Source organism: Leptospira sarikeiensis, from assembly GCF_004769615.1.
Taxonomy (GTDB): Bacteria; Spirochaetota; Leptospiria; order Leptospirales; family Leptospiraceae; genus Leptospira_B; species Leptospira_B sarikeiensis.
In genome coordinates this window covers 1-57671 of the sequence record NZ_RQGF01000006.1, presented here as the reverse complement: position 1 = coordinate 57671, position 57671 = coordinate 1, and the positions used below count along the sequence as shown (strand labels likewise).

The 57671-nt window shown below is 41.1% G+C and carries 53 protein-coding genes and 1 pseudogene (1 of these 54 running past the window's edge); 34 read left to right on the top strand and 20 right to left on the bottom strand.

Annotated elements, in window-relative coordinates:
• Together EHQ64_RS01190 and EHQ64_RS01185 are read left to right on the top strand one after the other, a co-directional pair.
• Positions 1 to 264, top strand: the 3' portion of a protein-coding gene (locus EHQ64_RS01190; RefSeq protein ID WP_135647684.1) for an SGNH/GDSL hydrolase family protein. The gene continues 420 nt to the left of window position 1, outside the view; only the last 264 of its 684 coding nucleotides appear in the window; its start codon lies beyond the left edge, outside the window; it ends in the stop codon at positions 262 to 264.
• Entirely contained in the window at positions 261 to 1058 is a 798-nt protein-coding gene (locus EHQ64_RS01185) for a hypothetical protein (protein WP_135647683.1), read from the top strand. Before EHQ64_RS01190 ends, EHQ64_RS01185 begins: the two co-directional genes overlap by 4 nt.
• Before the next feature lie 3 nt (positions 1059 to 1061).
• On the opposite strand, the gene EHQ64_RS01180 is transcribed toward EHQ64_RS01185, so the two are convergent.
• Positions 1062 to 1895 carry a rhomboid family intramembrane serine protease gene (locus EHQ64_RS01180; RefSeq protein WP_135647682.1) on the bottom strand — a complete coding sequence of 278 codons (834 nt, stop codon included), beginning with the start codon at positions 1893 to 1895 and terminating at the stop codon, positions 1062 to 1064.
• 99 nt (positions 1896 to 1994) lie between these two features.
• On the opposite strand from EHQ64_RS01180, the gene EHQ64_RS01175 reads away from it, so the two are divergent.
• The 12 genes from EHQ64_RS01175 (at position 1995) to EHQ64_RS01120 (ending at position 19190) form a co-directional block, all read left to right on the top strand.
• A complete protein-coding gene (locus EHQ64_RS01175; protein ID WP_135647681.1) occupies positions 1995 to 2948 on the top strand; it encodes an MBL fold metallo-hydrolase in 954 nt (317 codons plus the stop codon).
• Positions 2945 to 5401, top strand: coding sequence for a penicillin-binding protein 1A (locus tag EHQ64_RS01170; protein ID WP_135647680.1), 2457 nt, complete (start codon positions 2945 to 2947; stop codon positions 5399 to 5401). The genes EHQ64_RS01175 and EHQ64_RS01170 overlap by 4 nt, the downstream gene beginning before the upstream one ends.
• A 79-nt stretch (positions 5402 to 5480) precedes the next feature.
• A complete protein-coding gene (locus tag EHQ64_RS01165; RefSeq protein WP_135647679.1) occupies positions 5481 to 5729 on the top strand; it encodes a hypothetical protein in 249 nt (82 codons plus the stop codon).
• Positions 5719 to 6105, top strand: coding sequence for a PIN domain-containing protein (locus EHQ64_RS01160; protein ID WP_135647678.1), 387 nt, complete (start codon positions 5719 to 5721; stop codon positions 6103 to 6105). Before EHQ64_RS01165 ends, EHQ64_RS01160 begins: the two co-directional genes overlap by 11 nt.
• Before the next feature lie 192 nt (positions 6106 to 6297).
• A complete protein-coding gene (gene odhB, locus EHQ64_RS01155; protein WP_135647677.1) occupies positions 6298 to 7542 on the top strand; it encodes a 2-oxoglutarate dehydrogenase complex dihydrolipoyllysine-residue succinyltransferase in 1245 nt (414 codons plus the stop codon).
• Between the two features lie 15 nt (positions 7543 to 7557).
• Positions 7558 to 8961, top strand: a complete 1404-nt coding sequence (gene lpdA / locus EHQ64_RS01150) for a dihydrolipoyl dehydrogenase (RefSeq protein WP_135647676.1) — start codon at positions 7558 to 7560, stop codon at positions 8959 to 8961.
• 13 nt (positions 8962 to 8974) lie between these two features.
• Positions 8975 to 11755, top strand: coding sequence for a 2-oxoglutarate dehydrogenase E1 component (locus EHQ64_RS01145; protein ID WP_135647675.1), 2781 nt, complete (start codon positions 8975 to 8977; stop codon positions 11753 to 11755).
• Between the two features lie 7 nt (positions 11756 to 11762).
• On the top strand, positions 11763 to 12167 hold the full coding sequence (locus EHQ64_RS01140) for a DUF6941 family protein (RefSeq protein ID WP_135647674.1): 405 nt from the start codon (positions 11763 to 11765) through the stop codon (positions 12165 to 12167).
• Positions 12168 to 12428: 261 nt separating this feature from the next.
• A complete protein-coding gene (locus EHQ64_RS01135; RefSeq protein ID WP_135647673.1) occupies positions 12429 to 14303 on the top strand; it encodes a PAS domain-containing protein in 1875 nt (624 codons plus the stop codon).
• 1 nt (position 14304) lies between these two features.
• Positions 14305 to 14682: a response regulator gene (locus tag EHQ64_RS01130; RefSeq protein ID WP_135647672.1), complete on the top strand. Its 378-nt coding sequence runs from the start codon at positions 14305 to 14307 to the stop codon at positions 14680 to 14682.
• Between the two features lie 58 nt (positions 14683 to 14740).
• Positions 14741 to 16831 (top strand): ATP-binding response regulator, encoded by a 2091-nt coding sequence (locus tag EHQ64_RS01125; protein ID WP_135647671.1) that lies wholly within the window; start codon positions 14741 to 14743, stop codon positions 16829 to 16831.
• Between the two features lie 139 nt (positions 16832 to 16970).
• Positions 16971 to 19190 carry a SpoIIE family protein phosphatase gene (locus EHQ64_RS01120; protein WP_167882330.1) on the top strand — a complete coding sequence of 740 codons (2220 nt, stop codon included), beginning with the start codon at positions 16971 to 16973 and terminating at the stop codon, positions 19188 to 19190.
• 99 nt (positions 19191 to 19289) lie between these two features.
• On the opposite strand, the gene EHQ64_RS01115 is transcribed toward EHQ64_RS01120, so the two are convergent.
• Positions 19290 to 19964: a hypothetical protein gene (locus EHQ64_RS01115; RefSeq protein ID WP_135647669.1), complete on the bottom strand. Its 675-nt coding sequence runs from the start codon at positions 19962 to 19964 to the stop codon at positions 19290 to 19292.
• A complete protein-coding gene (locus tag EHQ64_RS01110) occupies positions 19961 to 21514 on the bottom strand; it encodes a Ppx/GppA phosphatase family protein (RefSeq protein WP_135647668.1) in 1554 nt (517 codons plus the stop codon). Before EHQ64_RS01110 ends, EHQ64_RS01115 begins: the two co-directional genes overlap by 4 nt.
• Before the next feature lie 187 nt (positions 21515 to 21701).
• Here EHQ64_RS01110 and EHQ64_RS01105 point away from each other — a divergent pair, with 187 nt between their 5' ends.
• The 9 genes from EHQ64_RS01105 (at position 21702) to EHQ64_RS01065 (ending at position 31188) form a co-directional block, all read left to right on the top strand.
• Positions 21702 to 22724, top strand: coding sequence for a rod shape-determining protein (locus EHQ64_RS01105; RefSeq protein ID WP_008595388.1), 1023 nt, complete (start codon positions 21702 to 21704; stop codon positions 22722 to 22724).
• 54 nt (positions 22725 to 22778) lie between these two features.
• Positions 22779 to 23879, top strand: a complete 1101-nt coding sequence (gene mreC, locus EHQ64_RS01100) for a rod shape-determining protein MreC (RefSeq protein ID WP_135647667.1) — start codon at positions 22779 to 22781, stop codon at positions 23877 to 23879.
• Complete coding sequence (mreD, locus tag EHQ64_RS01095) at positions 23879 to 24382, top strand: rod shape-determining protein MreD (RefSeq protein ID WP_135647666.1); 504 nt, start codon at positions 23879 to 23881, stop codon at positions 24380 to 24382. The genes mreC and mreD overlap by 1 nt, the downstream gene beginning before the upstream one ends.
• Before the next feature lies 1 nt (position 24383).
• Positions 24384 to 26318, top strand: coding sequence for a penicillin-binding protein 2 (gene mrdA / locus EHQ64_RS01090; RefSeq protein WP_135647665.1), 1935 nt, complete (start codon positions 24384 to 24386; stop codon positions 26316 to 26318).
• The gene (rodA, locus tag EHQ64_RS01085; protein ID WP_135647664.1) at positions 26315 to 27835 is read left to right on the top strand and encodes a rod shape-determining protein RodA; all 1521 of its coding nucleotides are present in this window, start codon (positions 26315 to 26317) and stop codon (positions 27833 to 27835) included. Before mrdA ends, rodA begins: the two co-directional genes overlap by 4 nt.
• A 64-nt stretch (positions 27836 to 27899) precedes the next feature.
• Positions 27900 to 28688 (top strand): hypothetical protein, encoded by a 789-nt coding sequence (locus tag EHQ64_RS01080; RefSeq protein WP_135647663.1) that lies wholly within the window; start codon positions 27900 to 27902, stop codon positions 28686 to 28688.
• 195 nt (positions 28689 to 28883) lie between these two features.
• Entirely contained in the window at positions 28884 to 29432 is a 549-nt protein-coding gene (locus EHQ64_RS01075; protein ID WP_135647662.1) for a hypothetical protein, read from the top strand.
• Between the two features lie 36 nt (positions 29433 to 29468).
• Complete coding sequence (locus tag EHQ64_RS01070; protein WP_135647661.1) at positions 29469 to 30029, top strand: hypothetical protein; 561 nt, start codon at positions 29469 to 29471, stop codon at positions 30027 to 30029.
• A 73-nt stretch (positions 30030 to 30102) separates the two neighbouring features.
• Positions 30103 to 31188 (top strand): hypothetical protein, encoded by a 1086-nt coding sequence (locus tag EHQ64_RS01065; RefSeq protein WP_135647660.1) that lies wholly within the window; start codon positions 30103 to 30105, stop codon positions 31186 to 31188.
• Between the two features lie 35 nt (positions 31189 to 31223).
• On the opposite strand, the gene EHQ64_RS01060 is transcribed toward EHQ64_RS01065, so the two are convergent.
• The gene (locus EHQ64_RS01060; RefSeq protein WP_135647659.1) at positions 31224 to 31448 is read right to left on the bottom strand and encodes a DUF1858 domain-containing protein; all 225 of its coding nucleotides are present in this window, start codon (positions 31446 to 31448) and stop codon (positions 31224 to 31226) included.
• Between the two features lie 67 nt (positions 31449 to 31515).
• Between EHQ64_RS01060 and EHQ64_RS01055 the strand changes: the two genes are divergently transcribed.
• The gene (locus EHQ64_RS01055) at positions 31516 to 31920 is read left to right on the top strand and encodes a 6-carboxytetrahydropterin synthase (RefSeq protein WP_135647658.1); all 405 of its coding nucleotides are present in this window, start codon (positions 31516 to 31518) and stop codon (positions 31918 to 31920) included.
• Between the two features lie 414 nt (positions 31921 to 32334).
• Here the strand turns inward: EHQ64_RS01055 and EHQ64_RS01050 are convergent, their stop codons facing one another.
• On the bottom strand, positions 32335 to 32745 hold the full coding sequence (locus EHQ64_RS01050) for a hypothetical protein (protein ID WP_135647657.1): 411 nt from the start codon (positions 32743 to 32745) through the stop codon (positions 32335 to 32337).
• 108 nt (positions 32746 to 32853) lie between these two features.
• Here EHQ64_RS01050 and EHQ64_RS01045 point away from each other — a divergent pair, with 108 nt between their 5' ends.
• Positions 32854 to 34818, top strand: a complete 1965-nt coding sequence (locus EHQ64_RS01045; RefSeq protein ID WP_135647656.1) for an acetoacetate--CoA ligase — start codon at positions 32854 to 32856, stop codon at positions 34816 to 34818.
• Positions 34819 to 34820: 2 nt separating this feature from the next.
• Here EHQ64_RS01045 and EHQ64_RS01040 read toward each other — a convergent pair whose 3' ends face one another.
• From EHQ64_RS01040 to EHQ64_RS01025, 4 genes are read right to left on the bottom strand one after another with little or no spacing between them, the layout of a single operon-like run.
• On the bottom strand, positions 34821 to 35159 hold the full coding sequence (locus EHQ64_RS01040) for a hypothetical protein (RefSeq protein ID WP_246048497.1): 339 nt from the start codon (positions 35157 to 35159) through the stop codon (positions 34821 to 34823).
• Positions 35156 to 35698, bottom strand: coding sequence for an RNA polymerase sigma factor (locus EHQ64_RS01035; protein ID WP_135647654.1), 543 nt, complete (start codon positions 35696 to 35698; stop codon positions 35156 to 35158). The genes EHQ64_RS01040 and EHQ64_RS01035 overlap by 4 nt, the downstream gene beginning before the upstream one ends.
• Positions 35699 to 35700: 2 nt before the next feature.
• Positions 35701 to 36234: a Spy/CpxP family protein refolding chaperone gene (locus EHQ64_RS01030; protein ID WP_425460378.1), complete on the bottom strand. Its 534-nt coding sequence runs from the start codon at positions 36232 to 36234 to the stop codon at positions 35701 to 35703.
• A 26-nt stretch (positions 36235 to 36260) separates the two neighbouring features.
• Complete coding sequence (locus EHQ64_RS01025) at positions 36261 to 36977, bottom strand: LIC10920 family plasminogen-binding lipoprotein (protein ID WP_425460379.1); 717 nt, start codon at positions 36975 to 36977, stop codon at positions 36261 to 36263.
• Between the two features lie 216 nt (positions 36978 to 37193).
• Here EHQ64_RS01025 and EHQ64_RS01020 point away from each other — a divergent pair, with 216 nt between their 5' ends.
• Together EHQ64_RS01020 and EHQ64_RS01015 are read left to right on the top strand one after the other, a co-directional pair.
• On the top strand, positions 37194 to 38009 hold the full coding sequence (locus EHQ64_RS01020) for a substrate-binding periplasmic protein (protein ID WP_246048499.1): 816 nt from the start codon (positions 37194 to 37196) through the stop codon (positions 38007 to 38009).
• A gap of 18 nt (positions 38010 to 38027) precedes the next feature.
• On the top strand, positions 38028 to 38894 hold the full coding sequence (locus EHQ64_RS01015) for an MBL fold metallo-hydrolase (protein WP_135647652.1): 867 nt from the start codon (positions 38028 to 38030) through the stop codon (positions 38892 to 38894).
• A 12-nt stretch (positions 38895 to 38906) separates the two neighbouring features.
• Here the strand turns inward: EHQ64_RS01015 and EHQ64_RS01010 are convergent, their stop codons facing one another.
• Positions 38907 to 39530, bottom strand: coding sequence for a lytic transglycosylase domain-containing protein (locus EHQ64_RS01010; RefSeq protein ID WP_135647651.1), 624 nt, complete (start codon positions 39528 to 39530; stop codon positions 38907 to 38909).
• Positions 39531 to 40322: 792 nt separating this feature from the next.
• On the opposite strand from EHQ64_RS01010, the gene EHQ64_RS01005 reads away from it, so the two are divergent.
• Positions 40323 to 41048 carry a matrixin family metalloprotease gene (locus tag EHQ64_RS01005; protein ID WP_135647650.1) on the top strand — a complete coding sequence of 242 codons (726 nt, stop codon included), beginning with the start codon at positions 40323 to 40325 and terminating at the stop codon, positions 41046 to 41048.
• A 70-nt stretch (positions 41049 to 41118) separates the two neighbouring features.
• On the opposite strand, the gene EHQ64_RS01000 is transcribed toward EHQ64_RS01005, so the two are convergent.
• Together EHQ64_RS01000 and bcp are read right to left on the bottom strand one after the other, a co-directional pair.
• Positions 41119 to 42612, bottom strand: coding sequence for a leucyl aminopeptidase (locus EHQ64_RS01000; RefSeq protein WP_135647649.1), 1494 nt, complete (start codon positions 42610 to 42612; stop codon positions 41119 to 41121).
• On the bottom strand, positions 42609 to 43088 hold the full coding sequence (gene bcp, locus EHQ64_RS00995) for a thioredoxin-dependent thiol peroxidase (protein ID WP_135647648.1): 480 nt from the start codon (positions 43086 to 43088) through the stop codon (positions 42609 to 42611). Before bcp ends, EHQ64_RS01000 begins: the two co-directional genes overlap by 4 nt.
• Before the next feature lie 124 nt (positions 43089 to 43212).
• Between bcp and EHQ64_RS00990 the strand changes: the two genes are divergently transcribed.
• Positions 43213 to 43587, top strand: a complete 375-nt coding sequence (locus tag EHQ64_RS00990) for a hypothetical protein (protein WP_135647647.1) — start codon at positions 43213 to 43215, stop codon at positions 43585 to 43587.
• A 4-nt stretch (positions 43588 to 43591) separates the two neighbouring features.
• Here the strand turns inward: EHQ64_RS00990 and EHQ64_RS00985 are convergent, their stop codons facing one another.
• The 3 genes from EHQ64_RS00985 to EHQ64_RS00975 form a co-directional block, all read right to left on the bottom strand.
• Entirely contained in the window at positions 43592 to 43966 is a 375-nt protein-coding gene (locus EHQ64_RS00985; RefSeq protein ID WP_135647646.1) for a VOC family protein, read from the bottom strand.
• Positions 43967 to 44350, bottom strand: coding sequence for a VOC family protein (locus tag EHQ64_RS00980; RefSeq protein WP_135647645.1), 384 nt, complete (start codon positions 44348 to 44350; stop codon positions 43967 to 43969).
• Between the two features lie 68 nt (positions 44351 to 44418).
• Positions 44419 to 45183, bottom strand: coding sequence for an AraC family transcriptional regulator (locus tag EHQ64_RS00975; protein ID WP_135647644.1), 765 nt, complete (start codon positions 45181 to 45183; stop codon positions 44419 to 44421).
• 261 nt (positions 45184 to 45444) lie between these two features.
• Here EHQ64_RS00975 and EHQ64_RS00970 point away from each other — a divergent pair.
• Positions 45445 to 46593 (top strand): annotated as a pseudogene (locus EHQ64_RS00970) (glycosyl hydrolase family 18 protein); the annotation flags it as partial.
• Positions 46594 to 46618: 25 nt separating this feature from the next.
• Here the strand turns inward: EHQ64_RS00970 and EHQ64_RS00965 are convergent.
• On the bottom strand, positions 46619 to 47533 hold the full coding sequence (locus EHQ64_RS00965; protein ID WP_246048491.1) for an MBL fold metallo-hydrolase: 915 nt from the start codon (positions 47531 to 47533) through the stop codon (positions 46619 to 46621).
• A gap of 194 nt (positions 47534 to 47727) precedes the next feature.
• On the opposite strand from EHQ64_RS00965, the gene EHQ64_RS00960 reads away from it, so the two are divergent.
• Positions 47728 to 48429, top strand: coding sequence for a Crp/Fnr family transcriptional regulator (locus EHQ64_RS00960; RefSeq protein WP_135647642.1), 702 nt, complete (start codon positions 47728 to 47730; stop codon positions 48427 to 48429).
• Positions 48430 to 48443: 14 nt separating this feature from the next.
• Here the strand turns inward: EHQ64_RS00960 and EHQ64_RS00955 are convergent, their stop codons facing one another.
• Positions 48444 to 49613, bottom strand: a complete 1170-nt coding sequence (locus tag EHQ64_RS00955) for an acyl-CoA dehydrogenase family protein (protein WP_135647641.1) — start codon at positions 49611 to 49613, stop codon at positions 48444 to 48446.
• A gap of 208 nt (positions 49614 to 49821) precedes the next feature.
• Entirely contained in the window at positions 49822 to 50616 is a 795-nt protein-coding gene (locus EHQ64_RS00950) for a crotonase/enoyl-CoA hydratase family protein (protein WP_135647640.1), read from the bottom strand.
• Positions 50617 to 50863: 247 nt separating this feature from the next.
• Here EHQ64_RS00950 and EHQ64_RS00945 point away from each other — a divergent pair, with 247 nt between their 5' ends.
• The 3 genes from EHQ64_RS00945 to EHQ64_RS00935 all read left to right on the top strand — a co-directional run bounded on the left by EHQ64_RS00945 (position 50864) and on the right by EHQ64_RS00935 (position 54502).
• Positions 50864 to 51997, top strand: a complete 1134-nt coding sequence (locus tag EHQ64_RS00945) for a helix-turn-helix domain-containing protein (RefSeq protein ID WP_135647639.1) — start codon at positions 50864 to 50866, stop codon at positions 51995 to 51997.
• Positions 51998 to 52114: 117 nt separating this feature from the next.
• Complete coding sequence (locus tag EHQ64_RS00940; RefSeq protein ID WP_167882329.1) at positions 52115 to 53182, top strand: fatty acid desaturase; 1068 nt, start codon at positions 52115 to 52117, stop codon at positions 53180 to 53182.
• Positions 53183 to 53203: 21 nt separating this feature from the next.
• Positions 53204 to 54502 (top strand): phthiocerol/phthiodiolone dimycocerosyl transferase family protein, encoded by a 1299-nt coding sequence (locus tag EHQ64_RS00935; protein WP_135647637.1) that lies wholly within the window; start codon positions 53204 to 53206, stop codon positions 54500 to 54502.
• 4 nt (positions 54503 to 54506) lie between these two features.
• Here EHQ64_RS00935 and EHQ64_RS00930 read toward each other — a convergent pair whose 3' ends face one another.
• Together EHQ64_RS00930 and EHQ64_RS00925 are read right to left on the bottom strand one after the other, a co-directional pair.
• Entirely contained in the window at positions 54507 to 54914 is a 408-nt protein-coding gene (locus EHQ64_RS00930; RefSeq protein ID WP_135647636.1) for a hypothetical protein, read from the bottom strand.
• An 8-nt stretch (positions 54915 to 54922) separates the two neighbouring features.
• Positions 54923 to 56380: an APC family permease gene (locus EHQ64_RS00925; protein WP_135647685.1), complete on the bottom strand. Its 1458-nt coding sequence runs from the start codon at positions 56378 to 56380 to the stop codon at positions 54923 to 54925.
• Positions 56381 to 57671 lie beyond the last annotated feature (1291 nt).

The window sequence follows — 57671 nt, the reverse complement described above, 5'->3', positions numbered from 1 at the left end:
TTGAAAGAGCACTGCGACTATATCATTACTTTGAACGTTTGGTCTGTGGAAGCTCCTTGGCCAGTACAAGCGGCATCTATGATCAACACTGAGATGAAAGAGAGAATGAACTCTGTTCCAAGGATAGATCCAGAAAATTTGATCCATAAAGAAATGTTATTGGATGGAGGACATCTTACTGATGAGGGATACGGAATTCTTTCCAATCGTGTGAGAGACTATCTGAAAGTCACTTTGCCTGAGTTCTGGTTGGAGTTCTTATGAGATATTCTCTTTTATTACTTCTGATCTTTCTTGCTCCTTGGTCTATGATCTTTGCAGATAATAAGGACTCCTTGCCCTATCCGGTTTGGGGGCAATCCTTGGGTGTATATAATATTTTCGTAATTAGCGCGGATGCTAAGGAATATAGGAACTCTACTGATTATGATCGAAATCGTACGATTTCTTTGATCGGAGAGTTGAAACTCGGGGATCATTTTTCGGTTAACGCAGGATATGGATATGTGGACCAGTACGCTACTCAAACCACTTCATGGAGCGGATGGGATAGATGGAGAGCAGGTTTAAAAACTTTTTTTAAATTCGGGATCTTGTCTGTCGGTGGAGGAGTTCATGTATACGGCCCTTCCGTTTCCGAACCTTGGATGGGAGAAAGAAATCCGGATCTATTTTTGGTTAGGCCTCATTTAGGTTTTGCTTTGGATTTTGGTAAGACCAAGTTCCAGGCTTATGCATTATATGAAAGAGAAACGGATTCTCATTTTAAGGATCCGATCCAAGACAAAATGTATCGTTATATGGAAGCAGGTGGAACTATTTCTTATGATCTGGATGAGAAATGGATCTTGCTTGCAGAAGTAACTTACAGACTTGCTGTAGAAGATACAATCTCGGTGGCTCGTTCGGATTCATTCAATCTTCACCCAGGATTTCAATATAAAATAGGAGAAGGTGGAAGATTGTTCTTAAGCGGTTTGTACGGTTTAAGAAAAGATAATACCTACGACCAAGGATTTAAGGTAGGATATCAACAGATGTTCGGGACAGAAGATTAAGCCTTAATCTTCTGTCTTGTAATACTTACTAGAAGCTTCTTTCAGGAACTTTTTCTCTTTTTTATTCAAAGAATTCATTCCTTCTTTTGAGATTTTTTCCAAAATACGATCTACTTCTTCTTTGGCCTGTTCCCTGGTTTTCATTTCTTCCTGCCAGCGGACCATTTTTCTTTTTTGTCTCCATCTGGAAAAAGAGAAGCTGGGGAGCTTGATCCCGAATCTATATTTGATCTTTGTATAATATAGGAAGTAAAGTCCTCCGGCTGCAAATCCTCCGAGCCCGTTTGCGATCGGGCTTCCACTTTGTAAACCGGCGAGTACTAGGATCACAAGAATGATGACCGCCAGATATTTTGCTTTGATCGGGAAAATTCCCCAAAACAATAATTCTCTATTTGGCCAAATCAATGCGTAAGCAGTGATGAGTCCGTACAATACGGCCGACATTCCGATCACGATCCCTTGAGAAAAACCTACAAGAGAAGCAAGAAGTGAGGCAACTCCTCCTCCCAGGATACAGAACATGAAATAACGTAGGAAATTTCTAGTTCCCCAATGGGATTCTAAGGCGGATCCGAACATCCAAAATGCAAGCATTTCGAATAAGAACCATAAACTAGGGGTATGGATGAAACTATAGCTTAGAAGTTGCCAAACGAAAAATTTGCCGATCACAAGTCCCGGGGTCAGTCCGAAAAGACCGAAAACTGCTGCCAGGATCGGGGGGAAGGTCAGGCTCAAGATGAACTCGATCCCGAAAATCGCTATATTTAGGATAAGAAGTTTACGAACGAGGGGGGAGGTCGAGACACCGAATCCACTAGAGAAAGACGCCATTACCCTCCTAGTTTTCTTTCTTCCTTTCGAACGACAACCTAAATCCCGAATTTTGTTTCCTTTGACAGTTTGGGCAAAATATAGTAAATGTTCCAGAAGATGGAAATCTTCTTGTACGGAGTCCGGGGTTCTATTCCTGCCCCCTTATCAAACCAGGAATACAGGGAGAAAGTAATTTCCATTTTAAGGCTGGTGGCCAAGTCGGAGGGAAAAGCTTTCTCTTCTCCCGAAGAATGGTTCGATAATTTGCCCGAACCTCTGAATTTTACCGTGGGTGGAAATACAACCTGTGTTCGAGTGGTCAGTTCTTCTGGTGCGGAATTGGTTGTGGACCTTGGGACCGGGGCAAGGGTCCTGGGAGAAGATTTAGTTCGAGGAAAATTCGGACAGGGAAAGGGAGAAGCTGCCGTATTTTTCACCCATACCCATTGGGATCATATACATGGGATCCCTTTCTTTAAACCGTTATACATTCCTGGTAATAAATTTACCTTTTATTCTCCGTTGGAAGATCTACCGGAAAGATTAAAATACCAACAAGAACCTAGATTTTTCCCAATCCATTTCGATCATTTCGGTTCAGAAAGAAATTTCCATAGGCTCCAGAAGGGAGAAGTTTTGGAAATCGGCGGTATCAAAATAGAATGGATCGCTCTCAAACATCCGGGCGGATCTATCGCTTATAAATTTACTGAAAACGGCAAAAGTTTCATTTTCGCGACTGACGCGGAATATAATGGAGAAGATTTTCCTCTCATCCAAGAGCAAAAACCATTCTTTCAGGGAGCGGAACTTTTGGTTTTGGATGCTCAATACACCTTGGACGAATCCTTCCAAAAATTCGATTGGGGCCATACTTCCTACACAATGGCGGTAAACTGTGCCTCCTCCTGGGACGTCAAAACTCTGGCGCTTACCCACCACGAGCCCGCCTATTCGGACGAAATTTTAGCTATCATCTTGGATGACGCCAGAACCCATGCTGAAAATCTTGGAGCTAAGGACCTATCCATAGTCCTGGCCAGGGAAGGAATGAAATTCGAACTCATATGAATCTATTTAGCGAAGGAATTCACAGAGCCATAAAAGCACTTTTAGTGTTCGCCTTACTCGGCGGTTTATTTTTCGGATATATCATTGCCGAGGTAGACGAGGGAGGAGAGCTTGCGATCTTAGCTTCCTACCAGCCTACTACTCCTACTCGTTTGTATGATAATAACGGGGTAGTATTTGCGGAGTTGTATCGTCATAAACAACAACTTCTGAAGTATCAAGATATTCCTCCTCATGTGATCCAAGCATTCCTTTCTGTAGAGGATAATAACTTCTTCAATCACTTCGGGATCGATTTCTCTGCAATCCTTCGCGCTGCAGTGGTCAATGTGATCTCAGGAAGGATCAAACAGGGTGGTTCTACTCTTACACAACAGCTTGCTAAAACTGTTTTGAACAATCGGAAAAAATCATTCATTCGTAAATTCGTAGAGGCTCTGTTCACTTTGCAGATAGAGCAGGAATACTCTAAGGAAGAAATATTAGAAATTTATTTTAACCTAATATACTTGGGCCACGGGACTACCGGGCTTTCCTCTGCGGCAGATGTATATTTCCATAAGGATGTTTCGGATCTGGATGTGGCAGAAGCTGCCCTTCTTGCAAGACTTCCAAAGGCTCCAGTGGATTATTCTCCTTACAAAAATCCGAGTGCTTCTAAGAGAGCACATTTGGAAGTACTAAAACTGATGGCGTCTCAAGGATTTGTTCCGGAAGATAAGATCCAGACAATTCACGACGAGTTTTGGGAAAAATACTGGCCGATCGTAATTACACAATCTCCTTCTCAGTCTACCTGGGGAACCAAACTGAATCGGGCTCCTCATTTTACAGAATTCGTAAGACAGAGATTATTAAAGGAATTGGGAGAAGATCGGATCTATAGCGGTGGTCTGAAAATTTATACTACCCTGGATATCCGTAAACAAGAGATCGCTCAGGATGAACTTCGTAAGGCACTGAAAAAACACGATGATATGGTTTCCGGTGTTACGGTAAACTATGCGGGCGGGGCCGATCGTGGTTTAGTGGGTTTATATAATTTTATAGGTTCTTTATTCCCAGTAGCTCCTCCTTTTGTGAGCCGTTTGGACGATAAGGCAAACTTCAGAGTCGCTCTCGAAAAAGAACTGATCGATTCTGCGGACGTACTCAGTTTACTTCTTCCAGCGGATAATGAATCCGCTGCATTTACCGAATTTCAAAAACGTTCCGCTGTTTTCGGCAAAAACCTTCACGTAGAAGGTGCAGCGATCACGATCGATCATACGAACGGTTATATCCAAACTATGGTGGGTGGATATGAGTTCACTCCTAAAAACCAATTTAACAGGGCAGTCCAAGCAAGAAGACAGACCGGATCTTCTTTCAAACCTTTTGTGTATGGAGCTGCGATCGCAGAAAGAGTCGTTGGTTCCGGAACAGGGATCATGGATGCTCCACTTACTACTTTAACGGAAGAAGGGGAAGGTTGGTCTCCTCAGGATTTCGATGGAGACTTCCAAGGGATGGTGCCTCTTTCAAGAGCTCTATCCATGTCTTTGAATATAGTATCTGTGCAGGTTTTATTGAGAACAGGTGCAGATGCAGTGATCGATTTTGCTTCTCGTCTCACGAAAGCGGATAAGAGCAGATTTATGGCAAGTCCTGCACTTGCTCTTGGTATCGCTGAATTGAGTCCTTATGAAATGGCAGTGGGATATTCTATCATTGCAAACAAGGGTAGAAATGTGATCCCGCTTTCGGTCCGTTATGTGATCGACCAATCCGGAAATGTAATTTATAACGAAGAGCAGAAAGTTCGAGAAGAATTGGATAAAGAAACAGAAGACGGCTCCATTCAAATTATCAGCGAAGGAACTGCGTATATTCTTCGTAAAATGTTAACCATGGTTGCCATGGGGGGAACTGCTGCTAACGGTCTTCATAGTCCTGACCAAGGGAATTATAAAGGGGTCGCCGCCGGAAAAACGGGATCCACTTCTTCTTTTACCAACGCATGGTATTGCGGATTCGATCCTAAGCTAACTACTGTTATATGGATGGGATTCGATAAGAGTTCGATCTCTTTGGGAAGAGGACAGGCTGCGGGTGTAATTGCAGTTCCGATTTGGGGAAAAATGTATCGTCGTTTTTATAACGGAGAGAATTACCCAAGTTTCGAAGATGAACATGGCCAAGATCCTCAACCAGAAGAAGTGCAAGGCGGAGGAACCTGTGCTTACAATGGGCTTTCTCCTAAGCCTGGTGTTTGTCCCGTTACTCAAAACCTGACATTAAAGCCGATCACTGTAGCTGGCGTGACAAAATCCGTTCAACCGAATCGTCAATGTGATGGAGATAGAGACCACCATAAGTCTATCGACTTCAGAGAATTCTTACAAATGGAATATCAGATCAGTGATGAAGAGATCGGAAAAACGGATCGCAAATTCAAACCGAACGCGGATTAACGCCGGTAATGAGTATTCCGCTTTTGTAATAAAATTATATTCGACTTTCTCTTAATTTGCCGGCGCGCTTGGTTTCATTATGCAAACCATCACCGGCAAAATCAAAAACGGAAAAATCATTCTAGATAAACCTGTTCCGACCCAAGACGGAAAAGTTTTCATTACCTTAATTGATGAAGACGAGGTTTCAAATTTCAAACTTGGAAGTACCGGAAAAGATCTCCAGAAGTTAGGCCTTGCCGGAATTTGGAAAGATCGAGGCCATAAAAGCAGTTCTGAGATCTCAAAAGAGCTGAGAAATAAAATGGAATCCAGACTTGCTAGTTGATTCTGATATTCTAATCGACTATCTTCGAGGGTTCAAAGAGGCGATCTTTTGGCTTCATTCGATCCAGGGTCGGGCCTATATTTCGGGATATACATACTTTGAACTGGTCGAAGGTTGTCATACTGCCTTGGATCTAAAGAGGGTAGAAAAGTTTCTAACGGCCTTCGAAATTCTATGGCTAGACGAAATGGAGATCCAGAAGGCTTTAGATCTTTTTAAGAACCATAAATTTAAGCTTGGGAATGGATTCGTGGATTGTCTGATCGGACAGACTTCGATCTATTACAAAAAGACTCTTTATACATTTAACATCAAACATTATCGGGTGCTTTCTGAAATTCAGGTCTTACGACCCTTTGAAAAGAGGAAAAAATAGAAGCGGAACTGTCCTTTTTTGGAGACACTGATTCTGTCTCGAAATTTCGAAATCATGGGCTTTTTTCGATCCGAAAAACAGCCCAAAACACGGTTTTGCCAAGAACGACTTTACAGAATATTTCCGCTTTCCGAAAGTGAAATGGAGGCGGTCCCGGAACGGGACGTATACACCGACCTCCGTAGGATCAAGATGTCGATAGAGATCAAGGTTCCCGAAATGGGCGAGTCCATTACGGAAGCAACAATAGCAAACTGGGTAAAAAAAGAAGGCGAACGAGTGGAACAGGACGAGGTCCTGGTGGAATTGGAAACCGACAAGGTGACCATGGAGGTACCGGCCCCCTCGGCGGGTGTTCTCCAAAAAATTAACAAGAAACCGGGGGAGACGGTCAAGATCAAAGAAGTGATCGGATTGATAGACCCTTCGGCCTCCGCAAAAAGCACTCCTACTACAAGCACTCCTTCTTCAACAAATACAGCACCAACAAACACAAATAGCGCGACGCAGAACGATACTCTTCCTCCTGCAGTTCGCAAACTGATAGATGATAACGGATTAAATCCTGCTTCTATCTCTGGCACGGGCAAAAACGGACAAATCACGAAAGAAGATGTGTTGAACGCGATTGCAAGTAAACAATCTGCACCTGCTGCAGTTTCCGCTCCGGCGGCAGCTAAAGCTGCACCTTCTCCTGAAATCCCGAAAGCAGTTCCTGCTGCTTCTAGAGGAAATCTTCCGAGAGAAAACGTTGTCCCTATGACTAAACTTCGCCAGACGATCGCGAATCGTTTGGTTGCTGCTCAGCATAACGCTGCTCACCTTACTACTTTTAACGAAGTGGATATGAGTGCGGTGATGGATCTTCGTAACAAATACAAAGACAAGTTCAAAGACGCACATAATGTGGGTCTGGGATTTATGAGCTTCTTCGCTAAAGCGGTGATAGGCGCACTCAAACATGTTCCTGCGATCAACGCAGAGATCAGAGGAACTGATATCGTATACAAAAACTATTATGATATCGGCGTAGCTGTCGGAGGTCCTAAGGGACTAGTAGTTCCTATCGTGAGAGATACCGATCTTCTGACTTTTGCTCAGATAGAATCTGAGATCGTAAGGCTCGCGAATAAGGTGAAGGACGGAAAAATCGATCTTTCCGATATGGAAGGCGGAACATTTACGATCTCCAACGGAGGGATCTACGGTTCCATGATGTCAACCCCTATCCTAAATCCTCCTCAAAGCGGTATATTGGGACTTCATAATATAGTCAAACGTGCAGTTGTAGTAAACGATCAGATCGTGATCCGACCTATGATGTATGTGGCTCTTTCCTATGACCATAGGATCGTAGACGGTAAAGAAGCGGTTACTTTCTTAGTGAAGGTAAAAGAAGCGATCGAAGATCCTACCCGCCTTCTTTTGGATGTTTAAGGAAGTCTAATAAATATGGCGGAACAATACGACGTATTAGTGATCGGATCGGGACCTGGCGGTTATGTAGGCGCGATCCGAGCTGCACAATTAGGATTAAAAACAGGAATTATCGAAAAAAGAAAAACTCTGGGAGGGACCTGCTTGAACGTAGGTTGTATCCCTTCCAAAGCACTTCTGGATTCTTCCGAAGAGTATCATAAAGTTTTACATAAGACGGATATCCATGGGATCGGAGTTGGCAAAGTTACTCTTGATTTGAACAAACTCATGGAACGTAAGAATACCATCGTCAAGGAAGTCACCGACGGAGTAGACTACTTGATGAAAAAGAATAAGATCACTCGTTACGAGGGTTTTGGAAAACTTTTAGGCGGCGGCCAAGTAGAAGTCGCTTTAGTTGATGGTAAAAAAGAAGTATTAAGCGCAAAACATATCGTTCTTGCAACAGGTTCTGTTCCGATCGATATTCCAGGACTTCCTGTAGACGGCAAAAATATCATTACCTCTGATCATGCGATCGATCTTAGATCGGTTCCTAAAAAACTGGTAGTGATCGGTGCTGGAGTAATCGGCTTAGAGCTCGGTTCCGTCTGGGGAAGACTCGGAGCAGAAGTTACCGTGGTGGAACTCCTACCAGGACTTCTTCCGAATACTGATAGATCGTTCGGAAGTTTACTGCAAAGAAGTCTAGAGTCCCAAGGTTTTAATTTCTTATTCGAACATAAGGTTCTTGGAGCTACTGCAGGTAAATCCGGAGCGAAAGTTAAGATCGCCGCACCAGATGGAAAAGAATCCGAATTAGACGCGGATGTAGTTTTAGTCGCAGTGGGGCGTAGGCCTTTTATCGAAGGGATCGGTTTGGAAGAAGCCGGGGTCCAATTAACTGAAAGAAAGAGGATCAAAGTGGATTCTCATTTCAAAACTTCTGCACCTGGGATCTATGCAATCGGGGACGTAATCGACGGGCCTATGCTTGCTCATAAAGCGGAAGAAGAAGGTGTTGCACTTGCCGAATTGATCGCAGGTCAATCCGGTCACGTAAATTACGCAGCGGTTCCAAGCATCATCTATACCTGGCCGGAAATGGCTTGGGTAGGAAAGGGAGAAGAGGAACTAAAAGCCGCCGGTATAGAATACAAGGTGGGTAAGTCATTATTCAAGCCGAACGCAAGAGCGAAGGCAATGAATGAAGCGGAAGGCCAAGTCAAAATTTTAGCGGATAAAAAAACGGATAAGGTATTGGGAGCATTCGTATTCGGACCAAGAGCTTCGGATATGATCGCAGAACTTGCGGTAGCGGTTGAATTCGGAGCTTCTTCCGAAGATATCGCTCGTTCATTCCATGCACATCCTACTTTGTCCGAAGTCGTAAAAGAGGCTGCAATGGCCGTAGACAAGTGGGCGATTCACGCTTAGGGAGATTCCGATTATGAAAATCGAACAATTGATGGCATTATACGGAGAGAACGGAGCATTACTCGAAGAACTTTATGAAAAGTTTAAGAAGGACCCGAACTCTTTGGACAAAGAGTGGTCTCTATTCTTCCAAGAAGTAGAGACTAACGGAGTTTATCCTAACGGCTCCAATGGGAACGGGAACGGGAATGGAAATGGTAAAACTGCTGTAACCACTTCTTTTACGGACGCTCAGGCGGGATCCATCCGAGAGATGGGGATCATCAACCTCTTGAATGCGTATCGTAGACAAGGTCACTTAGCTGCAAAACTGGATCCTCTTGAGATCTCTCAACCGAACAGAAAATTTATCGATTCTAAATTGGGAAATCTTACTCAGACCGATCTGGATACTGTAGTAGATACTCAAAATCCTTCTCTTGGTCGTGCGAAACTTAGAGATGTTGTGGATTGGTTCGAAAAAACCTACTGCAGCACAGTAGGTTACGAGCAATACTATCTAGTAAACGACGAAGAAAGAGAATGGCTCCAAAAACAAGTGGAGTCTGCGGATTATCATGCACCTCTTCCTAAAAGTATTCGTCTTAGATTATTCGAGAAATTATTCCAAGCGGATCATCTTGAAGGATTCCTTGCGAAAAAATACGTAGGTAAAAAACGTTTCTCTCTCGAAGGGGGAGAAAGTATGATCCCTATGCTCGATACCATCGTAGAGGAAGCCGGACGTTTTAAAATGGACGGACTCGTGATCGGTATGGCGCATAGAGGACGTTTGAACGTTCTTGTAAACGTGATCGAAAAACCTGCCTCTTTGGTCTTTGCGGAATTCGAAGAGAAAGCGGATAAGAACGCTCAAAATTACGCGGACGTTAAATACCATTTAGGTTATTCTAATAGCAAAATGACTTCGAGCGGAAAGGAAGTAAAACTTTCTCTCGCATTCAACCCGAGCCATTTGGAAGCTGTGAACCCAGTTGTCACAGGTTCTGTTCGTGCCCGCCAAGAGCAGTACGGTGATCAGGACCGTTCTAAGTTTATGCCGATCACCATTCATGGGGATGCAGCGTTTGCGGGTCAGGGTGTTGTGGCAGAAACCATCAACCTTATGAATCTGGACGGTTATACTACCGGTGGAACCTTTCACATCGTGATCAATAACCAGATCGGGTTCACTACTTTACCGAATGAATCCAGATCTACCTTATATGCGACTGACCTCGCAAAAGGTTACCAGATCCCAATCGTTCACGTCAACGGAGACGACCCGGAAGCTGTTTATCGAGTGACCAAACTCGGAATGGAATATCGCCAGAAATTCAAAAAAGATTTTATCATCGATTTGATCTGTTACCGTAGATTAGGCCATAACGAAACCGACGAACCTGCATTCACTCAGCCAAAGATGTATTCTATCATCAAGAACCATCTTCCTACAGCTCAACTGTATGAGAAAAAACTTATAAATGATGGAGACGTTACCGCAGAAGAATTGGACTTCATTAAGAACGGCTCTGCTCAAGGTTTAGAAGATTCTTTCCAAAGAGCGAAAGAGCAAGATATCAAAATGAAAGTCGATACTATGCAAGGCGTTTGGGCGAAATATTCCAAAGAACCTCTGGATAGCGGGACTGCAACCTCTCTACTTGCAGAACAAATAGATCGTATCGTAAAAGCGATCACTACGGTTCCTGCAGGCTTTACTCCGAATCCTAAATTAGTGAAACTTCTGCAAAGCCGTAAGGAAATGGCGGAAGGGAAAATTTCTTTGGATTACGGAATGGCGGAAGCTCTGTCTTTCGGTTCCATTTTGGAAAACGGATTTAGAGTTCGTCTTTCCGGCCAGGATAGTCAACGCGGAACCTTCTCTCATAGACATGCGGTCCTCGTAGATATCAATTCAGGAGAAAAATACGTAGGTCTGAATCATATTTCTGAAAAACAAGCGAAGGCAGAAGTTGTAAACTCTTCTCTTTCCGAGTTTTCCGTTTTAGGTTTTGAATACGGTTATTCTCTTTCCGATCCGAGTGCTCTCGTTCTTTGGGAAGCTCAGTTCGGGGACTTTGCGAATAATACTCAGGTGATCTTCGACCAATTCCTTTCCAGCTCGGAAGTGAAATGGCAGAGGATGTCCGGTCTTGTGGTTCTTCTTCCTCACGGTTACGAAGGACAAGGACCTGAGCATAGTTCCGGTAGGATCGAAAGATTCCTTCAACTATGTGCGGACAATAATATGCAAGTGGCGAACTGTACGAATGCGGCTCAGTATTTCCATTTGCTTCGTAGGCAGATCCTACGTAATTTCCGCAAACCTCTCATCATCTTCACTCCAAAATCTCTATTACGTTTCCCTGGTGCTCTTTCTCCGATCGATGATCTGTTAAAAGGAGCCTTCAAGGAAGTCCTACCGGATAGTGGTGACTTAAAAGCGGATAAGGTAGAAAAGGTTGTGTTTAGTTTCGGAAAGGTATATTATGATCTTCTTAAGTATAGAGAAGAGAATAAGGTGCAAAACACGGCACTTATCCGGATGGAACAAGTATATCCTTTCCCTGCGAAAGAAGTTCAGGAGATCTTGAAAACCTACAAAAACGCAAAAACTTTCGTATGGTGCCAAGAAGAACCTAAGAACCAAGGTGCATGGACTTTCGTGCGAGATAGACTTGAGGAAACACTCCCTGCTTCTGCGAAGCTCAAATACGCAGGAAGAAAAGAATCCGCAAGTCCTGCCGCAGGTCATATGAAAGTTCATACCCAGGAACAGGAACAACTAGTCGCGGACGCTTATTCGGCATAACTTATAAATGTCGAATAACGTAGGAGAACCAGTCCTCCTTGCCTTGGTCTTTGCGGATCGAGTGATCTCGGAGGACAACGGGAAAAAAGGGATCATAGGGACTTTTACCAAGTTCTTTGCCGGACAATTTCCCGTCGTTTTTCCTCCTTGGGGAATTTATGTTTGTGTTACCAATCTTTCTCCGGGAGATCATGAATTCTCCCTGGAATTAGAACACGCGGATACTGGCGAGAAAGTGATCGGGGTCGGCGGGAATATCCGCGTAAATAACGGCTCCGAACCGGTAGAGATCGGCATCCCAATCCCTCACGCAGTATTTCCGAAAGAAGGCCGTTATATCCTCTTATTCAAAGTAGGAACCGAGATCGTAGGAAGTCGCCCACTTTGGGTAGATAAACTAAATCCGGCCTGATCTAAAATTCTGTACGAATTCCTTCGTTTTCTTGTACATCCCGGAATAATTTTTTTCCAATATTAATCTTTCGATATATTTCCGGGATTTAGGCTTGCTTTGGAAAAATTTCCGACGTATTCTATCCTTCCTTAATATACAAATTTCTTATATATCGCGAAGTTTTTGCAGAGATCTATAAATTAAAAAATGTTTCGTCTGTAACTAATTATGCTACTGATCTTCGCGAATATAAGCTGGGACAGGAACTAAAGAATCGGTATGGATCATTCCGAGGAAAAATTCTCCAATCTACTTATAGAAAATTCCCAAGAGGCTCAGATCGTCATGTCTATGGAGGGGAAAATCCTCTTTTGGAATACGGGCGCTGAGGCTTTGTTCGGCTATTCTAAGACGGAAGCCCTTGGAGCTTTATTTGAAGAAATCTTATTACCGGAGGACCGTCCGGAAGAAAGTAAATCTAGATTAGGAACTGCATTAGAAACAGGTTCAGTATCTTTCGAATCGGTTCGCAAGAAAAAAGACGGATCTTTGGTCCTTGTGCATTCATTCTATAAGATCCTCCAGGAATCGAATACCAATTCCAGGTTCGTAGCCGTAACCGAGAGAGATATTACGTTACAAAGAACATTAAGAGATTCTAAATTAATAGAGGCTAGGTTTCAGGGACTTTTGGAATCTTTGCCGGATTCTATTGTGATGGTGAACGACACCGGGAATATAGTTTTCGTAAATGACCAAGCTCTTAAAATGTTCGACTATAAAAGGGAAGAATTGATCGGGAATGCGATCGAGATACTTCTTCCGAATAGATTTAGAGTAAATCATATCTCTCATAGAAATCGATATTTTACTCAACCTAGGACAAGATCCATGGGTGTGGGATTGGAGCTCTTCGGTAGGAGGTCCAACGGTGCAGAATTTCCCGTAGAGATTAGTTTAAGTCCTTATAGAACAGAAGAAGTGACCTTAGTGCTAAGCGCGATCCGTGATATCAGGGAGCGTATTAAAGCGGAGGCGAAGTTTAGAGGATTATTGGAGTCGGCTCCCGACGCAGTAGTGATCGTAAATCGAGACGGGAATATCGTACTCGTGAATTCTCAGGCAGAAAAATTATTCGGCTACCAGAGAGAGGAACTCCTACAAAAACCTGTGGAAGTTTTAGTTCCGGAAAGATTTAGAGCAAACCATCCGAAGAACAGGATCGGGTTCTTTAAGGATCCTAAAGTAAGGGGAATGGGAAGCGGCCTGGAATTGTACGGACTAAGAAAAGACGGAGTAGAGTTCCCGGTGGAGATCAGTTTAAGTCCATTGGAGACCGAAGAAGGAATGTTGGTCTCCAGTTCCATCCGGGATATAACTGAAAGAAAACAACAGGAAGAATTCAGACGAGCGGCATTAGAAGAGCAAAACGAAAGAATGAAGGAGACCGCCCGTTTAAAAAGCGAATTTCTTGCCAACATGTCTCACGAGTTAAGGACCCCTTTGAATGCGATCATAGGATTTTCGGAATTACTCTCGGATGAAAGGCCTGGGAACCTGAATGGGAAACAAAAAGAATACTTAACGGATATTTTAAATAGCGCGAACCATCTATTAAAATTGATCAATGATGTTTTGGATCTTGCAAAAGTGGAATCCGGAAAAATGGAATTATTTTTGGAAACTTTCTCCTTATCGAACGCAATCAAAGAGGTTTCTTCCGTGATTCGCCCTTTATTAAAGAAAAAGAAAATAGGGTTTTTGGTAAACGTAGAAGAAACAGTCGATATGGTTAAGCTGGATCCTCAGAAAATAAAACAGATCTTATACAATTTATTATCTAACGCGGTCAAGTTCAGTCACGACGGAGGAAATATCAGGATCAATATGGAGCCTATGGCTGGTAAATTTGTCCGTATGAGATTCGAGGACGACGGTATCGGAATTAAAGAAGACGATTTGAGCAGAATTTTCGAGGAATTCCAACAGATTGATAGTGGTGCAAATCGCCAATATCAGGGAACCGGGCTCGGACTCGCTTTGACTAAAAGGATCGTAGAGCTAATGAACGGAAAAATAGATGTTCAGAGTAGTTTAGGAAAAGGTTCCGTGTTCACCGTCATCCTTCCGCAAACGATCGAAAACGGTAACTGATATGCCTCCTAAAGTATTGGTCGTGGATGATAATCTAACGAATCTAAAACTAATTTGCGAACTATTGGAATTGGATAATTTCGAAGTATTAAAAGCTCATAACGCTGAAGAAGCAGTACAAATCATCGAAGATAATCCGTTGGACTTGATCCTGATGGATATCGAATTACCAGGAGTAGACGGATTAACTTTAACAAGACAACTGAAGAGTGATAAAAAAACGAAAGAAATCCCGATTATTGCCGTAACCGCATTTGCAATGAAAGGGGACGCACAAAAAGCTTACGGAGCGGGTTGTGATGGATATATAACGAAACCTATAGATACCAGGAAATTTATTGATCAGATCAGTACTTTTATCAAAGGGATCTCGAAATGATTCGCAATTTTTTGACCGTCCATTATAAATATATGATCCGAATTTCGGATTTATCTGTATGGTCATTTTAGTCGTAGACGACGCTTATCAGAATCGTAAATTGATCTCCGCTCAACTGGAAAGCGAAGAAAGAAAGATCATTACCGCTTCTAACGGTTTAGAAGCTTTGGAAATAATGGATCATACCGGTGTGGATCTGATCATTTCGGATATTCTTATGCCGCAAATGGATGGATATCAATTTTGTTCTCAGATCAGGCAGAGTGAAAAATTCAAACATATTCCGATTATCGTTTATACGGCTACTTATACTTCGGATTCGGACGAAAAGTTATCTTTCGATCTAGGCGCCGACGCTTTTTTAAAAAAGCCCACTAGTTCCAAACAACTGATCGAAACAGTCGAGACTCTACTTACAAAACCTAGACAGGATCGGAATGTTAAAAAATTAGTCATAGATTCCGTTCCACTAAGGCAATACAATCATAGGCTGGTAGAAAAATTAGAAGAGAAAAACTTCGAACTTCAAAGAAGAAGTGAAGAGCTTGGATACGAAATAGAAGAAAGAAAAAAAGCGGAAAGATTGAATAGAGAAGGGGAAGAGTTATTCAAAGAATTAACCGACGCGATCCATGAAGTGTTTTGGATGACTAGCCTTTCCAAAAACGAGCTAGTCTATATCAGCCAGGGTTATGAGCAAGTCTGGGGAAGATCCAGAGAAAGTCTTTTTAAAAATCCGATCTCTTGGCTGGAATGTATCCATCCTGAAGATAGGGATAGAGTATTTAATAGCGCAAAAACAAAACAAGTCACCGGAGAATATAGGGAAGAATATAGAATCATCCGCCCCGATGGGCAGATCAGATGGATCCGGGATAAGGCTTTTCCGGTAAAGAATGAAAGGGGAGAAACCGTTCGTATAGCAGGCGTAGCCGAAGATATTACTGAACATAAAGTAAAGGAAGCGCAACTAAAAGATACTGAGAAAAAAAGGGCCGAGCTGGAAGAACAATTGATCCAGGCCCAGAAATTGGAAAGTTTAGGCACTCTTGCAAGTGGGATCGCTCATGATTTTAATAATATTCTTTCTATCATCATGGGCCATACTTCAGTAATAGAAAATAATAAATCGAATCCTGAAAAATTTTCCCAGCATATCTCTGCTCTTCATACCGCAACTCAAAGGGGAGCGTCCCTTGTAAGACAACTTTTGACATTTGCAAGGAAAACTGAATTTAATTTGGAGCTTGCTCATATCAACGATATCGTATTAGAAATTAGTAAATTGATTTCTCAGACTTTTCCAAAGAGTATTAGGCTTTTTACCGACTTAAGTGAAAATCTTCCTATGGTCAAAGTGGATACAAACCAGATCCATCAGGTCCTATTAAATTTATGTGTGAACGCGAGAGATGCGATGTCGGAAGGTGGAATACTGAATGTAGAGACTTTTTTAGTAAATGCGGAAAACATCAAAATAGGTTATTCTAAAAGTATTTCGGATCAGTATGTACTTCTTCGGATCTCTGATTCCGGAAGCGGCATGAGTGAAAAAACAAAACAGAGGATCTTCGAGCCTTTTTTTACTACGAAAGATATCGGAAAAGGAACAGGGCTCGGGCTTGCATTGGCGTATAGTGTGGTTGAAAATCATAAGGGTTGGATCGAAGTCGAATCCGAACTTGGTCAAGGGACTACTTTTTTCGTATTTTTGCCTGTTCCTAAGGAAACTACAGAGATAAAAATTAAACCGAGTTTTTCCGAGCCGGGCGCCATCCGGGGAGATGAAAGTATCCTTGTGATAGAAGATGAGGAGCTCCTACGAAATATGTTAGGTGATCTATTGGAGTCCAAAGGTTATAAGGCTTTCCTTGCGGCGGATGGAGAAGATGGTGTGGAGCAGTTCTTACTTCGTCATTCGGAAATCTCTCTGGTGCTTACCGATCTAGGTTTACCTAAGTTTGGGGGAGAAGAAGTGATCAAAAGGATCCGAGCTATCCATAGTTCCGTAAAGATCGTTTTGGCGAGCGGTTTTATGGAACCTGAGTTGAAAGTTTCTCTGAAAGATTTCGGAGTAAGCTATTTCGTTCAAAAACCATATTTGGGTACGGAAATTCTTTCCTGTATCCGTTCTGCATTAGATCAGTAGTAAATTTCTATTTCGCTCCCTTCTTCATTAACTCAAATTAGTTTTCACTTAATTTTAAATTATCTTAGAAATAAAATATTGATCTGTGTAGCGATTGCTACAGTTTTGGTTTTAATTTAAGTGAAAAAGAGAAATGAAAATGAGCCATGCACGACTTTTGCCGGTACTCACCTGGAGGCTGGAGTTATTTACCCATACGGTCCCAGTTCCTTTTGCGGTTTATTTTTCCGCGGTAACAGGTTCCTTATATTCTCTGGAAGAATATATTTCAATGGGTTTTGCAGCAACGATAGCCGCAACCGCAATGTTACTCGGGGCCTTTTATCTTAGATATTTACGTCTGAAAAAAGCCTCTTATTTGGAAGATCATAGTTCGATCGATCCAAGACTTTTAACTTCCGCAAAGTCGATCTATATCACTCAACCGATCTACGAATCTTTTGTGATCGCAGGAAGATGGTTGTTCGGAGTATTACTCGCGCATTTGATCGTTTATCTGATCATAGGGTATCGCCCGAATCTGATCGCAACGATACCTGCACTCTATTTGGGAATTATTCCGATCTCGTTTATCAGCTATTTGTTCATTACTGAATATTCACTTCGTTCCGCTTTGAATAAGAATAAATTCAGAGGGGTGGAGGCGAAGACAAGGTTATTCTTTCCGTATTCAAAACGATTGCTTGTGGTCGTAATGGCAATGATCTCAATGCCATTCAGTTTGTTGGGATATATGTTGTATGCCACCGTTGATGGAAGGATCCGCTTAGAAAATCCTCTTATTCATTTGACGATCATGGCTTTTCTATTTTCCGTTCCTCTAATATTCACGGCTTGGATCGTAACGGAAGCGATACGAAGTAGACTTTCTTCAATAACTGGATTTCTGGAAGAAGTCGGAGAAGGGAATTTTGATCTGAAAATTTCACCTTCTTCCTTGGATGAATTCGGAAAACAGGAACAGAGGATCGGAAAAGTAGTAGAGAGGCTGAAAAGTTTGTATCAAGAGATCCAATCTTTGAACGAAGGTTTGGAATCTAAGGTAGAAGAAAGGACCAGGCAGTTAAAGGAAACTGCAGATGAACTTGGTAAAACTTTAGAAGAGATCCAAAAATTGAAACTAAGCCAGGACGGAGATTATTTTCTAACTTCTCTTTTGACAGAACCTCTTCATTCTATCTACTTGCAAAATTCAGAATATTCGGTAAAAACTCTTACGGTCCAAAAGAAAAAATTCCAATACAAACAGAAAGAAAGACAGATCGGTGGAGATATTTCACTCGCTCATTCCATTCGTTTAAGAGGTAAACCTTATCTTGCATTCGTAAATGCGGATGCGATGGGTAAATCCCTGCAAGGCGCTGTTGGAGCGATCATTCTTGGTTCTATTTCTAGGTCGATGATCGAAAGAACTCCTGCACTTTATCGGAATGTATGGCCTGAAAGATGGTTGAAGAACTGGTTTATAGAATTACAGAAAGTATTCGAAGCTTTCGAAGGTTCCTTGATGGCATCCGCGTTTTTAGGGCTTTTGGATGAGAGTAGAGGAGTATTGTATTATATAAATTGCGAACATCCTTCTCCTGTTCTGTATCGAGATGAAACTACAACTTTCTTAGAACCTAAAGAAAAGTATTTTAAAATAGGTCATTCGGGCATTAGTCGGAATGTTCATATAGAAGTATTCCAACTAAAACAAGGAGATGTTTTGTTTTCAGGTTCGGATGGAAGAGACGATCTTCTGATAGGTTCTGAAATTGATCCGGACGACTCTAGATTTTTAGAGATCGTAGGCAAGGCAAAAGGTGATTTGGATCTAACTTATGAATTCATTTTGAATGAAGGAGAAATTACGGACGATCTTTCTTTATTAAGGATAGAAGCTCCCAAAAAGAATCTATCTTCTCCGGATATTTTGGTGAAAAATTCGGATCAAAATAAGAACGGGACCCAAAAATCCGTTTCTATTCAAGAATGTAGAAGATTGGCTTTGGAATATTATTCCGGCAAAAAATATTCTAAGGCAGGGGAGCTTGGTTTGAAGTATGTTCAAAAAAGACCTACGGATACTGAATTCCTTTTTACCGTAAGTAAACTCCTTCGTAAATCCGGTAAGATCATTCTGTCAATCGATCTGGGAGAAAGGTATCGGATGAGAAATCCACAAGACCCTGATAATTTACTTCATCTCGCTGAGATGTACGCCTCTAAAAACAAATTGGAAAGATCCTTTCAACTTTTGGCAGAAGCGACTATGATTTCACCGGAACATCCGAAAGCGAAAAAACTTTCTGAATTTCTAATAGAGAAAACAGGACAGATCTCTGAATCAAGCGGGGATAGAAGGATATTAAGATAAAAGTTTCACACAGAGTTCACGGAGTGCGCAGAGTTAAATTACTTCCGTAATATTTACGAAAATAAAATCTCAGTGTTCTCTGTGAACTCTGTGCGAAACTTATCTCAGCTTTAATTTTCGGATCTCTTCTCCGATGGATATGTTTTTATATTCTAATCTTTCTTTACCGTAATAGAGTAATGCTTCGATCGAGTTCGATTTAGGGAAATACTTGCGGATCTCTGAGAGTTTGATCCGAATGCTGTTTGATTGTAAGTTTTGGTTTACGAACTCTGTATTCTCAGCTCTTAAAATGAGTTGGAGTTCCTTCGGCCCAAATTCTTTGGTTTTTTCGGAACGAATGACTGCTTCTGAAAATGTTTCTTCTTCTTTTTGTTTGGATAATGTCCTAAATGGAATTGTGATCCATTCGAATAATGCACCGATATCCGCAAACATTCCTAGGATATACCTGTTCCAAGGTTTTTCATCCGTATCTAATTGCCTATAACCATCCGATTTTTTATAATCGTAATGAATGATCTTTGTCTCTAAGGATTTTTTCTTTTGAATGATCTCTTTGTAGGAAGAAGCTTCTATCTTTATGACTATTTCTGAATTTTCAAATTCGTATTCTATTTTGCCCTTATTCGAAATTAATTCCTCTTCTTTCGAATCCAATAGACGAGATTCGATGACTTCTTGCTTGTATGGAAAAACCGTAAAACAGTTTAGGAAAACGAAATGCACTAATACTACGGATAAAAAAACTCTTAAATGTCGAATTTCTTTCACTGGAATAATGGGACCAGTCCATATGCAGATTCAAATGCGTCCGCCTGTTCTTCGCAGGCCCAGAGCTCTAAACTTTTATCATAGGTCTGGTTTGTGACCAAACTAAAGATCGCCTGGTTTTTTCTCACCTGACATCTCACAGTTTCGATCAGTCCCTGTCTGTTCCTATTACAAGCACTTGCGATCCTTAGGATTGCGGAAAGTTTTTGTACGACTTCTTGTTCTTTCGGGCCGACCCTCTGGAATTCCCTATGTTTGGATTTTGGAGCGCTCTTTCTATGATATCTTGCAGTAAGTGCTATGATCTCAATTTCTCCCCAGGTGAATCCTAACATCACCTCAGAGTTTCGGATTAGATAGTAACTATGTTTATGGTAGGCGGAATGGGAGATGAAAAGTCCGACTTCGTGTAGTAAAGAAGAAGCTTCCAAATATTCTCTTTCTTCTTTTCCGAGTCTATGTACAGGTTGTAACTGATCGAAAATATCCAATGCTAATTTAGCAACATGGCGTGCGTATTCCTGATCTCGAGTGTAGGAAACGAGTAGATTCAGTATGGATTTTTGACGGATATCGTCCAGATGTTTGGAATGTTCCGTGTCCTGAAAATGTTCCCATTTCCGGATCGTGTCATAGATGATCCCTTCTCTAAGTGCGAATTCAGAGACTGTCATGTCCGGCAGATCCAGAAGTTGGAACAATTCATCCAAGATCAGCATTCCACCCACGATAATATCCGCACGTTTGGAATCGAAACCGGGGATTTTTCCCCTCTTCTTTGCTGTGTCCGCTTCCAAGACCAAATTCCTGGCTCGTTTAAATTCTGAAGATTGAAATGTATAATGGTTGAGTGGCCTTTCTTCTACTTCTCCTTCAAATGCTCGAATGATCCCTGCAGTTGCCTGGACTGTCCCTGAGGAGCCGATGATGATTTCCGGTTTTAGGTCCTTGATGATCTTGCGGAAAGGTAGAATGATCTCTTCTACATATAGTTTACATTTTCGGATCTGAGAAGAATCCAAAGTTTCAGATCTTAGAAATTTTTCTGTGAGTCGAATGGCTCCTAATTTGAAACTTTTGGAGAATAGAATGTCCCCTCTATAGCCTACGAGAACTTCCGTACTTCCTCCACCTATATCTACAAGTAGAACCTTTTTATCGAAAACCGGAAGGCCTTGCAGGACCCCGAAATAGATTAACCTTGCTTCTTCATATCCACTGATTACGTCTATTTTGATCCCGGCTTCTTTTAAGGCGGCAGCCTGGAATTCGGACCGATTGGAGGCTTCTCTCATTGCAGAAGTGGCGACTGCTCTGATTTCTGCCTTAGAATTGTCTGCAAGCATCTTAAAACGCTTCAAACAGTCGATTGCTCGCTTAAATGCGGGGGGATCGATCTCTCCACCTTCTTCCAAACCGCTTCCGAGACGAACGTTCTCCTTCTCTCTGGCGATTGCTTCAAAGGTTCCGTTTTCTCGGACCCGAACGATGATCATATGAAAGGAGTTTGTGCCTAGATCGATGGCAGCTAGGGTGTTTTCCCGGACCATAAGTTCCCCATGTTTATGGAGGTCGCAAAGGCTTCCAATTTGTTTTTCGTTTTTTTTGTTTTGGAATTGCCCGTAAGGATCGGGCAGGAAATATTGAATTGGATCGTGAGAGTAAAATCCTAGAGATTTTCACGATTTGAGCAGATAATAAAAAAGATCAACCGCCTTCTGGCAGCAAAGGAAAGAAATGATATTCGATAAGCTATACGGATTATTTTCCAACGATATGGGAATCGACCTCGGAACCGCAAACACTCTCGTCCATGTAAAAGGACAAGGTATCGTTCTTTCTGAGCCTTCCGTAGTAGCGGTTCACGCAGCTACGGGCAAAGTTCTCGCAGTAGGCCAGGAAGCGAAAAGAATGCTTGGTCGTACTCCGGGAGAGATCGTGGCAATTCGCCCGATGAAAGACGGAGTGATCGCGGACTTCGAAACTGTCGAAAAGATGATCCGCTATTTTATTGCAAAAGTCCATAATAGAACTACTTTCGTAAAACCTAGGATCGTGATCGGAGTTCCTTCCGGGATCACAGAGGTGGAAAGACGTGCGGTTCGTGAGTCCGCAGAACAAGCTGGAGCAAGAGAGATCTTCCTTATCGACGAAGCACTTGCTGCTGCAATCGGTGCAAACATTCCGATCAATGAACCTGCCGGAAATATGATCGTGGATATCGGTGGTGGAACTACCGAGATCGCGGTAATTTCACTTGGCGGTATGGTAATTGCCGAGTCCATCCGTACAGGTGGAGACGAGTTCGACGATGCTATCATCAAATATCTTAGAAACCAATACAACCTGGTAGTCGGTGAAAGAACTGCAGAAGATATCAAGCTTACTATCGGTAACGCTTACCCTGAGAAAAAAACCGAGACCATGGAAGTAAAAGGTAGGGACGCAATTTCCGGATTACCTCGTACTTTGGAATTAGAATCCAACGAGATCCGTAAGGCTCTCAAAGAACCTACAGACGAAATTTTAGACGGGATCAAAAGAGTTCTAGAAAGAACTCCTCCGGAACTTGCTTCAGATATCGTGGAAAGAGGAATCGTTCTCACCGGAGGAGGATGTCTTCTTCGCGGTTTAGAAACGTATCTTTCCAAAGAAACCGGAGTGCCTGTGTTCAGAGCGGAAAACCCTCTGACTTGCGTGGTACTCGGAACCGGAAAATTCCTAGACGAAGTCAAGTATCTGAAACCTGGGATCCGTTAATTCGGATTTCGGTTTCTAACCGACTGTCCCTTTTTTTAGGATACGGAATTTTTTATGCTTTGGCTCCAAGTAAGTAAAAGTAAGGAAACGGTCTCTCTTCTATTCTGTATCGTATTCTCTCTTCTCTCTTTAACATTTAAAAGTAATGTTTTGGTTCGAGGGATTGCAAGTTTTCAAAGAGTAGGGGATTCTGTTTCCGGTTCGATCGACGGAGTGGGCTCTTTTTTCAAAGGGGCTTATACTAAATTAGAATCTTTTGAAGCAGTTCGTCAGGAAAGGGACGCTTGCGTCGCTGCGATCGACGATTATAAACTTCTTCCCCAAGATCTGGAAAGGATCGGCCGGGAAAATGAAAGCCTTCGAAAAGAATTACGTTTTAATACTAGACAAAAATTCTCCACGGTCAAAGCGGAAGTTCTTTCTGTTCGTTTGAATTCCATTTATAGGACCATCATCATAGACAAAGGAACTGAGGCCGGGATCAAACCTTATATGCCTGTCACTGCTAGAGCCGTGAACCAAAAAGGTGAGATCATAGAAGCGTTAGTCGGAAAAGTGATCGCAGTCACAGGCGGTTCTTCAGTCATCCAACCGATCATCAATTCTAATTATAGCATGGGTGTTTCTATTCCGGAGAGTAATCTTTGGGCAACTCTTTCAGGTAACTCAGGTAGAGGAATGGAAGCTCTGATGAATTATATAGATAGCGGGATCATTATAGATCCTAGGATCTTCGGAGATTATCCAATGGGTCCAAGCGAGATGATCCAATATACGGAATCATTGAGTAAGATCGGAAAACCTGTATATAGCTCCGGGGCTTCCGGAATGTTCCCACCTGGAATTCCTGTTGGAATTATTACGGAAGAAGGTCCACGAAACGGAAGTTTCAAAACCGCATTCTTAAAACCATTCGTACGTTTCGATATGTTGGAGTCTGTTACGATCCTAATGAAACTTCCTGAAAAATGGGCGGAGACTTGGCCGGAAGGACAGAATATTAATATCGAAAATCCTTATTTCGGTGAATTAAATTATCCTAAAGAAGACAGAGAGCCGAAGGCCCCAACTCCTAATGGAAATAAACCTGTGGAAGCTCCTAAGCCTAAGCCGGAAGGTAAAGGTCCAGGATTCTCGGACGAGGAAACGAACTGATGATCTTAGAATATATAGTCATCGGCGCTGGGATCCTGATCTCACATTTCTTGAATGGAACAAATCTATTCGAGATCTCCGGATTTAAACCGGACTTTATGGTCATCTTCGTTTTATTCTTCGCGCTTAGAAGAGGAACTATGGCGGGGATTTGGATCGGATTTTTCGGAGGATTACTTTCCGATTCCGGTTTAGGCGGAGAGATCGTAGGGAACGTAGTCACCTACAAGATAGGGCTTCACTCTCTTACATTCTGCGTGATGGGATATATAGTAGGAAAATTCGCAAGACCTGCCTACCACGAAAATCAGATTTCCATCATGTTGTATTCTTTGATCGTAACTTTGATCTCAAGGATCGCTTCTTATTTCTTGTTCTCTTTATTCTTTCATGAGAATCTGAACTATTCCATTATCAGTACGTCCATCTTTAACGGTGCGATCGCTCCTATCTTCTTTTGGATCTTAGGAAAACTGTACAGATTGGAGCAGGCGGAAGGATAAAATGTTAGGCGGATCTTCTTCAGCCACAGAGTTTAGGCTAGAACGTAGTTTTAGACTTAGACTCTATATGTTCTCTGGGCTTGTTGTATTCGCTTTAGTCGCATTCGTAATCCAATTATTCAATCTTCAGATCGTACAAGGAACGGATAACTCTTTAAAGGCGGAGAAGTTCGTTCGTAAAAGTGAAACGATCCCTGCCGCAAGAGGGGAAATGTTCGATCGGAACTTTCTTACTCCGGAAACTTCTATGGCTCTAGTTTCCAATTATTCCAGTTTGGATGCGGTCTTAAACACTTCTATTTTGAAATATGATCCTGCAAGGGTCAAAAACTTCCTACAGGAATTTGCCCGAACTCTTTCTATTCCAATGTCCTACTACGAAGAGGATCTGCTTGAGCCTAAATTCTCTAAAAAGATCAAGACCAAAAAACCTTTCGTTCTTTTGGAAGCGATCTCAAAGGCACAGCAAGAACGTATATCAGTTTTTGATAATATATCTAAGTATGTGATCTTGGTCCCTTCTCCTCGTAGGATCTATAAGATGGGACCTGCTCTTGCGCATGTGACCGGGTATATAGGAAAACCGAGTAAAACTGACCTTCTCACCCGTGAGATCAAATCTTACCAATGGCTTGGAAAAGACGGATTAGAACTCCAATACGATTCAAGATTGAGAGGAACTGACGGATTTAGGATCCAAAAAAGAAGTTCCGAGGGAAATATAGAAGAAGAGCGGGTAGTAGAACATTCTACTCCTGGAAATAATCTTGTTCTTACGATCGATAAGGATATCCAACTCGCAGCTTATAAAGCCTTAAAAGGAGCCAGAGGAACTGCGATCGCGATGCGACCTTCCACAGGCGAAATTCTCGCAATGGCTTCTAATCCGAGTTATGATCCGAATATTCTCTCCGGAAAAAGTAGATCGGAAAGGACCACACATTATAAACGAGTCGATGCGAACGGTGGATTTTTAAATTTAGCGATCCAATCTAAATTTCCTCCTGCTTCTACTTACAAGACCTTGGTTGCTCTCGCTGCTTTAGAAAGCGGGCATAAGGTGGATTATACTCCTGAAACAAGTTATCATTGCAACGGAAGTTATACTTTAAAGTCCACATTTGCAGGAGTTCCTGACCAAGTGTTCTATTGTTGGGAGAAGGGCGGTCATGGCACGAACGATCTTGCACATGCTCTTCAAAAATCCTGTTCCGTATATTTTTATAATTTAGGTTATAAGTTAGGTTCGGATCCTATACTTACTTATTCTCGTTTGTTCTTATTGGATCAAAAATCCAAAATAGATCTTCCTGGAGAAATTGCAGGACAGGTTCCTTCTCCTGCCTGGAAAAAAAGAGTGTATGGAACCAGATGGTTCGATGGAGATACGATCAATCTTTCTATCGGACAGGGATTCATGTCCGTGACTCCTTTATCCATGACATTATTTTATGCGGGACTTTTGAATCGAGGACAGATCTATCAGCCTTACTTAGTGAACGAGATCAGAGATCCTTTGGACAACTCTATCATCAATAGGACAGATCCACAAAGATTAAGTGATATTCCGATCCAATCATCAACTGTCGAATCCATTAAAACTGGCCTCAGGCTTGTTGTGAAAAATGGAACTGCAGCGTTCGTATTGAATAAACCTGGTCTTCCTGATATCGCGGGAAAAACAGGAACTGCCCAAACAAGAAGAAGGGGCTCTTCCGGATCCAACCACGCTTGGTTTATAGGATATGCTCCCGCGAATGCTCCTGTCAGTGAACAAGTAGTCATCTCTGTATTCGTCGAATACGGAGTAGGTGGAGCTGCGGGCGCTGCACCTGTTGCAAGAGAAATGTTTAGGGCAGCTTTCCCACCGGGAAGTTATAAAAGAACCGCAGAAATTCCAGAAACCGCTCCTGTAGCACCGGAGAATATACAATGATGTCGGATCGTTCCATAGATAGGATCGACTACTTTTTAGTAGGATCTGTTATCATCGTAGTGATTTGTAGTGTTCTTACTTTATATTCCCAAGAATATAATTTTGACGATCCGAGTATCGGGCTCATGAGCCATAAATGGTTCAAACAATTTTTATTTTTCTTATCCGGACTCTTGATCATGTGGTTCGTGTCTAGGGTCAATTATCAATTGATCGGAGCCTATGCGTTATTCATTTACGGATTTGCGATCTTACTCTTAGGACTCACATTGATCAAATGGATCGGATATCTTCCTTCTAGTAGAGGAGCAAGATCTTGGATCAAGGTAGGACCATTTCTTCTTCAGGCCTCAGAGTTTGCAAAACTTGCTACAGTGATCCTACTCGGTCAGTATCTAGTATTAAAAGAGAAAGAAATGAAGAAGCTTGTGGTACTCGTAATCCCATTCGGGATCGTGTTATTACCGATGGCTTTAATTCTACTTCAGCCTGACTTCGGAACTGCGGTTTCATTTTTACCGATCTTATTCACAATGTTGTTTTTAGGAGGAGCCGACTATTTCCATATCGGTTCCTTCATCACATTCGGGGGAATTTCACTCGTTCTTCCGATGTATGTGGAATATTCCAAACTTACATTATTGAATGATATTCTCGCTTTCTTGCAGAGAACCGGAAAGACGGATCTACTTTCGGTGGTGAATCGATTGGGGGGAAAAACTTGGCAGGTCTTGGACGGAAAAGAAGTCGCAGGAGCTAATCTCACACCCAAAACGATTACTGCACTTAGAGAAGTATTCGATCAGGTGATAGACTTGGAAGGAAGTTTTATCTTTAAATTACTCTCTAACCAAGGACTGCTCATCGGAGTAGGCGCAACTCTGATCATATTTAGTATCATCATGATCCTACTTAGGATCGCTCGAGGATCTAAAACATTACGTTCTTATTATATTCCACTCGGGATCCTCGGGATTAGTTTGATCTCGGCAGTTGTGGTAATGAAAACAGTTCCTTTCCGGGAGAATCAGGTTATCCGACTCACGGCATTTTTAAATCCGGACGAGTTCAAACAGGACGCGGGTTATCAGCTTAGGGCTTCTAAACCTGCGGTAGGTTCCGGAAAATTGGTCGGAAAAGGATTCTTGAATGCGGAAATGACAGAAGGAAAAATCCCTCACGTTCCGGAAGCAAGTACTGACTTCATCTTTGCTTCTTGGGCGGAACAAACTGGATTTATCGGCTCCGTATTTTTACTCTTCTTCTTATTTTCCATTCCTTTACGAGGTCTTCAGATCAGCTACGAAAGTAAGGACAGATTCGGATCACTTCTCGCGTCCGGGATTGTCGCGATGTTATTTTACCATATGGCGATCAATATCGGGATCGTGCTCGGGCTTTTACCAGTCACAGGGATCCCACTTTCCTTCATGAGTTATGGAGGTTCCCACTTGCTTATGTCCATGGCTGCGGTCGGGATCATTCTCTCGATCAAGATGAGAAAACACGCAAACTGAAGTTTCCAATCTGTAAAATGGCTGACTTTGCAAAAATGGATGCCGATATTCTATTATAGGCCTCATGGAAAGAGTAAAAGATTCCAGATTTCTATTCGATCTGAAAAGAAAATTCCGCTATATCTTGGAAGAGGTGGAGAAGAACACCTTTGATCAGGATTCGGAAGTCAGAGAGTTAGAAACTCTTTGGGAAGAAATGTTCGATGTTGCCTCCCGAAACGATACTCCTTATTTTAAAGCTAGACTTTCCAATCTAAAAAGACAGTTGGACGGTTTCGTAAAAACCAAAGCATACGAAAAACAAGAGTTTGATCGGATCTATAGACAACTTGAGAAGATACGAAAAGACGATACTGTCGAATTTTTGGACGAGTCCATGCGTTCTACATTAGGAAGGATCGCTGAAAACACGAATCGTGTATCTTCTCTAACCCCATCTGGGATAGAGCCTGGATCCTTGAGTGGTATCCCACTTCTATTAACATTCAGATGTGGTACAGTCCATTTCATCGTAAAATCGGGACCTAAAAAAATATTCAGAAATGTTCATAGAAACAAAGACAAGGTTCTGTACGATGGTAAAAAATATCCGATCTTCCCATCAAGATCCATATACTTTTCTTGGGAAGGGGAAAGTCGTGCTTGGGAAACGGAGCCGGGAAGTCTTTTAATGATCCGTTATCCGGAAGGAAATCGATTCTTCCGATGTGATGCACTTGGAGATACTTTCAGGATCCCTGAAGATACGTTTAAAAGAAGATTGCAGCCCACTGACAAACAAGGTGGAGAGATCAGATACTATTTCAGAAAAGCCGGCATTCGATATTATTATATACCCCAAAAGGGTGAATAAACATTAAGTTTACGATTCAGAAAAATCGATCCAAGAAAAAAGTTGATCTTAATTTACGCGGAGATTTCAGTAAAGAAGTCCATTGGTTAAGTGAAGTTTTTTAACATATTCGAAAATTAAATATATTTGATTACAATTGAAAAGGACATTCAGGGTCGATTGATCTTGATGTGCCCTACATTTTAAGGAAGAAAGATGAAATATTCAAAAATCGCGATATTCTTAGTTTTTATAAACATCTTAGGATGTTTCCCTTCGATTACTGCCGGAGAGGGCTTTCTGATCAAAGCCAGAAAATTCTCAGATATTTCCGAGTTCAAGACCCAAAAAATTTATTTGGACCTAACCTATGAATACGGAATTACTAAGGAAGAAACGAAAACCAAATCGGGAAAGATCGAAAAAACGACCGATGTGGGAATTCCGGAATTATATATTCAATTTAAGGATGCTCTTTATTCAGAACTAAGAGGAAACTATAAATTAGATGTGGAATTGGGACAACCCAAGAAGAAAGATTCTTTAAGCATTTCCGTTTCTCCTAGGATGGATTACCTCAGCAATACGATCGGTAAAGCTAGTGTTATTTTAAGCAAGGGGAAAGATCCGGTATACAAATTAGATATCGTAAATGAAGCAAGGGTAGAAGGATTAAATATCATCCAGCCGAAAACGGTTGAAAAACTTGCCGAGATGTCTGCCGAGCGGATTTACGATTCTATTTTAGGAAAACCTGAAAATTAAATTAGATATTATTTTTGTCTAATTTTGTAAATTAATATGAATCTGAAAAAATTTTTCATAATCCTATTTGCTATATTAAACTTCTCCGGTTGTATATTCGCTGCCGGAGACGGTTATGTAGAATCGGTTAAAAATTATTCCCCCCTCAGAGAACTTAAAACGAGTAAGATATATCTGCATATAGAGGACGAGTTCACTTTATTACATTCCGAGGAAATCAAAACTAGATTTGGAAAAGTGGAGAAGGTGACTAGATTTCCGATCCCGGAACCGTATCTGCTTTTTAGGGACGCATTCTATCACGAATTAAAGGGGAGATATAAGTTGGATGTGGAAGTCGGAATGCCGGAAAAGAAAGATGCAAATGTGATCTCAATCCGACTTTTCAAACCTAGATTTGATGCGTCCATCTCGAAGGCAACTTTTGTATTAAACAAAGGAACAGATCTCGCTTTTAAACTCGAGATAGTCAATGAATGGAAGGTAATATTCTTTATTCTGCCGGTTTATTATCAACGATCCAAATCTCCGAGCGAGTTGGCCGATCTAGCCGCTGCCCAAATTTATAATTCTATTTTGGCAAAATCGGAAGAATAAGATCACCTAACATAAATGTAATGGTATTTTGTTTGCAAATTTAGGAATATAATGGAAAATCCGAACCCTTCGGATGCAACAAAATACTTCTTTCTGGGATAATTGGACTTTCGAAAGTATTTTCGATCTATATTCTAATGGCCTGGATTTTTCGAACGTAAAAGAACTGAAGATCAATAAGGAAACGAATTCCTATGATTGGAGCGAGATCTGCGCAGCATGTATTCAGATCGAAAGTTTATTTTCGCTAATCAATGAATTTATACTAAGAGAAAAGATCTTTTACGATCTCAAATTCTCCGAAGGATGGAATTCTTTTGAGAATTTGGATTCGTTGGATGGTGACCTTCTCGTATCCGTTGATATTCCTACATATAATCCGGAAGTTGCGGACTTTAGGAACGAAGCCTTAAAATTATTATGCGCCACAGATCTTATGAAAAAACACCAGGAAGAGAACCTGGATGGATTTCGAAAAAATAAGGAAGCTCCACATTCTTATTTCAGCCAGGTAGTATGGGGAACTGCAGGAAATTTGGGAAGAAGTTCTCTATTAGGTGCACATTACGTTGCTCATCCGATCAGAGCTTCTCTTCTGGAACAGATTTCCTTTTTTAAACCGCAAAATGATATCAATTCGGAGATCCAGGAATGGATCGATGAAGAAAGATTAAAAGTATTCTCAAGTCTTACTCCTGTAGGAAGAATGAATCATTTCGAGCTGATCCTTCCTCCTTTAGTCGGAGAGGTTTTGGAATCTTCCAACAAACTTTCGGAAATTATCCCTGCGGCGATGGAATGTAGAGAGAAATACAAAAAGATCCGCGAATGGATCGGAGAATACCAAATCGCTACGGAAAGCGAAAATCCGACCCAAATATCTAAGTTTAAGAAAACATTATATACTGTGAGTCAGGATCTGGAAAAGATGAGAAAGCCCGGAGAGTTGGGAGATACTAAGGTTGGAATGTCTTTTATCAGTTTGAATCTTCCTAGCCCGAAATTACCCGATATCAGAAAGTATTGGGGGATCAGAAGTGCTTTGAATAAACTACTATTGAATACGAAAGGCGAGAAGGCTTTATTAAAACTTTTGAAATGGTTCGGCTGTGAAAAAGGAGCCGAGCTTGCAATGATCAGGAAATATTTTCTTTTATAAGATGCGGAAAGAAGAACTGCCCGAAGGCGGAGAGATTACTCTCCGTCCTCGAATAAGTTGTTTAGGCTGTCTAAAAGAACATCCACTTCCACACCGTATCCCATACAAACTTGCTCGATAGTTTCGAGTTCATTGATGGAACAATGGGAGCATCCGCCTAAATGATAGCTGGAGAACACCAACCCCGCTTCCGGATGAAGACCGATTGCTTCGCCTACCGTCATATCTTTAAAAAATCTTGGCTTGACCGCTTCCGACATGGGGAAAATCTCCTAAGTACTGGTTTTCAGTTCCAGTATATAGACTCCCTAGGCCAAAGTCAATTCCATGTTTTTTCAAGAAACCGGCAAATTCTATATCAGGATCGAGGAAAGATTCGAATCCTCTCATTATCTGTACAAATACTTCCCGGACGGTTCCGATGAGCCGATCCACGGTCATTCTTTTAAGGTAGAGGTCTATCTTTCAGGCCAAAAGAATATAGGAGAGGACGGGATTAGTTTCGACTTTCTAACTTCTAAAAAGAGACTAAAAGAGCTGGTCCATGAGTTAGACCATATTCTGATCAATGACCATGCTGATTTTAAGAAGATCAATCCGACTTCTGAAAATATGGCGCGTTGGTTTTATTATGGCTTAAAGGATAGTGTCTCTGCCGCAAAGGGGAAAGTCGATCGGATCGTGATCCACGAAGGCCCAGAAAATTTAGCTTACTACGAGCCCTTCGAGTGACCCGTAGGGAACGAGAAGCCCGTAGGGTGCTTGAGCGAAGCGAAAGCAAATCTATTTCCAAACAAGCTGCACTTGAATCAACACCAACGTATTCCTGACCCATAGGGAAGGAAATTCCCGGGAGGGTGCTTGAGCGAAGCGAAAGCAAATCTATCTCCAAACAAGCTGCACTTGAATCAACACCAACGTATTCATGACCCGTAGGGAACGAGAAACCCGTAGGGTGCCCTTAGCGAAGCGAAAGCAAATCTCTAATCAACAAGCTGCACTTGAATCTGCGCAAATAATTGGGTTTCTCACGAAGGTGAGAAGAAAAGGAAGCCAAAAACCAGAGAGCTTCTTATAATCAATTTTCTTCAATTTCTGAATAAAGATCTTCTGATGCTTAGCGTCTTAGCGTGAAAAAAAACGAAACTAGATCTTATCGTACGTAAAAAGAAAAATCAGATTTGCGACAGCATAAGTGATCGTAAAATAAAAACCGATCCGTAAAGGGCGGGGAAGTCTCATCACTCCGCAAAGAACAAAATGCACCGCTAAAAAACATAAGGCCAATGTATTAGTCCAGAGAACTGCCTTCACGGGTTCCGAATCTGCTCCATACAAAAGAAGTAATACAATCGGTAGAAGCCCTAGGAAACTCATGAATCCGCCGGTTGCGATCCAAACCATCAGTATCATTCTGGATTGTCTTTCATCCGGATGTTGGAAAACGGAAATCGCTCCTCCTACTACAAGTTGGTGTAGAAAACCATGGAACGCGTAGATTAAACTTACGCATAAGAATAGGATTGTTGGTAGATTTAGGTGGTTTAGATCGGACAACTGCAAACTCCGGACTTTCGAACTCACAAATCTTAGGATAAGGCTCGCACTTCTCAACCAATTTACTGTTGACCTTCGATCGAAAAAACCGAGCATATTCGAGCTGATATGAACCAAACTCTTTGGAGCCCGTCTCCCGAACTTATCCAAAATTCCAGATTGACCCAATTCCAAAAATTTGTAGAAGAAAAGACCGGCAAAAAATTCAAAAACTATTCAGAATTGCATACCTGGTCAGTGGACTTCATCGAGGAGTTTTGGGGACTACTATGGGAATTTGCTCCTGTAATCTATTCCCAAACATACGAAGAAGTTTTACGCACTGGAAAAAGTTTTAGAGAGGCTAAGTTCTTTCCCGGAGCCAAATTAAATTTCGCTGAAAATTTACTACGAAAGAAGGATGAGAACCTGGCTTTGGTATACAGAGGAGAGACCGGTGCAGAGAAAAGTTTCACCTATTCGGAGTTATATCAAAGAGTAGGTGCACTTGCAGCGTATTTCAGATCGGAAGGTGTAGTTCCTGGAGATAGGGTTGCGGGACTTATGCCAAATGTTCCGGACACTGTGCTTGCGATGCTCGCTACTACAAGTATTGGTGCCGTTTGGACTTCTTGTTCTCCGGATTTTGGAGTAAAAGGTGTATTGGATCGTTTCGGCCAGATCCGCCCTAAAATACTCATTACTACGGATCGTTATGAATTCAAAGGAAAGTCTCTACCTCTTTCCGGGATCGTAAATGAAATTTCCGCCCAACTTCCGGATCTAAAAAAAATACTAGTCTCTGAATATCCTAGCTTGGACCCGAAAGATCTAAATTCTAGAACCTCCGGATTTCCGGATAAATCAATTCCATTAGAAAAATCTTATGAATTATTTTTGGGAAAAGATCCGATTTTTTATCAGACTTCTTTTGATCATCCCGTTTATATTATGTATTCTTCCGGAACGACGGGATTGCCTAAATGTATGGTGCAAGGCCCTGGAGTATTCTTAAATCATTGGAAAGAACTGGCATTACATACGGATCTGAGAGAAGGAGATGGAATCTTTTATTACACAACCTGTGGATGGATGATGTGGAACTGGCTAATAAGTTCTCTTTCCATAGGCGCGACCTTATATTTATTCGATGGGAATCCATTTTATCCGGATCCAGGAGTACTTTTTAGATACGTTTCCGACAAAAAGATCAAAGTGTTCGGAGTAGGAGCAAAATACATATTAAGTTTGGAGAAGGAAAAGTATAAACCGGATATGGATCTATCTTCCCTAAAGGCTGTACTTTCTACGGGTTCACCTCTTCCTTCTTACGGATTCGATTATATATACGATACTTGGAAGAAGGATCTGAGGCTTTCTTCTATTTCTGGAGGAACGGATCTAAACGGTTGTTTTGCATTAGGTAATCCGAATATACCTGTACATTCAGGAGAACTACAAAGTTTGGGCCTCGGGATGTCTGTAAAAATTTTTGATGATTCCGGAAGGTCCATCCAAGGAGGAAAAGGAGAACTTGTATGTACAAAACCTTTTCCTTCTATGCCATTGGAATTCTGGAATGATGCTGACGGTAAAAAATATTTCGGAGCTTATTTTGATACTTTTCCTGAGATTTGGAGACATGGCGACTTTGCGGAGATCCTTCCAAACGGAGGAATGGTCGTCTATGGAAGATCGGATGCCACTTTAAATCCTGGTGGAGTGCGCATAGGAACAGCGGATCTATATAGTCTTTTGGAAACAATTTCAGAGATTGCGGATTCTGTCGTGATCGGACAAGAATGGAAAGACGACGTAAGAGTGATCTTGTTCTTAAAAATGGCAGAGGGTGCAGCTTTAAATAAGGAATTTGAAACCAAGATCAAAAAAGAGATCAAGGAAAAGGTCTCCCCAAGACATGTTCCATCCAAGATCATCCAAGTCGCGGACATTCCTTATACTAGGAATATGAAGAAGGTTGAGATAGCCGTTAAAAAAACAGTTCAAGGAGAGCCTGTGACGAACCAAGACGCGCTCATCAATCCTGAATCATTAGAATATTATAAAAATATACCGGAACTTCTGACGGATTGATCTTATCTTTGGGTGAAGGAAGTTTCAATGATCAGATCTGTTCCTTCCCAAATATGTTCAGTTTCCAAAGGAGAGGCCAAAAACTCCGCAGAATTTTGATAATTTGAATAAGAGTCTTTGGATTCTTTTTCACTGCGAATATAAAAAGTAGCTATAAGACTGGATATTCCCAAAAGGAGTGCAGCTGCTAACGCTTGTAAAACGAATCGATTAGAAGGAAATATCTTCTTACGGTTTTCTTCTTTTTGTATAATATTTCCTGCGATCCTTTTTGCAAAATTTGGATCTTGGAGTAACGTCTCCATTTTAAGGTCTAAATCGGGATCTTTATAATCGTTCATAAGTTCTCTCCTATCCCTTTTCGATTTGAATTTGCAGATCGGGACAACCATTCTTTTGCTCTGGAAATCCTGGATTTGACTGTGCCTTCGGATATATCCAATTTTTTAGCGATAGATTCCATTTTTTCGCCGTTCAATCTAAGTATCATAGTTTCTTTATATGGGGATGGCAAGAGATTAATTTGAGATTCTATCCATTTGCGTCCGTCCGGTGCCGGTTCCATCGCAGCAAGATCCAAGTTTTCTTTTTTATCGGAAACTTGGACCTCTGCTTGTAATTTGAAATAAGCTTTTCCTTCTCGATTCCATTTACGTATCGCTCTTCTACATTCATTTCTTGCTGCGACATATAACCAACGATTCGCTTCTTGAGGATCTAAAGGTGGTTTATTTTTGAATTTAAGATAATATCTTAAATACGTATCTTGGGCAAGGTCCTCCATTATAGAACCCATGCCTGGTAAAAGATGTCTTCGGATCGATTTTAAGACGGTCTCTTTACTCGATTCGATGATTCTAATTAGATCGGATTCCGTCATTCTTATCGGCAATCCCTCTCTCCGGGAGGAGGAGGTCCATGAGGATGATCCTTACGATCCTTAATTCTTTGTAGCCTTTCTTTATGAAGTTGGGCGAGTTTCTGTTTCTGCTCAGGGGTTAAATAGGATTCGAATTCTAATCTTCCTTGAATATGTAAAAACCTAAGCTCTAATTGTATATCGCTGATCTCCTTTAACTTTGCTTTGACAGCGACTAAATCTACTTTAGGAGATTCTAATAGTTTGCGTAAAGACTCATGAAGTGAAGGAAGTTTTTCTCCGATCGTTCTACTCGCCGCCATTCTTTTATCTCTGGAAACTTTCGCTTTTTCCAATTGTTCTGGAGTGAGAGAGAGTTCTTTGGAGAACCTTTCGAAGTTTTTATCTTCTCTAGGACCTCCTCCCGGAATAAACATATCGAAAGGTTCGGGTCCGAAAGGAGGAGGGGGCGGTTCTGCAAAAATAAATTGGGAACTCCCTAAAAAGAGAAACAATAGGAAAAGAATTTTTAGAGTTTTAGAATCCAAATCGATCACCTTATACTTTTTTTGACGAAATATTTTTATTGTGTGGTACTAGTACTGGAAGAACTTCCGGAAGAAATCGTATTACTTGTACAATTCACTTCTCCCTTAATACTTACTGAGGGTCCTGATACGGTTTGAGTATTATAACAGGTTTGCCCGTCTTGGGTATAACACATACTGGTAGAAGTTGCGGAAGTACAATTAATATAATCTACAGTATAACATTGTGTAAGAGAAAGTGCAGTGTTTCCACTGGAAACTGCAGTTCCGACAAGATCCAGATCTACGGTTAAGTAAGATAATGCCTGGGAACTAGTAACGCTTGTATCTACTGGAACGCCGCTACCTCCCCAATAAATTTTTCCATAATTAGAAACTACTGCAGATGCGCCTACTTTTCCGGAGTAAGAAAAACCTTGGGTGGCATCAATAGATCCTTGGTTCTGAGTCGCGTCGTATAAGAACTTTAAATACAAATAATCCCCGGTCTTAAAATACAATCTACTGATCACAGTGAATAAATTTGTAGAACTAGTGCTCGTGGTTGTAGTCGTAGTGCTAGTTGTGCTAGAAGAACTATAAGGAGTTGCAGTCCCGCAACTTGCGGTCTTATCCATGTCCAATTCTCCATCTATATTGAATGCAACTCCGTCGCCGAATACGGTTAAATTAACCTTATCCGTGTCCCTGTTCTCGCAGGAGAAAAAGGAGGTTAAGAAAAAAATAAGACAGAGAGAGCGAAGGAAGTTCACGAGATCTTTTTTCGGGATTAGAAATATTCTTCTGATGTTCAAGCCTGGATTCCTGGTCTTCTCTTATATAAGTAAACCCGGAGGAGGAGAAACGTTCCCGATTTATTGCAAAAATGAAAAGAGTCACTTAGACGAAAGTCGGCAATAGATCCGTTTTTCCCTTGATCCAAAGTGCGGTTGAATTACAAAAGAGGAGTGATCCGAAAATTCAGTGCAATCATAACGATCTTTTTTACTTTCTCTGTTTACTCTCAACAGACGCCCGGGTCTCGTTTGGAAGAGATCCAAAAAAGAGGAGAATTGCGGGTCACAGGAAATCGCAATTTTGATCCTTTTTATATTTCAGACGCGAAAGAAGGATTTCCCGGTTTTGATGCGGAACTCGGTAGAAAATATGCTGAATTTTTGGGAGTAAAATATAGCTTCACAAATCGTCCTGAGTTCGAGGATTATGCAGAGGCGATCCAGAGCGGAGAAGCGGATATCGCTTTTTCTGGTTTAAGTTCTACATTAGAAAGATCTAAAAAAGGAAATTTCAGTTCTCCTTATTTAATTTCTACCACAGGTGCCTTAGTAAATAAGAATGCATTGCCCCCTCCTCCCGAGGGAAATATCATTTCTACGGTTTATTTCAGAAGTATAAAAGATTTGGAAAGTATAAGCGGCCTTAGCTTTTCCGTGAGGGCATTCTCTGCAAGCCATGATTATCTTTTAAGTATATTCCCGAACTCCAGGGTATTTACTTACGGGTCTATGGAAAGCGCTTGGAATTCGGTAAAAGAAGGACAGGCAAATTGTTTTGTGGGAGATTCCTTATACATCAAAGGGCTTCTACTAAAACAAAGAAGTATTCTATCTAATTTTAGAGCATTGATAGAGCCTGTTCAAGAAAATCATGTGAGTGCATTGTTGCCTAAAGGAGATATTTATTTCTCTAAAAATTTCGAATTTTTTCTGTCGGAACTCAAACGAACCGGCGAGCTAAAAAGTTTAGAAGATAAGTATTTTAACAGAAGCGATTGGGTGAAATAATCGGGCAGTCTAATCCTTATGGCGACTCTTACTAAAAAGAAGGCCCGAAATTCTCCGGGACAACTTTATGTAGATTCAAGTTGTATCGACTGCGAAACTTGTAGGATCCTCGCCTCCGATATTTTTGGGGAAGATCAAAGCGGTTCCTTCGTCAAAAAACAACCCGAATCAGAATCAGAACAATTCAAAGCATTACAAGCATTGGTGGCTTGCCCTACCGCTTCTATCGGAACTGTCGATCGGGTAGATCTCGCAGAAGCAAAATCATCTTTTCCTAGACTAATCCATGAAAATGTATATCATTGTGGATTTCATGCGCGCTCTTCATTCGGTGCATTTTCCTATCTGATCCTAAGAGAAGAAGGGAATGTATTAGTAGATTCCCCTAGATATCTTCCTTCTCTAATTGAAAAAATCAAAAACCTAGGAGGGATTAAATATCATTTTCTAACTCACCGGGATGATATCGGGGATCATGAAAAATTTCACGAAAATTTCGGGACGGAAAGGATCATACATGAAGGAGATCTTTCCGCGGTTTCCGATGCGGAAATTATCCTGAAAGGAAACGAGCCTTTTCAATTGTCGGAGGACCTACTGATCATTCCGGGGCCTGGACATACAAGAGGGCATTGTACTCTATTATATAATAATAAATTTCTATTCTCGGGAGATCATCTTGCATTCGATCCGGAGAGAGAAAGGCTCGTCGCATTTAGGAGTGCTTGTTGGTATTCTTGGGAAGAACAAACCAAGTCGATGAGACAATTGCAAAATTATGATTTCGAATGGTTGCTTCCGGGTCATGGGCATCCTACCCATTCTGACCGGAAGCATATGAGAGAGATGTTAGAGGCCTGCGTTTTATGGATGGAAAAACGTTAAGCAGAGAAGGGATTATTCTCTGCTTCCCAAATATTCTTCCTGTCCGCTAAACACTTCTTCCGCATAGGCAGGAACTCCTCCCCATTTTTTTACCGCGGCAGGGCCCGCGTTATACGCAAGTAACGCCTGGCGAAGATTTCCCTCATGAGTTTCGAGTAAATGGTTTAGGTAGGAAACTCCCAGATGGATATTTGTCTCCGGTAAGAATAGATCTTCTTTTTTGATCTTATTGCCTTCCCAAGACGCAATCCAGGAGCCAGTTCCAGGCATGATTTGCATTAGCCCAAGGGCATTTTTCTTGGATCTTGCTTTCCTATAGAATTCGGATTCGGTCTTGATGATCCCGAGTAAGAGCCCAGCTTTTTCTCCTTCCTGGCAAAATACTCCGCAAGCGCTATCATGGATCCTTCCGGATTCCCGATCGACTGCTCGGGACAGTAATTCTAGCTCTTCTTCGGAGAGACTTGGTCGCTCCGAACGGATATATTCTTTGATCTGAACGACTTCAGGGAGGGAGTTCCTGCCCGGAATCGTTTTTCCAATCAAAGAGCCCGCAATTGGAGCCACAAATGACTGGTAGAGAAGGGGTAACGAGGCGATGAATATGTATCTTTTTCGAATTTTAGGCTGGAGCATTCTCCTTGTCTCCCTATAGTGCAATGCACTATCTACGACCAGTTTTTTGCGACGCACTATGGGGACAAGTAAAAAAGTCTCAGCTTTTTGGGGTCTGGAGAAAAAAGAGCCTCTTTTGAGAGGATTTGCGGCCCTTAAGAACTAATTATATAGAAAGGGTCCGGAAGATTAAAAAGAAGAAGATCGAAATTGAATCGGAATAAACGCCTCATTTTAGGAAATAAATTTCCATTCTCTCTTATCACGATCCTATAATTGCAAAAACATACTGGAAATAAATTTCCAATATGAATACATCTCTGCTATCTTAAAAATTTTTCTTATCGAACATATCTATCAAATAGAAACTTGCGAAACCTTCTCAAATAGAAAAGTAAGAACGAAAAGAAATTCTATATGGAGTAAATCTTTCGGCTTAAAATTTTAAGAAAGATACATCGGAACGATTAGGAAATAAATTTACTAATCTAAAATATGTATCTCATCTTGCATTCGCTTCTCAAAACGATTCTCAAACTTGAATTAATATAACATTCGATTTATTTAATATATTTATGAGCAAAATAAAATTTTTAGTGCAAATTTTCGTAACTCGATCGTCATAATATTTAGAACCGGGGATTTGTTGAACAGACAAGTCTGAAATAAAAAGAAAAACTCCCTTCGCGTTGATCGATCCCGCGATAGAGACAATTTAAAGAACCATTCCACAAAGCTGAAACCCGTACTATACGCGGATTCGATTTCTTAAAAATAAAATCGGGAATCGGATATTTTTACTGGGGAAAAATAATGAGGGTGTCTTTTGCTCTATTAGCAATTTGGTTTATTACGTTTTCATACTGTACTCAAACGGGAAATTCTTCCGGAGACCTTACTTGGGAAGAGAAACAGTTACTTTGGGCCTTATACGGTAAGGAAATGAAAAGTGGTCTGCAACTTACCCAGGCCGCCGTCCAGAAATGGGGATTAGGGATCGATGTTTATCCCGCAAAAACAAGAGTAGATAGAATGAGAAATACGATCGCATTTACCGAATCCGGAAAATGTGCGGTCGAAGGAATTTCCGACAAGAATGCGAAGGATTGCCAATTATTCTCCGCGAATCCTTTCTACCTGGCAGCTTGTTCCATTAGTGCAGGCTCTCGTATAGAAAACAGTGTAATCTTTATATTTACGGATAGAGTGAAGGCTACTGCAGACGCGATGAAATTGGAAGGAAGTACCATAGATTCCAAAGAATATGTGATCGCAACCGTAGCTCATGAAGTCGGTCATTGCCTAGGTCTACAACATTCTCAAGATCCGAATGATCTGATGTTTCCTATGCTTACAGGAAATATTTTCGAACCTAGTGTGACTGAAATGCATGCGGCACAGGCATTATACAATTCTTCCCAAACTCCGGGAGAAATAGAAGAATCTCAACTTTACACGAAACAATCGGATTACACTTATTTAAGACAGTACTCCGTTCCTTCGTTTGCAGTGTTCGGAAATATAGATATAGAAGGTTAGGAAGTCGATACCCCAGAACGGTGAAAACCGATCGATTTTCGAACCGGTGCGAATCGAAGATGGCCGGGGATTAAACTCCCCGGTTTTTTTCTAACTTTTCAGCCAAGTCCACAAGAAGTCTGACTCCATAACCGCTCGGCCCATTTCCAATTTGTGTGCCGGATGCTTTTTTTCTCCAGGCGGTTCCTGCGATGTCTATATGAGCCCAGTCAATTCCCGCATCTACGAAACGTTCCAGGTATTTCCCCGCAGAAAGGCTTCCTCCCGGGCGTCCTGCGATATTTCGTAGATCCGCGATATCGCTTTTTAGATCTTCTCCATATTCATCCCATAATGGAAGATTCCAGGTCCTTTCATCTGAAGAAGCGGAAGCCTCGTCCAAAAGTGTTGTAAGTTTATCCGAGTTACTCATTACACCTGCAGCTTCATGTCCTAAGGAGATAATGATCGCCCCAGTTAATGTTGCAAGATCCACCATATAGTCAGGTTTATATTTTTTTCCTATATAAGACAGAACATCTCCGAGCACGAGCCTTCCTTCTGCATCCGTGTTTTGTACTTCTACCGTCAGACCATTATGAGCGGTATACACGTCTCCCGGTTTTAATGCGGCGGCGTCCGGCATATTCTCTGCAACTCCAATAGCTGCTATAACAGGGACAGAGAGCCCGAGTTCTGCAATCGCACCGATCGCGTGGATCACTGCAGCAGCGCCGCACATATCATATTTCATTTCATGCATATCTTGTGCAGGTTTAATGCTGATCCCACCTGAATCGAAGGTCAGTCCTTTTCCGATAAGTGCTAGTTTCTTTTTGGATTTTGCCTTAGGAGGATTGTATTCTAGAACGATCATCTTCGGTTTTTTATCCGAACCTTGGCTAACTGCAAGGATCCCACCCATCTTTTCTTTTTTAAGTTGGGGCTCGTCCATTACAGTGATCTTTAAGCCGGCTTCCTTTGCGATCTCTTTGGATCTGGAGACAAATTCCTCCGGAGTAAAATGATTTGCCGGAAGATGAGCGATGTATCTTGCACCGTTCACATATTTACTAACTGCTCTGGATTTTTCTAAACCGACTTTTGCGGATTTTTCCGCACCGGGATCCTCCAACAAAAAGCTTACATTTCCGAATTTCAGTTTTTTCTCTTTAAAATCTTTTGTAAGAACATTGATCGGAAATGCTCCAAGATCCAACGAGTTTGCGATCTGATAAACGAGTGTAGAAGGGGAAAGTGTTTTTGTTAAAAAACGAGTGAGTTTGATCTCAAGACCAACTGAATCCCATTTGCGTAGTTTTTCACCGATACTCAAAAAGACCTGAGCGACGGAACGAATACTAACCTTATTCGGGTTCCCGAGTCCCAGATACATGATCCTTTCTGATTCATCTATAAAGGTTTGGCCGGATTCTCCGGAGAAGATCCCGGAACGTATCTGGTCTGAAAATTTCGTTTCTAATTCTTTAGGAAGATTATCTTTTGTGACCGGAATGATCTTATAAATATTTTTGGAAGTATTCTTCCCGATGCTAAAATTGATCTTTGATTTTTCTATCTTCATTTTTTATCCAGCGCCTTAATGTCCCCGAGTATTTCATCCACATGTCCTTTAACGCTGACCTTTGGATATACTTTCAAAATTTTTAGATCTGTTCCGATGAGAAATGTAGTTCTGAGAATTCCCATGAACTCTCTTCCCATGAATTTTTTCAACTGCCAGACCCCGTATGCCTCGCAGATACTTCCGTCTTCGTCGGAGAGTAATGTAAAATTCAGTTCTTGCTTTTCGATGAATTTTTGGTGAGACTTCACTGAATCTTTAGAGACTCCGACTACATTAAATCCTTCTTTTTTCAATCTTGCGAAATTATCCCTAAAATCGCAGGCCTCGGTCGTGCAGCCTGGGGTTTGGTCTTTTGGATAAAAATATAATACCAGACCTTTTTTCCCGACTAAATCCTTGAGGGAAACCTTCTCTCCGTCTTGGTTTTGGGTCGTAAAACTGGGGGCTTTGGAGCCCGCTTTTAAAGTGCTCATACAAAGACAAATGATAGGGAACTCTGGAACTAGACAAGATTTTTTGTTTTCTTTCCGCTTTTGGGTGGGAAATCGACCCTTAAAAAGCCTTGCGAAATCCTAAAACTTGACGATATATATAAGTATGGACCCCAAAGAAAGAATGGAACTGATCCGCCAAGGAAATCAGGCATTTAACGAAGGAGATATCCGTAAGGCCCGGGAATGTTTCCTGAAAACGGAATACAAAGACGGGCTCATTCGTCTCGGGGACCATTTCATGTTCGAGAAAAAACTTCCGATCCTTGCATACGGATATTATAAAAAAGCCGGATACCAAAGAAGGATCGATGAAATTTTCCAAAGAATGTTATGGGCTCTTTCTCAGTGGATCGGGCCGGATAAGTTCAAAAATCCCGAACCCGAAAGAAAAGCCCCGGATCCGGAAGATTTTGTGGTCCATCCAATCTTGAGACAAACCGCTTTGGATATACTCAAGAAAAACGGAATGTCCGTTTAAGTTCTTATTTTTCGAATTCAACCAAATCTATTAGGATCCCATTCGGATCCATCAGCGTGAAATGTTTTCCGTTCACTGGTTCAGAACAAAGTTCTAATACGATCTCTCCTTTTTGATCCGAAAATTTTCTCCATTCTATTTCTACATCTTCCACTTCGAATTGGAATAATAAACCTGGACCTCTAAATTCAGGATGAAAGATCGGTTTTACAAAAGGTGAATTCGGGATACAAAATTGGATCTCATACTCCGGATATTTGGGATGTGATAGAACGATGTATCCTTCCAATTCTTTTACGATCTCAAAGCCTAGATTCCGAGTATAAAATTCCTTAGATTCTTCCAGCTTGGATGTGTAAATTTCCGGAGAAAATTTCATTCAAACCTCTACAGGGGCGGAGTATTTCACGAAATCGATCCCGATCCCGTTTGGATCCAAAACCGCAAAATGCCTATCTCCCCATTCTTCTTCCTTTAGATCTAAAAGTATAGGCAGTCCTTTTTTCTTGAGTTCCGAATAAAAAGGATCCACATCATCCATTTCAATAGTAAGATACATTCCAAATCCTGCATATTCTTTTTGGAAAATAGGATGTTGGTTCTCTAAGTTCGGAAGTAGAAAGGATATCTCCGATTTTCCATTCGGGGTAGAAAGAAGAAGATACCAATCATTTTCAAAAACGATCTTGAATCCCAATTTATTCAGATAGAACTCTTTTGTTTCCTTTAACTTTTGTGTGACTATGCCTGGATTTAATTTCATATAGGCTCCTTATAGTCTTAAATGTAACTTAGGAAGCCAGATATGGATTGTAAAAATCGGACAAAGTTTCAGCGAAATTTTCTAAGGGAAGAAGGAGTCAGCCCTGTGAATTTTTTCCAGTCTTTGATAAAATGGGATTGGTCGTAGAATCCTTCTCCCAGTTCGAATTTATCATTCTCTTTCCAATGGCGAAGAGCCGTTTGAAATCTTAGGATCTTAGAAAATTCTTTGGGTGAGAGGCCGATATTTTCTGAAAATAATCTTCTTAAATGTCTGGAAGTAACCTGCAAATTCAGATTTTCCGTAGGTTTTTGGAAATCGGAATACATTTGGCCTACGGAAAAAAGGACACGGTCGTCCGTTTGTAATTCCTTCTTTCTTAAAAGAGTCGAAAAGAAAACATCGCAGGTCCGGATCCTATGTAAAAAAGAATTAGAAATTCTTAATTTATCTTCTAACTCGACCGCTTCCGAAGGAAAGATGGAGGAAAAAGGAACGGTTTGGCTTTTAAATTCCCCTAGATCGAATCGAAAAAATCTACGTATTCCCAGAGGCAAAAAACGGATCCCGAACCAATTGTCCTTTGGGTTGATCGGGAAATTCTCCAAGGAGGTTGGGGAAAGAGAAATTAGGATCGGGCCATTCGAGGTCGTACTGAAGACTAGATCGACACATCCATCCGGAACGACTTGATAGGAACTAGATAATATGGAATTAGAATGGATTTCCCAGTAGTATGCTATAAAGGGAGAAAGTTCCACACTCGGAAGAATTTCCGAGTAAGTAACTCCTAAATTTAATTGTAAAGGATTGAATTCCGAATTAGGTTCCATCTATTAAGATCCGATCCGAGAAAGCTCATTATGTAAGTAGGAATATTCCACGATCAAGGAATATTCTGATCCGACGGATCTATCTTAAACTTTGTTTCCGGCTTGTCATTGTTCCCATTTATAAAATTCTCGGAAGCCTTGGAACATTATACGTATCGATCCTTTTTTAAGATCTTGATTATTGGGATCTTAGTCATATCTAACTCCTGCATTTTCGAACGTCCTAAAACGGAGCCAAAGCCTACTTCTCTTCCCAAACCGGAAGGCAGATTGACTGCATCCACCTGGTCCCAGGACTTTTATGCGATGATGAAATATGTTCATCTATACGATGAGATCCATCCGTTCTTGTACAATTTAGAAGGTGGGAGAAGTAATACGGGCCGTATTCTTTCCGTATGGAAAAAGAACGAGATCGATGAGAGAGTTCGTTGGCTTCGTTTGATGTCTCCTAAAACCCTGATCATTCCTACAATCTTTCGGTGGGAGAATGATTTTGAAAAAGTATCCGATGCGATCGGATTAAATGGGAATATTAAGGTGCGCGATTCCCATATCCAGAACATACTGAAAGAAATAGATACTTACGGGTATGACGGAATCGATATAGATTATGAAGGAATGACCTGCGAGAAAAAAGAAGCATTTCAAGAATTTTTAATACTTCTCCGGGATGCTCTTCATGTTAAAGGGAAAATATTGTCCGTGGCAATCCATCCGAAAACCGTAGCCGAAAAACCTTCCGTGTATCCTTGCAAAGGATTGAAGGCTCCGATCCAAGTGGATTTTTATGAGGCGTATCGCGGACAATTGACCCATGATTACGAATTTTTAGGAAAAGTAGCTGATAAGGTCAAAATTATGGCCTACGAGTTACATCCGCGCAAACAAGGATTTCCTGGGCCGGGGCCGCAGGCACCGGATTGGTGGATCGATAAAATATTGGAATATGCGGTGAAACGTATCCCGAACGAAAAATTATATATGGCGATCCCTACTTACGGATACGATTGGGCACTCAACTGCGAGATGGAGACAAAATCGGTCTACTATTCCAGGGCAAAATGGATCCAGGATAAGATGGCTCCTAAAAAAGAAGAGCCCACAGATATATTAGAAATATTTAAAACTCTTCCTAAGTCCGGAGATTGGACCTATCTAAGACCATATCTATATCGCCACCAAGGTCATGTGTATTCAGATCCTTCTCTTTGGTATAGGATGGGCGGTTGTGATCGTGTCGCTTTCTATATGAATCGAAGCGCCTTTGAGAAAAAAATGAAGATCCTGGACAAATACAAGATCCGAGGATTTTCATTTTGGCAATTGATCGAAGATAACGATCCGGAGATCCATAAATACCTGGAAGAAAAATTAGGAAAAGAAGCAAATCTATCTTCTTCCCCCTAATTTCCTTAATTCCGAAGTCCTTAGATTATTTTGCTAAACTAACTATAGGATCTCCTTTCCATTGTGTCGGTTCATGTCCGTAGATCACTTTTACTTTCGGAAATTTTTTAGAGAAGGCATTCATTCTACGGATAATGTCTGTACTCTTTTCCTTATTTGTTGTAGCTCCGGGAGGAACCTCATTTTCGAATCCTGCCTTTAGATGAGAGGAATCGAAAGTAAATAATAAGGGTCCGCTTGCGGCATTTAAAAGTACAGCGATTTCTCCTTCCGTATGACCTGTGGCGGATATGATCCAAACGGAACCGTCTCCATAAAGATCATAGACTGAGCCCAAGATCGGCATTTCAAAAAATTTATCTTTAGGAAGAGTAGAAAGATCAAAATCGAAAGACAGAGCTGTAGAAGAGTAGCCGTGGAAAACGGAGAAAGCCTTGCTTGCATCAATTGCTTCTTCTTCGGAGATCAATACTTTTACAGGACCTCTTTTTCTAAGAGCCTCCATACCTCCAATATGATCCCAATGCAAATGAGAAACTAATACGAAATTCAAATCTTTATTCGAAATATTTAATGCATCCAATTGGCCCGCAGAGTTACGGCCCTTTTTCGACTGACATTTCGTATTAAATAGGCCCAAAAGAAGATTAAAATCGCATCGATTGTCTGAATCTACTTCCGGAACTCCCGAATCTAAGAGGAAATATCCTTTTTCCGGATGTTTCACTAAATAACTTAGCACCGGAACCCATTGGTCTTTTTTCTGTTCTTCCGGAGTTTTGGGATGATCCGCATCGATAAGAATGAAAGGCCCGGTAAAAACATGTCCGGTTAGAAAAGCAGTGACTTCTAATCGACTAGGCTTAGAAAAAACCTCTTCCCAATTTTTGAATTTTAGATCGGATTTAGAATTTCTCCAAACTTGCGATTGTTTATTCATAGGAGCTCCCAAAAAACAATCCATACAAGTTATAAGAGAGAAAGATATCAAGCTCCCTAAAATGATCTTTTGAATATGATTCGACATTTAAAACCTCTAGATCTCGGAATTTATGGATTTCCGATTTGTCTAGATCTAAGATACATGGAACTTTATAAATCTCCTGGGACTTTTGTTCCATTTGGCGGAAAAAAATGGAATTTTCGAAAGAAGTTTCAAAGGCTCTGGAATTAAGTATTTTTTCCTCTTTGGAAAAGGAAATATACCAACCTTTACTTAAGAAGGGGATTTTAATAAAACTCAAAGCAGGCCAAATAATTCAGAAAAACCCGGGAGATCCGGAGTATGCAGGGCTTGTGGTCAGCGGATTTTTTCGAATGTATCTTTTTGCAGGATCTGGGCGACAGATTACGGTTCGTTACGCAAAGCAAGGGGATATGATGGGGATTGTAGGAGCTCTAACACCTGAAGAAAAAACCGGTCAACCCGAAGAGACTTTCGTTCAAGCGTTGACCGATTCAGAAGTGCTGGCATTATCTTTTCAAGATTTGAGAACCTATGGAAAAAAATCTGCCGAACTTGCTTGGTTATTTGCAGAAGAATGTGCAATAAGAGTATATGCAGCGCTTCGTGAATTATACGGGGCGAGTTTTACCGGGGTCAGGCAAAGGCTTGCTCGTCATTTATTATTAAATGCAATCAGCGGAGATATACCTCCATTTTTATTTGTGACTTTGTCCCAACAGGATCTTGCGGATTCTATCGGGACTGTAAGAGAAGTAATCGTCAGAGAGCTCAGAAATTTAAAGCAGGATGGATTCATTTCCAGTTCAAGGAACCGGATCGAAATTGTTAATCCGATCGGGTTGCATGCGGTTTCTGAAGAAGGATATTAATTTCTGGAGGTATATTAGTTTTCCTTCATGATAGATCCGGAGATGATCAATTTTTGGATCTCGCTTGTTCCTCCGCCGATTTCTCCTAAGCGAGTGTCCCTATATAAACGAGAAACCTTATATTCGTCCATATAGCCTGCGCCTCCATGGATCTGAACCGCGAGATTGGTTACCTCTCTCGCTGCAGTTGTAGCGAATAATTTGCAAGCTGCACATTTACCTGAAAGTAACATGGAACCTTTTCCTTCCGATTCGATCCTTTCCATTTCCCAAGCAACATTATATGTGAACCATTTTGCCGCTTCGTATTTCGCGTAAATCTCGGCTAACATGAATGCAACACCTTGGTGTTGATAAATTGATTTGCCGAAACTTTTCCTGGAAGAAGCGAAAGATTTGGATTCATCCAGACAAGCTTTCATAACTCCTAAAGAATAAGCCGCGAGAGAAAGTCTTTCCGCATTAAAGGTTTGCATAGTCTGTCTAAAACCTTTTCCTAATTTGCCCAAAATGTTTTCTTCCGAGACTTCCACATCTTCAAAAAATAAAGCACCGGTTGGAGAAGCCTTAAGGCCCATCTTATCCATCGCCACAGATCTAGACACGCCCTTTGATCTTAAATCTACGATGAAATGAGTGAGACCTTTTTCGTTCCCGTTCTCATCTTGAGCTCGAGCTAAAACGAGTGAATAATCTGCATTAGGCGCATTTGTAATAAAAGTTTTTTGCCCCGAAATGAAATAACGATCTCCTTTTTTACGAGCAATAGAAGTAAGAGCGGAAACATCCGAGCCTCCGTCCGGCTCTGTCACTCCTAAGGATCCTATCAGCTTTCCTGAAATAATATCAGGAAGGAATTTTTTCTTTTGATCCGAAGTTCCGAAATGTTTGATCGGTAATCCGAATAAACCTGCAGAAGCACCTGCGCTGAAAAAAGTGGATCCGCAATATTCCGAAACGATTTCCATTGCAAGAGTGCTCAAAAAAACTCCGGCACCCTGTCCTCCAAACTCTTCTTCGTGTAATAGGCCTAAATAACCGGCTTCTCCTAATTTAGTATAATGAGATCTTGGAAATTCTTTCTTTTTGTCCGCCTCTTCCGCAAAGGGATGGATCTCTTTTTTGCAAAAATTGCGAAATGATACAATGAACTCTCGTTCATCTTGGCTGAGGTTAAAATCCATGAATTTCTCCGAGTAGGAACAAGCTCCGGATTTTGACTTTCTAATTCAAGGAGAAATCCTTGAGGCATACTCTTCCGAATAATGTTAGGTTATAATTAAAAAATTTGGGCGGCTCGCTCGCCAATAGCTCGCGACCGCGCTGCTACGTGCTTTGCTATCGCTTCGGTCACTACGTGACTTCCACTTCGCATCGCTTCCGCGAAGAAAATTATTTTCCTTTAAACACGGCAGTTCTTTTTTCCAATAAGGAACGGATCCCTTCTTTGCCATCTTCCGATCTCAGACAATCGGTGACTAATGGGACCAGATCGTCCATAGCTTCTAAATGCCCCACTTCGATCGCCTTCCTAGCGTTTGCAAGAACTGCATCAATTGCTAAAGGTGCTTGCGCGGTAATTTTCTCCGCAAGTTCGATCGCTCGCGAAAGTAATTCCTTTTTTGGAACAATCTCTTGTATAATTCCGATCCTATATGCTTCAGCCACATCAAAACTATCTCCAGTTAAGATATGTTTCATAGCATTTCCCCAACCCGCAGTTCTTACGAAACGGATCGTTGCTCCGCCAAAAGGAAGGATCCCTCTTTGTACTTCCATTTGAGCGAACACAGTTTTTTCTGCTGCGATCGCAATGTCCGAAGCAAGCATAAGTTCTATTCCAAGCGTTAGGCAAAATCCATGTACCGCACAGATCAGAGGTTTTTTACGTATTCGATCCGTTCCTCCTGTATCCCAAGGATTGATAAAATCTCTTCTGAAAAAATTTCTACCTTGCTCCAAAATGGATTTTGCAACGTCTTCTAATTCCAATCCGAAAGTAAAATGAAGCCCGTTTGCATAAATGATTGCAGCCCTTGCTTCAGGATCGTCTTCATACTCGGTGAGTGCTTCGCTTAATTCCAGTATCATCTGAGTATTCATTGCATTTCTTACATCCGGACGATTTAAGGCGATGCAAAATACCTTTCCCTTTTTTTCAGTTTGAATGTACGTGTAAGATTTCATAAAGGATCCTAATCGGAAAATGTAAGACCAAATACTTTCAGGTTTTCATTCTATGTCTTTCGGTTTTTAGATTTGATATCAAACTTATCTACAAAAAAGGAACTGAAAAACGATTTGGTTCACTAAACAAACATTTTCCGTAATATGCACTTTTATCGCCGAACTGGTGTTCAGAAACCGAAAGGTCACCTTGTGGGACCTCCTACAGAGGGTTGACAGTTTTGGAACATGGAAGATAAAGCCATGGATGCCTTCCTTTCCAGTTACATTCCCGAAAGAGATCCATCATTTTCCTTTCTTTTGGGGATTAGTCTCTTTTGCGGTTTTTGGGACCTATTTGGGAGCCTTACTTTGTATAGGGCAAAATATCCTAGAGAGGAAAACTGCGCTAAATCGTCTTCTTTCCCTGTTGTTTGTAAGTTTGGGTCTATTACAAGGAACCTGTTTATTTTATGTATTCGGTTATTCTAACGAATTCCCGAGGGTCGTATTGCTTCATATTCCAGTGCTCGCATCCATCGGACCGATCTTATATGGGATCCATAAGATCATTCAAAACTCCGAGTTTGAAAAATCCGCTTTAGGTTTGGGTAGAAAACATTCCGTTTTCCCGATCATAATATGGGCATTCTATTTTTTAAGTTTTGTTCCTGACTCTGATACAATCTATCAAAGTATCATCGTTTTCTCGAAAGAAAGAAGCATTTTGGATCTGATCTTCTTCTTCCCATTATCCGTGTTAGCAGCTTATATCATCGGATTACTTCGAGGAAGTAGGATCTTATTCAAATTAAAAGTTTTGAGAGAAGAATGGACTGCGAGGGTTCTACTCTATATCATTCTTGCAACGATCGCAAACCATTCTGTAGGTGCTCTATTTCTTATAGGAAAGGATCCTATCTTTTTATTGATCAGTGCCTCTATGATGGGGCTTAGTCTCTGCGTGTCTTATTTGATCGGTAGAAGATATCCGGCGTATTTCCAAAATTTGCAGGAAGTCGCTCGAGTTACTTTTCAAAAATATTCCAGATCCTTACTCCAAGGGATGGATATACAAACTCTCAGAGAAAATCTTTTGCAGGCAATGCAGATCGAGAAATTATATAAGGACGAGGACTTAAGCCTGGCTAGTCTCGCTGATGAATTGGGACTTTCTTCTCATCAACTTTCTGAGCTGATCAACCAAGAGATGGGTAAAAATTTTTCCGCATTCGTGAACGAATATAGGATCAAGGAGGCCTGTATACTTCTGTCCCAGAAAAAGGATTCTTCCATTTTAGATATCGCCTACGAAGTAGGTTTTCGGAGTAAAACTTCCTTTCATAGGGCATTTCAAAAGGAAGTAGGAGTTCCTCCTTCCGAATTTCGTGAAAAAAGTTAAGGTCAAACGGTCCCATCCTATCAATCGGAACCGAAATATAGGTTTCGGTTTATAGATTGGAACGACGGATCCGAACTTCCGTGTATAATCCTTTTCATCAGATTGAACGGAGTGGATATGAGTTCCTTAGTTCTAGAGCGAAAACAAACCTCGGAAAGATTTACCGAAAAGGAAAAAACCAAACGGATCATGAAATGGATTCGATACCAGGATTCTAAGATCAGAAAACGTTTTTCCTTCCTAAAATACCAGAATACGATCGGATTTTCTATTACCATAGGCTCCGCACTCGGAATGATCGTATTAGGAAGTTTGTATGTAGCTGATATCATTCCATTCTGGGCTTGTATAATCGGTAATGGAATATTCGCGTCCTTTCTTCACGAGATGGAGCACGATCTGATCCATAGTATTTATTTTAAAGAAAATCCTAAAATGCAGAATTTTCTTTTTTGGATGGTTTGGTTATTCCGCGCGAATACAGTCAATCCTTGGTTCAGGAAAGAGATCCATCTTCTTCATCATAAACTTTCGGGAAATATAGAAGATATAGAAGAAAGATTCATTAGTAACGGAATGCCTTGGGGGATCAGAAGGATCCTAGTAATGATCGATCCGATCATGGCTGTAGTACTGCAAGGTCCCAAGATCAGAAAGGATGCGATCCGTTATCTTGCAAAAATAAAGGCGAAGCCGATCAAGGGACCTTATCGTTTAGTATATCTTCTCTTATGGTATTCTTTTCTTGTATGGGGATCTATTTCTTTGATCAATTGGGCTTTCGGAAATCCTATCCAAGAAACAGGGACTACGGCAAATATTCATAATTTCTTAAATACTGCCGCAGTGGTTTATTTGATCCCATGTTGGTTGAGACAATCGGCGATACAGATAGTATCTTCCAATATGCATTATTACGGAGACGTAAAAAGTTTATACCAACAGACCCAAGTGCTGGATTCATTATGGATCTTACCTTTACATTTGTTCTGTTTTAATTTCGGAGCCACTCATGGGATCCATCATTTTGTAGTAACTCAACCGTTCTATCTTAGGCAAGCAGTGGCCCCTAGAGTAAAACCGTTACTAAAAAAATATGGAATTCGTTTCAATGACTTTGAAAGTATGACAAGGGCGAATCGTTACCAGAAAGAAGAAATAAGCGGTGTTGCGATTCCGGCCTAGACCTTTTTAAGTCGGAAAAAGATGCAGAATATACAAGAATCGGAAAAATCACAGGGACAATTCATTCGATCTTTAGATCAAGCAGAGGCGAATTTTTGGTTATATGACCAAGCTTCCTCCATGAACTTCTGCGTAATGGCAGAAGGAGAAGGAAATTTTTCCGAAGATAACTTACGCAAGGGACTGGATATAGTCCAAAGCAAACATGCGTTAGCTAAGGTTCAGATCTTAAAACAGGTAGGGCAGGACTCTCACCTATATTTTGCAACTTCCGATAAAAAGATCCAAATCCAAAAAGAAGTCTATTCTCCGGATTGGAAATCCAAGTTTGCTAAGGAGACCATTAAACTTTTTACTTTAGATGATTCTCCTTTGATCCGGGTTCTTTTTTATGAATCGGATCACTCTAAATTTGCAGTAGGTATTATATTTCATCATAGTATAGCGGATGGAAGATCCGGTTGTCGTTTTTTACTGGATGTATTAAAGGCAAGCGTCGGTGAAACTTTAGAAAATTCAAAGGCAGCGATGGAATATTCTTCCTTAATGGATCTGTACCCCGCAGAAGAATTATACAAAAGCGGACCTAAGCCAGATAAACCGTTATCTATTCCACAATTTGTTAGAAAGAAAGGTGAGCAGGATCCCGAGATTATCAGTTTTTATTTGGAAGAAGATGAGTTAAATTCTCTCATACAAAGCTCCAAGGAAAGGAGGATATCATTACACGGGATTTTGGGTGCAGTGCAGGTGACCGCATTAAGTGAGTTTTTCACAAAGTATCAGGAAGGACTTTTGTATCTTTCTACTCCTGCGGATTTAAGACCACATCTAAGTCATCCAATCCCGGATTCTGCATTGGGCCTTTACATTTCTCTTTTTACCACTCCGGTTAATATCCGTGATTCTTTCGATTCTAAAGCCAAATTGATCATGAATGATGTAAGAACACGTATCGGGAGAAGAGAGGGCCGGGCATTTTACGAGTTACTTCCTCCTTCGGAGCAGTTTTTAGAAAGAGAGGACGGTCTGAAAATTTTCCTTTCTTTAATGAGTCGAAATCCTCAGTCCAGCGTTTTAAGTAATGTAGGGATCATCCAAGGATTTGAATCGGATGAGATCCGTATCCAAGAGCTTTCATTTACGGTTCACCCTGCATTGACCCAAACAGTTTTTACTACCGTCACAACTTTTGAGAATCGGATGATCATCAATATAAACTATGATAAGGCACGTTGGGAAAAGAAGGATATGGATCGTTTTGCCGATTCTTTCCGGAAAAATCTTTTAGCAAATACGAATACCAAAAAATCATTTTAAGAAATCAGAATGGAAGGATCCGTTTTCGATTCGGAAAAACTTTTCTTCCTAAAACCCAACCTGCGAGCAAGATGAAACATCCTAGATAAGAAATTATATTCGGGACTATTTCTATCTTTGTTTCAGCCAAAACCGGCACCTGGAATACCAGACCCGCCAACATTACGATCGTATGGATTTCCGCGACCCTTGACTTTTTTTCATCCAAAAATTTTCCTAAACCCCCGCCGGTGATAAAGGCTAAGGCGCCTAAGATAGCACCGACCCTTCCGATATAAGCTGCAATAGCTTCATATTCTTGTGTATTAGGAAATTGAAATGCGATTAAGAACGGACGGGTGAAAATAAATCCTAAGGAAAGAATTCCTACATACCTATGAAGTTTAAGTTTATTTTTAGGAGAAAGTTCCAAGAGAGATATTAGGCAGGGTCTCCGCTACCAATCGGAACCGGTTCATTCTCTGGAAGTAAACTTAAGCCACCCGGTGCCAATTCAGGTTCCGAGGTATGTAAAGATCCTATGTTCTGAGAAGACTTGGATAATTTGAAATAATAATAAAGAGGAATAGAGAATAATGTAAAAGCAAAACCCCAGAGAGCTTCCGCAGTTTTATTATAAAATAAAGTCCCAATGATCAGAATATTCGAAAGAATATATAAATATGTAGAGTAAGGATAACCTGGGATCTTGAATTCGTTCTTTAAATGTCTCTTCTCAAAAATCACAGGAGTATACGCAGTGATCGTTGCTAATAAAAGTGTGGAACAAGTGATCAAATAGAGAAGAGATTCGATTTCCTTAACGAAACAGAATAAACATGCATACAAAAACTGAAAGACCAGGGATTTATAAGGGCTATGATATTTCGGATGGAGTTTTGCCATTGTAGGGAAGAAAAATCCATCCCTTGCCATTGCAAAATAGATCCTAGATCCACCGATAATGTATGCAGAAATCCCGCCCAAGAAAACCCAACAAATAAACGCAGTGATGAGTATTTTTACTCCTTTGCCGAATAAGAATCCGGAAGCGGTCACTCCGATCTTTTCATCTCCTGCAAGGATTTGGATCGGTGCAGAACTTAAGTATAAAAAGTTGATCAGAACATAAAGTAGGGTCACTAAAATACAGGAGAAGATCACTGCTTTGTAGATATTCTTTTCAGGATCTTTCACTTCTTCTGCTACGTAAGTGATCATATTCCAGCCTAAATAGGAGAATGTCACCGGAATTGCGCCCGCAAGCAATAGATTCCATCCGTTCAGATCCGAAGGAACCAAAGAGAAAGATTCAAAATATTGAATATTATAATTTCCGATCGCAAATCCTAATACGACAAATGCGACCAGTCCCAAAATTTTGAACGTAGTAAAAAAATTTTGGATCCTAGAGGCTAACCCTATACCGAAAAAATTCACGATGGAAAAGAAAAGGATCGTCGAGATCCCTATAATCTGTGCCACGCCTAATGAGAATGTGATCCCTAAAAACTTGGTCTCTAAAAAATAAACATCCAAGCTTGGATCTATTAAAGTCAGAAAAGATTTTGAGAAAGCGATTGCTGAAAGTGAAATGGATGCGGAAAAATTAACAGAAAGAGAAAGCCATCCACTTGAGAAGGCTACGATAGGAGAATACGCTTCCTTTAAATAAACGTAATCTCCTCCTGCGTAAGGAAATATACTTGCAGACTTTGCATAACTCATTGCCCCTGCTATCGCTAAGAGGCCACCTAAGATCCAACAAAGAAGCGCCCAACTTGGATTTGAAGTTTGGGTCAGGATATAACCAGTAGTGATAAAGATCCCGGGTCCTACCATAGAACTAAACATGAGTGAAATGGAATCGTAAAGATTAAGAGAGCGGCGAAGTTTCATTCTGGTTTTAGCCAAAATAGGGCTTTTACTTTCGCTCACAAGACATTTTCAAACTCTTTAAAATCACTCATTGTAGGAGTTCCAACAACTAGTTCATTTAAAAGGCTTGGGCGAATCCTCGCCTTGCTCGGACCAGGCTACTTCGGGCTACGCATTCGCTTCGGTCGCTTTCGCGACTTCCCCTTCGTATCCTTTTCGCAGCGACTCGTAGGGAGCGAGAAAACGACCGGCGAAGCCGAGTCGGTGACTGAAGCGAAGCGAAGTCAAATTTGAAACGGACACGCAGCATTAAAATTAACAAGAACTCGCAGCGACTCGTAGGGAGCGAGAAAGCGACCGGCGAAGCCGAGTCGGTGACTGAAGCGAAGCGAAGTCAAATTTGTAATGAGCACGCAGCATTTAAATTAACAAGAACCCGCAATGATTCGCATTGTTTTCACGCTAAGGCGCTAAGTTTGAGAAGATTCTTTTGTAAGATAATAGATATCTTCTTATCTTTGCGCCTTAGCGTGAAGTTCGAATATGGAAAGTTTCACGCAGAGAGCACGGAGAACACAGAGTTGTAACGTGACGGTTCTGTATGAGATAAACTGCGGCAGCGATGCGTAGATCTTTAGTCCGGGCTTGACCCGGATGAGCGAAACGCGAAATCGAAGCAGCGCGACCCGAGAGAATTCGAGGGAGCCGCCCTTATAAGTTTTTAAGAAAATACTACAGAAGTCCCTTCGTAAGATCAGAATGCAAAGTATGTTGGAACTCCTACGTAAAAAGGAGATCGCCCCCTCCCTGTTTCGGGTGGGGGGAGTGGCCCGTGGGAGAGCTTGTCTACGATTGCCTTATCATATTCTGCCAAAGCTCTGGAGCACTATCCGAGTTTTACGCGGAATTATGATTCTAAGTGCATGTTAGAGGCTCGGATCGATTGCTGCCCATTGTTCTTTATGAAAGATATATTATCATATAATAATGTATAAAATCTATGTCCCAAAGAGCATGTAAGTCTTAAAATCTCTTTGAATTCAATCTTTAATTATGTCACATTAAATTTTCCGTTTTCAAAATTTAAAGAAGATGGATTTGTAAAATTTCTATAAAAACGGTTTGACTGGTCGGGTCGATTTTGTATTTTGGTCTTCTGGCCAATTTTAGGCCGGCAACCGAAATTCTCGAAGAAAACGGCTTTTGCCCTTTGAATCGTGGACGTAGGGAACGAAAAAGTTCTTTTACAACACTATAACTGCGAATGAGAAATTAAAATTTTTTATTAGCTGAGATTGATCCATGGTGATGA

Excerpts from the sequence above, each read along its gene's own strand:
- EHQ64_RS01185 (WP_135647683.1), top strand. The coding sequence starts at position 261 with ATGAGATATTCTCTTTTATTACTTCTGATCTTTCTTGCTCCTTGGTCT.
- EHQ64_RS01180 (WP_135647682.1), bottom strand. The coding sequence starts at position 1,895 with ATGGCGTCTTTCTCTAGTGGATTCGGTGTCTCGACCTCCCCCCTCGTT.
- EHQ64_RS01175 (WP_135647681.1), top strand. The coding sequence starts at position 1,995 with ATGGAAATCTTCTTGTACGGAGTCCGGGGTTCTATTCCTGCCCCCTTA.
- EHQ64_RS01170 (WP_135647680.1), top strand. The coding sequence starts at position 2,945 with ATGAATCTATTTAGCGAAGGAATTCACAGAGCCATAAAAGCACTTTTA.
- EHQ64_RS01165 (WP_135647679.1), top strand. The coding sequence starts at position 5,481 with ATGCAAACCATCACCGGCAAAATCAAAAACGGAAAAATCATTCTAGAT.
- odhB (WP_135647677.1), top strand. The coding sequence starts at position 6,298 with ATGTCGATAGAGATCAAGGTTCCCGAAATGGGCGAGTCCATTACGGAA.
- lpdA (WP_135647676.1), top strand. The coding sequence starts at position 7,558 with ATGGCGGAACAATACGACGTATTAGTGATCGGATCGGGACCTGGCGGT.
- EHQ64_RS01145 (WP_135647675.1), top strand. The coding sequence starts at position 8,975 with ATGAAAATCGAACAATTGATGGCATTATACGGAGAGAACGGAGCATTA.
- EHQ64_RS01140 (WP_135647674.1), top strand. The coding sequence starts at position 11,763 with ATGTCGAATAACGTAGGAGAACCAGTCCTCCTTGCCTTGGTCTTTGCG.
- EHQ64_RS01135 (WP_135647673.1), top strand. The coding sequence starts at position 12,429 with ATGGATCATTCCGAGGAAAAATTCTCCAATCTACTTATAGAAAATTCC.
- EHQ64_RS01130 (WP_135647672.1), top strand. The coding sequence starts at position 14,305 with ATGCCTCCTAAAGTATTGGTCGTGGATGATAATCTAACGAATCTAAAA.
- EHQ64_RS01125 (WP_135647671.1), top strand. The coding sequence starts at position 14,741 with ATGGTCATTTTAGTCGTAGACGACGCTTATCAGAATCGTAAATTGATC.
- EHQ64_RS01120 (WP_167882330.1), top strand. The coding sequence starts at position 16,971 with ATGAGCCATGCACGACTTTTGCCGGTACTCACCTGGAGGCTGGAGTTA.
- EHQ64_RS01110 (WP_135647668.1), bottom strand. The coding sequence starts at position 21,514 with ATGGTCCGGGAAAACACCCTAGCTGCCATCGATCTAGGCACAAACTCC.
- EHQ64_RS01105 (WP_008595388.1), top strand. The coding sequence starts at position 21,702 with ATGATATTCGATAAGCTATACGGATTATTTTCCAACGATATGGGAATC.
- mreC (WP_135647667.1), top strand. The coding sequence starts at position 22,779 with ATGCTTTGGCTCCAAGTAAGTAAAAGTAAGGAAACGGTCTCTCTTCTA.
- mreD (WP_135647666.1), top strand. The coding sequence starts at position 23,879 with ATGATCTTAGAATATATAGTCATCGGCGCTGGGATCCTGATCTCACAT.
- mrdA (WP_135647665.1), top strand. The coding sequence starts at position 24,384 with ATGTTAGGCGGATCTTCTTCAGCCACAGAGTTTAGGCTAGAACGTAGT.
- rodA (WP_135647664.1), top strand. The coding sequence starts at position 26,315 with ATGATGTCGGATCGTTCCATAGATAGGATCGACTACTTTTTAGTAGGA.
- EHQ64_RS01080 (WP_135647663.1), top strand. The coding sequence starts at position 27,900 with ATGGAAAGAGTAAAAGATTCCAGATTTCTATTCGATCTGAAAAGAAAA.
- EHQ64_RS01075 (WP_135647662.1), top strand. The coding sequence starts at position 28,884 with ATGAAATATTCAAAAATCGCGATATTCTTAGTTTTTATAAACATCTTA.
- EHQ64_RS01070 (WP_135647661.1), top strand. The coding sequence starts at position 29,469 with ATGAATCTGAAAAAATTTTTCATAATCCTATTTGCTATATTAAACTTC.
- EHQ64_RS01065 (WP_135647660.1), top strand. The coding sequence starts at position 30,103 with ATGCAACAAAATACTTCTTTCTGGGATAATTGGACTTTCGAAAGTATT.
- EHQ64_RS01060 (WP_135647659.1), bottom strand. The coding sequence starts at position 31,448 with ATGTCGGAAGCGGTCAAGCCAAGATTTTTTAAAGATATGACGGTAGGC.
- EHQ64_RS01055 (WP_135647658.1), top strand. The coding sequence starts at position 31,516 with ATGTTTTTTCAAGAAACCGGCAAATTCTATATCAGGATCGAGGAAAGA.
- EHQ64_RS01045 (WP_135647656.1), top strand. The coding sequence starts at position 32,854 with ATGAACCAAACTCTTTGGAGCCCGTCTCCCGAACTTATCCAAAATTCC.
- EHQ64_RS01040 (WP_246048497.1), bottom strand. The coding sequence starts at position 35,159 with ATGAACGATTATAAAGATCCCGATTTAGACCTTAAAATGGAGACGTTA.
- EHQ64_RS01035 (WP_135647654.1), bottom strand. The coding sequence starts at position 35,698 with ATGACGGAATCCGATCTAATTAGAATCATCGAATCGAGTAAAGAGACC.
- EHQ64_RS01015 (WP_135647652.1), top strand. The coding sequence starts at position 38,028 with ATGGCGACTCTTACTAAAAAGAAGGCCCGAAATTCTCCGGGACAACTT.
- EHQ64_RS01010 (WP_135647651.1), bottom strand. The coding sequence starts at position 39,530 with ATGCTCCAGCCTAAAATTCGAAAAAGATACATATTCATCGCCTCGTTA.
- EHQ64_RS01005 (WP_135647650.1), top strand. The coding sequence starts at position 40,323 with ATGAGGGTGTCTTTTGCTCTATTAGCAATTTGGTTTATTACGTTTTCA.
- EHQ64_RS01000 (WP_135647649.1), bottom strand. The coding sequence starts at position 42,612 with ATGAAGATAGAAAAATCAAAGATCAATTTTAGCATCGGGAAGAATACT.
- bcp (WP_135647648.1), bottom strand. The coding sequence starts at position 43,088 with ATGAGCACTTTAAAAGCGGGCTCCAAAGCCCCCAGTTTTACGACCCAA.
- EHQ64_RS00990 (WP_135647647.1), top strand. The coding sequence starts at position 43,213 with ATGGACCCCAAAGAAAGAATGGAACTGATCCGCCAAGGAAATCAGGCA.
- EHQ64_RS00985 (WP_135647646.1), bottom strand. The coding sequence starts at position 43,966 with ATGAAATTTTCTCCGGAAATTTACACATCCAAGCTGGAAGAATCTAAG.
- EHQ64_RS00980 (WP_135647645.1), bottom strand. The coding sequence starts at position 44,350 with ATGAAATTAAATCCAGGCATAGTCACACAAAAGTTAAAGGAAACAAAA.
- EHQ64_RS00975 (WP_135647644.1), bottom strand. The coding sequence starts at position 45,183 with ATGGAACCTAATTCGGAATTCAATCCTTTACAATTAAATTTAGGAGTT.
- EHQ64_RS00965 (WP_246048491.1), bottom strand. The coding sequence starts at position 47,533 with ATGAATAAACAATCGCAAGTTTGGAGAAATTCTAAATCCGATCTAAAA.
- EHQ64_RS00960 (WP_135647642.1), top strand. The coding sequence starts at position 47,728 with ATGGAATTTTCGAAAGAAGTTTCAAAGGCTCTGGAATTAAGTATTTTT.
- EHQ64_RS00955 (WP_135647641.1), bottom strand. The coding sequence starts at position 49,613 with ATGGATTTTAACCTCAGCCAAGATGAACGAGAGTTCATTGTATCATTT.
- EHQ64_RS00950 (WP_135647640.1), bottom strand. The coding sequence starts at position 50,616 with ATGAAATCTTACACGTACATTCAAACTGAAAAAAAGGGAAAGGTATTT.
- EHQ64_RS00945 (WP_135647639.1), top strand. The coding sequence starts at position 50,864 with ATGCCTTCCTTTCCAGTTACATTCCCGAAAGAGATCCATCATTTTCCT.
- EHQ64_RS00940 (WP_167882329.1), top strand. The coding sequence starts at position 52,115 with ATGAGTTCCTTAGTTCTAGAGCGAAAACAAACCTCGGAAAGATTTACC.
- EHQ64_RS00935 (WP_135647637.1), top strand. The coding sequence starts at position 53,204 with ATGCAGAATATACAAGAATCGGAAAAATCACAGGGACAATTCATTCGA.
- EHQ64_RS00925 (WP_135647685.1), bottom strand. The coding sequence starts at position 56,380 with ATGAAACTTCGCCGCTCTCTTAATCTTTACGATTCCATTTCACTCATG.